The organism is Acinetobacter bouvetii DSM 14964 = CIP 107468 (genome assembly GCF_000368865.1).
Lineage (GTDB): Bacteria > Pseudomonadota > Gammaproteobacteria > Pseudomonadales > Moraxellaceae > Acinetobacter > Acinetobacter bouvetii.
In genome coordinates this window covers 329,059-386,729 of record NZ_KB849726.1, presented here as the reverse complement: position 1 = coordinate 386,729, position 57,671 = coordinate 329,059, and the positions used below count along the sequence as shown (strand labels likewise).

The window sequence follows — 57,671 nt, the reverse complement described above, 5'->3', positions numbered from 1 at the left end:
AACGCGCCTGCATAATCGGGGACATTATTTCGCTCCCCGTGATTCAAAGTTGATGCGCGGATCAATGACCTGATACAGCACGTCACTGATTAACCGTAAAATTAAGCCCAGCAAGGTAAAAATGAACAAGGTTCCGAAAATCACGGGATAATCCCGCTGCACAATGGCTTCAAACCCCAGCAGCCCTAAACCGTCTAAATTAAAAATAATTTCAATGAATAAATTGCCCACAAAGAAAATGCCTATCAGCGCTTCGGGCAAACCCGCAATCACAATCAGCATCGCATTGCGGAATACATGCCCATACAGCACGCGTGATTCCGTTAAGCCTTTGGAGCGCGCAGCCAGAACATATTGCTTGTTCAGCTCTTCCATAAAAGAGTATTTGGTCAAATAGGTCAGCCCTGCAAAGCCGCCGATCACCATGGCCAATAATGGCAGCGTCATATGCCAGAAATAATCAGCAGCTTTTCCAAAGGCGCTCAGTTCAGCAAAATTTTCTGACACCATGCCCTGCAATGGAAACCATTGGAAATACGATCCGCCAGCAAAAAATACAATCAGTAAAATCGCAAATGCAAAAGCCGGAATAGCGTAGCCAACCGCCAGCAGCAAAGAGGTGGCTTTATCAAATAGCAGGCCGTGCTGACGGGCTTTTTTAATTCCCAGCGGAATCGACACCAGATAAATCAGCAAGGTACTCCACAGGCCCAAAGACAGCGATACAGGCATTTTTTCCCACAGCAATTGGGTCACCGGCTTATCTTTAAAGAAACTGGTGCCAAAATCCAAAGTGGCGTAGCCTTTCAGCATTTGCCAAAAGCGTTCATGCGCGGGTTTATCGAAACCATATTGGGCTTCGATCTTCTGCACCATGTCTTCACTGAGGCCTTTCGCGCCTTGATACTTGCTTCCGCTCTGAGCCGTTTCCCCGCCGCCCGCCGTTCCCATGCCTTGAAAAGCTTCGGCCTGCTGGATGGCTTGCTCGACAGGCCCGCCCGGAGCGATTTGAATCACCACGAAGTTAATCAGCAAAATAATTAACAGTGTTGGGATAATCAATAACAAGCGTTTTAAAATATATGTGCCCATCCTGTTTTCCTTTTATTTTGGGCTTATTGCTTGCGCAGATAATTGGCAACTTTATTGGCCTGTGCGGCATCGCTCCACCAGTAATCAATGCCAGTGGACAGTTTGGGCTTGACCGCAGGCTGTTTGTACATGTTCCAATACGCCAGCCAGTTTTCGCCTTTGCCGTAAGTTGGAATCTGATAGTACCCAGCGCGGAGCAATCGGTCCAAAGCACGAGTGCTGGTCACCAACGCTTGGCGGTCAGGGGCCCGAATCACCTGCTCTATCATGGCATCAATAGCAGGATTTTTAATGCCTGCATAGTTATAGTTGCCATCCTGATCGGCGGAAGCGCTCCCCCAAAACTGCGCCTGCTCATTGCCGGGACTTAAAGACTGCGGCATGACACTGGTGGTCATATCAAAATCTTTGCTCCGCATGCGCTCAATATACTGCGGCACATCCACTTGACGCACATTCACCTGAATGCCTAAACGTTTCATATTGCGCACAAAAGGCATCAATGTCCGCTGCAAGCCGTCCTGATGAATGAGAAATTCAATTTGTATTGGCTGCCCTTTATGATCCATTAATTGGCCATTCTTATATTTATAGCCGGCTTGAATCAGCAGCTGTCTGGCCTGTAATAAATTATTGCGGTTAAAGCCGCTGCCATCTGACACTGGATACTGCCAGTTTTTCAGCACACCTGCACGCTGAACAGGATCTAATTTGGCCAGCAGCGGATTCAGTATAGCCCGCTCGCCGGCAGACGGCATGCCTTTCGCTTCCAGTTCACTATTGGCAAAATAGCTTTGCAAACGCGTGTATTGGCCATAAAACAGCGCTTTATTCTGCCACTCAAAATCATAGGCATAGGTTAGCGCCTGACGCAGGCGGATATCTTGAAAGGGATTGCGGCGGGTGTTGAATACAAAACTTTGCGTGGCAATCGGGTTGCTGTGCTTAAAGCGGTATTTCACCACCATGCCGGCTTTCACTGCAGGAAAATTATATTCCGTCACCCATTTTCTTGCCGTATATTCCTCATGCAGCGTGTACTGCCCAGACTTAAAGCCTTCAAAAGCAATATCTAAACTGCGGTAATAGACGTATTTCAAGCGGTCAAAATTATAGCGGCCTTTATTGACCGGCAAATCTTTGCCCCAATAATTGGGATTGCGTTTATAGCTGATGCTGCGCCCCGCATCAATCCGGTCAATTAAATACGGCCCTGAACCCAAGATCGGCTGCAACGTCACACGGGTAAAATCTTTTTTCGCCCAGTCCTTTTTTGAGTAAATGGGCATTTGCGACAAAATCAGCGGCATTTCCGCATTATTGTCCGATTTAAAACTCATTTTGACCTGATGTTTAGACAGCACTTCGGTCTTGGTTAAATCGGCCAGATACATTTGCAGGCCAGGGTTTGACTTGGTTTGATAGGCATCAAAACTGTATTTCACATCATCTGCAGTCACGGCCGAACCGTCACTGAATTTGGCTTTTGGATTTAAATGAAAAATGACATAAGCCGTTTTATGCGGGTCAAAGGTGACACTTGTCGCCAGCAGCGGATACATTACTCCCGGTTCATCCAGGGAACTGCTCATCAATGAATCGAACAGATAATTGACCCCATCGACTGAACTGCCTTTGCCGTTCATGCTGTTCAAATTATCAAAGGTGCCATTGCTGGCCGTACTCAAATAACCGCCTTTTGGCGCCTTTATATTGGCATAGGGCATGATTGCCAAAGAGGCATATTTCGGCGCACTGTGCACCGCAATGAAAGGTGTGGTCTGCAGCGCAGCCCAGACCCCTTGCGGCAGCACTGCAGTTCCTAAAGCCAGCACATAAGGATAAACCTTGACGAATAAACTGTTCACATTGCTCCCTGCTGTGTGTTTGGCTTTAGTTCGGTACTTTAATGACGTCACCGATACGCAATGATGCAGAAGGCTGCAGATTGTTTAATTCAGCCAAAGCGCCGCTCTCCATGCCATAACGGCTTGCCAAGCCAATCAGCGTATCGCCGCGTTTAATGCGGTATTCCGTAATGGTTTTTGGAATCTGAATTTTTTGCCCGACGCGCAAACCGGCGCGCGCACTTAAACTGTTCATATCCGCCAGTTCAGAAACACCTAGCCCCGTACGGCCGGCAATCGAATTCAAAGACTCGCCTGCTTTTACGGTATAGCTTTCTGTGCTGCGCGAAGGTGCTGGCGCCGGTTTTGCCGCTGCAGGCGCTGCGCTTTTCTCCGCTTCCGGCAAGTCGCCGGCTATTTTTAATTTTTGGCCAATGCGGACAGAACTGGTGCGGCTCAAATTATTCAGATCCGCCAGATAATTCAGCTGCAAATGGTATTTTTGCGCAATAGAAGTCAGGGTTTCTCCCGATTTCACTGTATGCGTTTCCTGAACAAGGCCAGAACTGGCTTTGTCATTTTTGGATGATGATTTGGCTTCAGCTTTCATGGCAGGTTTAACTTCCGCCTTTTCTTCAGGCGCATCACCGGTCAGCTGAAGCTTTTGCCCAACACGCAGGCCGTTATTGCGGTTAATGCCGTTGACATTCGCAATATAATCAATGGTTAAATCATAACGGCCAGCAAGTGCAGAAAGCGTATCGCCCGGTTGCACCACATACTGTTCAGGCGTTTTCTTGATGGCGGGCACTTTCAGGGACTGGCCAGCGCGAAGGCCGGTATTGGCTGCAATATTGTTGATTTCCGCCAATTCAGACACGCTGATTTTAGATTGAGCGGCAACGCTATACAGCGTATCGCCGCGCTGTACGCTGTAGCTTTCTGTTTTATAGCTTGGTTCAAATTTCGCTTCGGCCTTAGGTTCCGCTTTTGCCGCCGGCTTTGCATTGCTGCTGGAAACAGATTCCACATCATTCAGCGGCACATTAATTTTTTGACCCGCCATCAGGTTGCTGAATGCAGTTAAGCCCGAAGTCAAATCCGCCAATTCCTGATTAGACAGTGCATAGCGGTCGGCAATCAGTTTCAAATACTCGCCGCGTTTTACGGTATAATTCTTGGTAGGCACTTTAAGGGCTTTTTTCTCAGCCTCGGCTTTTTTGCTGTCGGCTTCAAGTTTCGCCTTCGATGCGGCTGTTTCTTTCAGCGAAAGCTTCTGCCCCACAATTAAGCCGCTGGTCGTGCTGATATTATTGAAATCCGCCAGCTGCTTCACCGATAAGCCAAATTGGCTGGCAACACCTGTTAAACTGTCATTGGCTTTCACGACATAATTTTCTGGCTGAACTTTTGACTTTGATTCTTCCTGCTGCGCGGCCGGTTTCGCATCGTATAAATAGATCACGGTTCCAACAAACAGCTTAGAATCCGCATCCATTTGGTTCCACTTGGCAATATCACGCCAGTTCACGCCGTTTTTCATGGCGATCACCGCCAGCGTATCGCCAGACTGAACGGTATAGGTGCTGCGTTTCCCTTTTGGCGCAACCACGACCACTTCTGAATCTGTTTTGATGTAGTTTTTGCCTAAATTCCGCTTCGCCTCATCAGAGTCCGGACGGGTATTTTCAGCGACGCTTTTCGGATAAGCAAAGCCTTTGGTCAGCTCTTTACCCTGCTGGTCGGCAATAGATTGGCTGGTTTGAATTGCGGTCAGCTTAATTTTACCGTCATAGGGATCAACAATTTCAGTGCCTTTAGGCGCTAAAGCGGTCAGCTCTTGAACCACTTCATCCTGTTCCGCTTTCGTCGCAACAGGTTTCAGCACTTCATCAACTGTTTTGGTTTCGCCCTCAGCCTTAATCGCCGCCATGATTTGTTCGCGCTCTTTTGCTGACAATGGCGGTTCTGCAGACACGGCTTTAACTGGCGCTGCCGGTGTCACGGCAACAGGAATACGCGGCGCGCTGGGGATATTCGTACTGGATGCGAAGGCAGCTAAAGCATCAGAACCTCTTGGCGTCTGCGCTTGCGGGCGCCCCAAAGCGCTATTGCTGGATACCGCCACAGCCGGCTTCACAGCCACTGCCGGCGTCTTAGCAGATGCCAACACTGGCGGTACAGATATTGAAGGGACAACCGTTTTAGTATTTAAGGCCGGCGGTGTTTCACGCGAAGGTGCAATAGTGACATTATTTTTAGGCAAGTCCTGGCTAAAACCGCCCGCCCAGTAGCCGCCCGCAGACGATTTCATCTTTTTCAGCTTTGCATCTACCGATGGGCTGATGTCAGCGGGAATTAAAATTTTCATCGGGCTGCCCGTGTCAATCACTTCACCGCGGTGCCCAGGATTTAATGCATATAGTTCTGAACGGCTTAAGCCTGTAACAGAAGAAACCTCATCTAGGCTGGCAGGCCCAACCATCACTTCACGGAAATGAGGGCGGTTGGCAATGGGCGGCAAACTTACGCCATAAGCGTCCGGATTTTTAATAATCTGCGCGACCGCCAAAAACCGCGGCACATAGTTCATGGTTTCCTGCGGCAATTTTAAAGACCAGTAATCGGTCGGCAAACCGGCAGCTTTATTGCGGTTAATTGCCTGCTGAATGCGGCCTGGGCCTGCATTATAAGATGCCAGCGCCAATTCCCAAGAACCAAACTGATTATACAAACTGCCTAAAAATTCATAAGCGGCCCGTGTAGATTCCACCACATCACGGCGCCCATCGTACATACTGGTCTGCTTTAAGCCATAAATACGCCCAGTGCTTGGAATAAACTGCCAAAGGCCAGCGGCGGCGGCGCTTGAAGTTGCTGCAGGATCATAAGAACTTTCGATCACAGGAAGCAATGCCAACTCGGTCGGCATGCCGCGGCGCTCCGCTTCTTTTACAGTGTGATACAGATAACGCGATGCGCGCGCGCTCAACCGGTCAATATAGGGCTGACGGGAGGCAAACCAGCCGCGCTGCGCTTCAATGCGGGTATCCCAATGGTTTAAATCCATTTTAAAGCCAACAGTCATGCGCTTCCACACATCGCCATGCTTTAAAACTTGCAGGCGGTCGCCTTCCACTGCCCGCATATCTGTTGCAGAAAGCAAATCTTCCAAACCATCTAAGCTATTGGCATCCAAATAGCCCGATGAACCAACCATTTTCGACTTCGACCCATGTGTTGTGCTGGAAGTAGATGAACAGCCCGTTAAGCCTAAAGCAGCTAACGCTGAACCCAGTACTGTAATTTTGAATAATGACGGGAAAGTAGGCTGACACCAGATCGTGGTTGGTTTATACATAAAAAATCCAAACAACTCGTATAAAATTTATTTTTTAGATATGCCATTGTAGTGAAGCGCCACTCAGACACAAGGCGTTAATTTAACGTGTTTCGAGTATAAATGTTACAAGAAATTAAAAAAACGTCGTGATATCGCTTCCTCATTTGCAATTGCGTTATACAATACTCCCTTGAACTCAGCCTTAACTTTCCGGATTCATATTTATGTCACAAACAATCACGCTTTATGTCGATGGCGCCTGCAAGGGCAATCCCGGTTTAGGCGGATGGGGTGCATACATTATTACAGAATCTGCAGAGCATAAAATTTGCGGCGGCGAAGCGGAAACCACCAATAACCGCATGGAGCTGACTGCAGCGATTGAAGGTGTGCTGTTTTGCCCAATGGATGCCAAACTGATCATTTGGACAGATTCCAACTATGTCAAGCAAGGCATTACAGAATGGATTCACGGCTGGAAAAAGAAAAACTGGAAAGATGTCAAAAATCCTGACCTTTGGAAAAAACTGGATGCTGTATGCCAAGGCCGTGAGATTGAGTGGAACTGGATTAAAGGCCATGCAGGCCACGCCGGCAATGAAATGGCGGATCAGTTGGCCAACCAAGGCGCAGAAGAAACCGCAGCCCAGTTAAAAAACGGCAATGCCGTCGAAACTAAAAAAAAAGCGGAATCTGACTGGCTCTTGAATGATCCTTTTGGATTGGATGCCTCGGATGACGAAGAAGAATATTCCGAAGATGAAATGCACGATGCGGAATCAACGGACGCAGCGGGTGATGCGCCGATCAACACATGGGCTGAAGATGCGCTGGACGAGGCTGTTCCTGCAGACGCAAGCAGAATTCCTGCAAAGCAGGCATCAAACGCGCCGATTCATCCTGCAGTCGTCATTACACCCGCCACATTGGACCTGCAAGGCCCGCGCCAGCTGATTCTGGATACCGAAACCACCGGTTTTTATTTCCAGGACAGCGACCGCATTATTGAAGTCGGCGCAATCGAAATGATTAACCGCAAGCTGACCGGCAGTTCCATTCATATTTATATCAACCCGCAAAAGCCTGTGGGCGAATCTGAAAATATTCACGGCATCAGCGATGACTTTTTAAAAGACAAGCCGCTGTATGCAGAAATTGCCGAGGCTTTATACGAGTACTTAAAAGGTGCAGAAATTATTGCGCATAACGCAACCTTCGATATGAACTTCTTAAATATGGAGTTCACCCGCGCCGGCTTTGGCGCGCTGTCGAATGTCTGCGAAGTGACCGATACGTTAAGCATGGCAAAAGCCAAGCACCCTGGGCAAAAAAACTCGCTGGATGCGCTGGTTCGCCGCTATGAAATTCCGCAGCGTGACCGTACTTTCCACGGCGCCTTGCTGGATGCGGAAATCCTGTCCGATGTTTATTTAGCCATGACTGGCGGGCAGGTTTCATTTGACATCGACGCCCTGACTCATTCTGAAAGCGCTCAAGGCAATGCGTCCAGACAGGCTGTGCAAATTGAGCTGCCTGCCATTATGCCAAGCGAAGAGGAATTAGCTGAGCATGAGAATTGGGTCAAACAATTTGAAGAAAAACATGGAACACCTTGCCTTTTCGCAAAATAAAATCTGAATTCCGTGTTACTTTTTGTATTTAAACCATTAAAACTTACGCTATAGTAAAACAAAAGATGGCCCGCCTGAACAAGGCGGTTCACAAACAAGATAAAACCCTAGGAAAGGTGCAGATCCATGTCCTACCAAACCTCTATTCATTTTGATCCAACGGCATTGCTGATAATAAAAAATGAGGTTGATAACTCGATCAAGTTAGTCGAATCAGCAGTCAGCACCTTAGTGGAAGACCAAACTTTGCCTTTCGGCATTGACGATGCGCTCAATCAATTCGAGCAATGCTCACAGGTTCTGGCGCTGATTGATATGTCCAGCCTTGCTAAAATTGCACAATATTCTGCAGAATTAATGCGCAAGATCATGGGGAATCCTGCCATCATTAACTCAACAGATGTCATTGCGCTCAGCGAAGGCACCACCATGCTGAAACGCTATATCGAATTCATCTGCTTGCGTGAAGTCAAAATTCCGCAATTCTTATTAGATACGCTCAACCGTCTAGAATTGTCATTAGGTAAGCCGCTGACTTCTGAGGGCCAGCATATCGAGACCCTGCTCGACTCAATCACCCCAGATTTTGATTTGCCTCAAGCGCCGGCTTTGGAAAAATCAAAATATGTGCACCGACTGTATAAACTGGCTTTAAACAAGCTGCTGAAGCAGGAAGAAACTGAATCTGACCTGCAAGCCATTAAGCTGGCGGGCGCATATTTAGCAGGCCTGTCTGAAAAGCACCCAAGCAAGCAGTACTGGAACCTGGTTTTTAACGCGTTTAATCAACTTGACCATTTGCTGCTTAGCGAACCCCGCCTGCGCACCTTCATCAGCATTGAACGCAATATGGCGCAATATTTCAGCGCGCCTGAACGCTATAAAGCATCGCTTGCGGATATTGCGAATGTGCTCAGCCTCTGCATCAGCCAAGAAGATGAAGTGTCGCAGCATATCCGCGGCAAATTGAATATTGGGGACGACCTGCTGACTGATATCCAGCTTCAAGTCTTCAGCCGTCATTTGTATGGCCCTGATTTTGACACCATGCATACCATCAGTGATTTAGTCACTGCTGAAATGACGCAAATCCGCAATGATATTGAGTTCAACTATCAGAATATGACACCTGAAAAAACTCAGGAACTGCAAGCTAAACTGCTTCAGCTGGGCAATATTTTCAAAGTGCTGAACTTGAACGAAGCGCATAATGATCTGACTCGCCAAGCCGCATCCTTAAACCAAACAGAAATTTTGAAAGATGAAAATTTTGCGCAGCAGCTGATGAACTGCATTTTATCTGCCATGAATTCGATTGGCGTACTGGAACGTCACCACACTTCAAGCCGTCTGCAGCTGCGTGTCAACAACATGAACATTTCATTAGACCGCTTAGACGAAGCGCATGAAGCGCTGCTGAATGAAACTAAGCTTTTGATTGATGCAGCCAGCCAGACTTTAGTTCAGTTTGTAAAAGATCAAGATCCTGCCCTATTGCAGACAATTCCTTCACAATTGCGCGAAATTGGCGGCGCCTTGCTGTTCTTGAATGCTGAGACAGGCCGAGATGCGCTGAATGCTGCCGCGTCTTTCCTGCAAAGCCGCATGGATGCAACCGATGCGATAGACACGCAAAACATTAACCATGTTTTAGATACGCTGGCGAGCGCAGACATGCTGATCGACAATTTAAAGAACAAATTGCCTGTATTGCACACGATGTTTAAGGTAGCATTGGAAAGCAGTGATAAACTGAAATCTGCAGCCTAATGACCACACTCTCGCTTGCCTATATTTTCAAACAGCAGCAGCTGTTAGTCGATGAACATTATCAGCTTCCTCAAGTTGAAAGCCTGGCAAGCGATTTGCTGATCAGCTCGGGTGATCAAGTGATTGCCCGTGACCTTCTGGATCATGAGCCTATCCCTGACGGCTTGCAGCTCGTACCGATCCGCCAATTGCTCCAGCTTTGGAATATCAAAGAGTTTGAACAGGCCAGCCGCGCTATTCAGCTTTTAGAATGGCGCCGCAACCATAAATTCTGCAGCCACTGCGGACATAAAACCGATGTTCACGCCAGTGAATATGCCATGGTTTGCCCTTCCTGCGGCTATCATCAATATCCACGTGTCAATCCCTGCGTCATTACGGTGATTACCCGCGGCCAAGATGAAATTTTGCTGGCCAAAAATGCCCGCAATAAAAACAGCGAAATGTACGGCTTAATTGCTGGCTTTATTGAAGTTGGAGAAACGCTGGAAGATGCTGTACGGCGGGAGACGCTGGAGGAAGTCGGCTTGACGCTGCAAAATATTCAATATCTGGCCAGTCAGCCCTGGCCTTTTCCAAGCAATTTAATGATCGCGTTTGAAGCAGAATACGCTGCGGGTGAAATTAAACTGCAGCCCGAAGAAATCAGTGATGCCGCCTTCTTTAAATTTGATCAGCTGCCGGAAATTCCATTTAAAGGCAGTATTGCGCATGCCATGATCATGCATGCGATTCATGGCACGGCTGTTGCGGATGATACGCAGGCTTGGCTTTAAGCTACAGCCAAACGCGTTTCAGCCGATTATTTTAATGCATCGTCCAAGGCGCGCATAATAGCTGTTTTAGTGCTAAAAAAACGGCTAAACAAACTGGAAACAGAACCAATCATCGTAATATGCCCAACCCGCGGCACAGAAATCAGCTGACTGTAATTGCCCCGCTCCCGCAGCTTGGCATCAAAATCCATGCTGTTGCTGTGCCCGACAATGTTGTCATTGGCTGCTGTAAACAAATAATGCTTAATGGAATTTTGCTCCACAAAATAGTACGGCATTACCTGCTGATACGGCAGGTTCTGATCAAAGGCATCGGCGCAAAGCGGGTCGCCCTTATAATCAAAATGATAGGGTCCAGCTAAACCGATAATCGCCCGAATCTTATCCTTGCTTTGCAGCGGATACGGGTGCGGATTATACAGAGCCGACATCACATTGAATGCGCCTGCAGAATGCCCCATCAGCACAATGTTTTCGGCGGCTATCTGCAGTTTTTGCTGTGACTGGCTGAGAAAATTCAGCGCCAGGCTCAAATCATCAATGTAACTTGGAAAGATATGCTTAGGCGCAAGATGGTAGTTAATCACCGCCACATCAAAGCCTTCTTTGGCAAAAGCTTCACCGATAAAGCTGTAATCCTTTTTATCCCCATGCATCCATGCCCCGCCATGCACAAAAACAATCAGCGGGCGCTGCTGGCGCGGCGCGCTGCTTCGGTATAAATCAAGCCGGTGGCGCGCTTTCAGGCCATACGGCACATTATGCTGTACGGTATAGCCCTGCTTTGGCGTTAACCGGTTTAATGCATAACTGCCAAAGTCATAAATGCGGAAATTCCGATACATGAATTTCGCAAGTTCAATTTTCTGATGGAGCTGCTTTTTCCAGCTTTTCACATTAAGGTGCATTATTCGGTTCAGCTGTATCCGGGTCTATAGCAACGGGCGTTTGCGCTTCTACAGCGCCATTGACCATCGGTGCTGAAAAGCTTGACGCAGTTGAGGCTGGCGGAAGGCCCTGATCAATATTATCCACCAAAGTCACGATTTTGGTCACATTGCCCACTTGCTGCAGCACCTGATTCAAATCATTAATTTCAGCCGTATTCAAACGCCCCATGACATACAGGACGCCATCTTCGGTATGAATATTGACTTTGCTGTCCGAAACTACGGGCGCTTTCATAATCAGCCCGCGAGTATTCGCTGTTACAGCCGTATCTTGCATAATGGTGTTATAGTTGATCTGATTGCCGACAGTAATAAAGTTGTGAATGCTTTTCACATCACTCATGGCTTTAACATTGTCTTCGGCCAACTGCTTGAGGTGCTCATCGGGAACCTGCCCCGTCAGCAGCACATTGCCATGAAAACTGTCGATGTTGACACGAGCCTGCTTAAAGCGCGAATCCAATTTATATAAATTAATTTTTGCTGTTCTAACAATTGAAGAATCAATAAAAACCTGACCTAAAGAACGCGCACCGCTTTCTGTGCCTACAGGCGCTGTGCCTGTACCGCCGGAAATAAAACTGGCGCATCCTGATAAACTTGCGACACATAACATTGTCATTGCAATACGCTTAACCACTCAGCATGACTCCTCAATATTTTTTTTCAGTCGATTTCTATCTATGCATTTACACAGTATATTTGTTCAAAGATTAATAAACTCTTGATCAAAAGTAAAAGCATTTTCTATCCATTGCAAATCATAAGTGAAATTGGAAAAATCATGCTGTAGTGATTTTGCAAACCGTTGATAAAAATCAAAACAAATCACATCAAAGCGGCAAAAATACTGTTGAAAACCTGGCTGTTCATTCAGAAAATACAGGGCAGTTTTTAGCATTTTACGCTGCTTATGTATAGAAACGGTTTCAGAAGCCTGTGCATATGCCGTTTTAGACCGCGCTTTGACTTCAATAAACAGCAGTTCCTGCCCGCGCTGCACAATCAGATCGATTTCACCAAAACGGCTGTGATAATTGGCCTGCACCAAGGAAAAACCCTGCCGCTCGGCCAATTTAAGCGCCTGCTGTTCAGCCCATTGCCCCATCTGCATCAATTCTGCTTCCCTTTAAAATGAATAAATTCAATGCATTTAAATGGCCGTTATGCCTTTTCCTGTATTGTGATAGCAATGCGGTGTACGCTGAATGTGGTTGCCGTTAATTTGGATCAGCCCAGTTCTCCCCTCAAAAACCGCTTCTTTCAGTTTTGGGTTCTGCAGATACAGCTGCGCAATGCTCCATGCATCGCCGCCAAAGGCCAGCATGCGCTGATAAGGCATTGCGACCGGATGCTGCTGATAAGCGCTGTACAGTTCCGCCCATTGACCGCGGTATAGCGCAGGCGTATCGCAGAATTTCATGCCTTTCGGAATCGGCTGATCTTCCTCAATGGCATTGGATACGGTATAAATCTGTTTTTTCGGCAATTTCTGCTGCCCATTCATCCACTCATTATTTCCCAGCAGCAGCAATGCCTGATGCCTTTTTAGTTTTTTCGGCGGCGCATGTACCACTTGCATTTGCAAGCCCGCCTGCGTGACCAAAGACATTAAAAACAGCTCATGCTCTGTTTCCGCGCCCGGCTGACGCAGCACCAGCAGCTCCTGCATCCGGTCTTCCGCCAGTATTTTTTGCAAGGCTTGCGCATCATCTTTTTTCGCGAGGCTGAATTGCGTGATATTGCCCGCCTGCACGGCGCCTTCATTCAGCGTTAAAACCCGTATTTTAGGTCTGGCTTTCATCAGCGCATCCACCTCTGCGCGCGCCAAAGGCCCCACGATCAGCTTGGTCTTTGCTGTAATATTCTTCTTCAGCACTTTGGCTATTTGTTTTTGATCAGAATTCACAAATTTAAGGGGTTCTGGATGGCCAGACGCCGCATATGCGCTTTGAAAACCCAGCTTGATGCTCGATGCCGCTCGCGCCATAGGGCCAGATTCGGGTAAAATAACCAAAACCTCTGCTTGGGCGTAAGTCATTCCTCCCATCAACGCCAATACAAGTAAATTTTTCTTATTATTCCGCTTATTCTTAAACATGGAGAAACCTATGGGTGCTCAGTTATTTGTTGTTGCGACTCCAATCGGGCACTTAGATGATATTAGTTATCGTGCAATTAATGTTCTGAAGTCGGTTAATATTATTGCCGCAGAGGATACACGAACTTCTGCGCAATTACTCAAACACTTTAATATTCAAACACCGCTAACCGCCTGCCATGATCACAACGAAAGCAATAAGATTGATCAGCTGATTCAGCGCCTGAAAAATGGCGAAGATATGGCGTTAATCAGTGACGCCGGCACACCGCTGATCAGCGATCCGGGCTTTAAGCTGGTGCGTGCCGCGCAAGAACACCATATTCAAGTCATTCCTGTACCAGGCGCCTGCGCCGCCATTGCTGCGCTCAGTGCCGTGGGGCTGCCCAGCGACCGTTTCAGCTTTGAAGGTTTTTTACCGTCAAAACAGTCACAGCGCCTTTTAGCGCTGCATAAGCTGAAAGATGAAACCCAGACCATGATTATTTATGAAGCGCCGCACCGTATTGTCGCGTGTTTAAAAGATATGGCTGAGGTGTTTGGCGCAGAGCGGCCTGTCGGCTTTGCCCGTGAAATTACCAAGACCTTTGAAACCATTAAAAAAATGACGCTGGGCGAATTGGTGACTTTTGTGGAATCTGACCATAATCAGCAAAAAGGCGAAATTGTCTTGGTGATTGGCGGCGCAACTGCAGAAAAAGATTTGGAACAGGAAAAGCTGGATCAATTGCTGACCCGGCTGCTGCAGGATTTATCGGTGAAAGCGGCCTCTCAGTTAGCCGCCGACTTAACCGGCATTAAAAAGAAAGTCGCCTATCAGCGCGCTTTGGAACTCACTCAAAACGTTGATGAATCCTAATCCGCACAGCAGCGCATAAACGGCTCTGCGGATAAGAAAGGCATGTTCAATATTGGTCATGGATATGCTTTTCTTAGCACTTAAACATACAGAAGCAGCGGAATTATTGAGTCCGCATTTGAATCCTTGAGGACGTGATGCCATACTTTTAGAATAATGATCAACACCTCAATAACAATAACCGCATGATGGCAAAACTCACGTTTAAACCGGTCTATCTATTCAATCTCTTTTGGCTGACTGGACTGCTGCATATTGCATACTATGGCTCAAAGCCTTATCCGCATTATATTTTTGATCAAATGATGACACCGGATGCTCAGGCCGTATTCATCACTTGCGGTATTTTTTCGATTTACTTTATTGCCGGCAATATTTTGCGCCTTACGCCTCTTTGGCAGACGCCGCGCTATTGGCCTTATATTTTTCTCAGCGCTATTTTAGTGTTTCAAGCATTCATTGCCTTTATTGGGACAATGCATGCTCCGCCTTACTGGGGAGCTCTGATCCTCAACTGCATGTTTATGCTGCTGGCGCATTTTGTATTTTATCCGCTCTACGCCATCAGCAAAAAATACACAGAAAAGAAAAACACTGCCTAAAAGCAGTGTTTTTTATCAGTCGTGCGCGTTTTCATCCGGCGGCACTTCAGTAATCCTGCCGCCTCGCGCCAAGAATGCAGCCACTTCATCTTCCAGTGTCTGACGCTGTTTCAGCTTAGCGGTGACAGTCAATGTTTCCGCTTCTGCAACATCACCGTCAGATGCGCCTTCTGATGCATCTGAAGCGCCTTTTTCGGCTGCTTTCGCTTCGTCATCATCTACTGCAGAATCTTCTGATTCATCATAATCATTCATTTCTGTCATCTTGCTCTCCCCACGAATGACTGCTTGTACTTGTCAGGCAAAAACCTGATTTTGATTTAGAAGAAATTTATCAATCTCTTTGGCTTTCGCATAGAGCTAATCACCATAAAATCGTATCTTTTTTGATCAAAATCGTAATCATGCATTTACAGATGCTTAAAAAACTCGCTATTTCTGCTTATGCGCAATAACGGGTCGCTTTCAAAGAAGATAAGCCGCTGGCCTGAGCCATAAACGCGTCTTTTAAAATGTGCTGATTTTCGACTTGCTTCAAGCCAAAATTGCGCGCCCAAACCACGGGAAACAATGCTGCAGTTTCCAGCCAGCCAATAGCAGACATGCTGTGCATCATGGCATCATTTTGCCCTTTGCGGCGGTGCTCATAGCGTTTTAAGGTCTGCTCATGCGCCCACACGCCGCGCGCCTTGTCATGCAGCAGCGCATCGCACAGCACCGCGGCATCTAAACAGCCAATATTCACGCCTTGACCTGCCAGCGGATGAATCACATGGGCAGCATCGCCTATCAGCGCTAAACCGGCTTTGACATACTGCTGCGCCGCACGCGCTTTCAGCGGGAACTTGGCCCGCGGTGTCGCATCCAGCACTTCTCCCAGCATGTGATGGCTTTCACGGGTTAAGAGCGCCTTAAAATCCTCATCTGATAAAGCTGCATATTCGTCTGCATAATCGTCTGGCAACGTCCAAACAATAGATTGCCAATAACCGTTTTGCTCTGTGCTTAAGCTCGCCATCGGCAAAAATGCCAGCGGCCCGGTTTCCAAGAAAATCTGACGCGCCATATGCAAATGCGGCTGCGCAGTGCGGATCGCGCAGCTGATGCCTGCCTGCTGATAATCCAGCACATCAATATCAATAAACGCTTGTTCACGGACAAAAGAATTGGCGCCATCCGCCCCGATTACCAATTTGGTTTTCAGCTGAGTGCCGTCCGCCAAATGAATATGCCAAATGCCGACACCTTCTTCGACTCGAATGACTTTAACTTGAGTTCGATAGTCTTTGAGCTGTTCCAGCATTTGCTGCTGTATCGCCAAATTCAAAATGCTGGGTTCGACCATTGAACCCAGCGCCTGCTCTGCACTCGGGCTGCGCTCAGAAGCATGTCCAAAATTAATTTCGCCATAGCCATTTTTATTCCACACCTGCATGCCGCTATAGGGCATCTGACGGGCTAATTTATCCCAAACACCTACTGTTTTCAGCAAATGAATAGTGGCTTGGCTCAGCGCCAATACGCGCGGATTGGCAACGGCTAAATTCTTTTCTGCATCCAAAATGGGCGCGGCATCCAAGACAGTCGCCTGTACACCGCCTTGCGCTAACAGCAGCGCTGCTAGACCGCCCACCAAACCGCCGCCAATAATAACTGCATCCAATACCGGATCATGACTCATATTCATGCTTTCAGCCCCATTGCATAATTTGCGACCAGCGGTTTAATGCCGGGAATCGTGTCAAATGCCACCAAGCCTGTATTGCGGATCAGTTTTAAAATTGGATTTTGGTTGCTGAAACCGCGCACTACAGAATCACAGAATTTAATCACTCGCTGCTGATCGGTCAGGCGGGACTTTTCATAATCCAGCAGCATGGCGGCGTCACCCAAGTCGGAAGCTTGGGTATTTTGCTCGATTAAATAGCGGCGCAGCACATAGGCATCCCGCATGCACAGGTTAAAGCCCTGTCCTGCAACTGGGTGAATGGTATGCGCGGCGTTGCCCATCAGCACCACACGGCCGACTGCCTGCTTTTCTGCCAATACTTGTGACAGCGGAAAACTGAAACGCTTGCCGGTTTTTTGGAACTTGCCCGCGCGGTCGCCATAAGTCTGCTGCAAAGCATCTAAAAAGTGCTGATCATTTTCATCGCCCATCCACTCACCTTCTGTACCCGCAGGCACTGGCCAAACCACTGAGCGTCGGTATTCACCCGGCAGCGGCAGCAGCGCTAAAGGCCCTAGCGGACTAAAGCGCTCAAAGCCGACATGATTATGCGGTTTTGAGGTTTGCACAGTGGTAACAATCGCCACTTGATCATAATCATGTTCAGATGCTCCAATGCCTAAAGCTTTGCGGCAGAAGGAATCGCGGCCATCAGCCGCAATTACTAATTTTGACTGCAGTGCAATCTTTTCTGCTCCGCGGATGGCTTCAATATATGCCCAATCTGCATCTTGGGTTAAAGAAGTGACTTGCACGCCATCAATCAGTTCAACCAAAGCTTCTTGCTTAACCTGCTGCAGCAGCACACGGCCCAGCCATGCATTTTCAATGACCTGTCCAAAACTTTCGACTTTTTCCTGTTCTGCTTTTAAGCGGGCTTTGCCGAAACTGCCCTGCTCTGTAATGTGCACTTCATAAATTGGCGTTGCATGTTCCTGCAAGGCCTCCCACAGGCCCAGCTCTTGATAGATTTGCACAGTGCGGCGCGACAGTGCGCTGTTTCGCGCATCAAAACTGGAATGATAAGGAGCAAGATTGGCATCATCATAATTTGGATATTGAATGGCTTCGAGCAGCTTCACGCCAATATCCGCTTTTGCCAACATAAGCGCCAGACTCAGTCCGACCATACCGCCGCCAACAATAATGACTTCTTGCTGCATGCTTTCATCCTTTTTTATGAGGTACTCGAATTCAGGAGATTCATTCGAAATACGTATAATCTGTAATGGATTTTATATTACATCAAGGACATGCATTTTTATAATGAATTAGAAATTTGTTGCAGGGTTGAGTACCCAACCGCTTCATCCTTTGTGAATGACCAAGCCAAGGGTCCATCTTTTTACTATGGTATTTTCTGCTGAACATTTAGGAACTTATTTAAGCAAACGAATCAAACATGCAGACAATTAATTAAATAATAGCCATAAAATATGATAAATCATTTAAAACGCCCCTGCATTCACCATTGGGCTTAAAATATGAGTTAATATTATGATTAATATAAGATAAAAATTACTTTTTTATTCCCACGCAGAGAGTTCTCTGACAAACTCAGTACGGCCCAAGCGACAAAGCTATGACGTCCCAACTTTTAAGTTTATTGGTATAAAGAGTAAGCGCCATGAAGCTCACGAGCAAAATTTCTCCATACGATATTAGATGGTCCATACTTTTTCATGCAGCCAAAGCACAAATTGCAAAGGCTTTTGGAACTGAACTGATTGATATTCACCATGTCGGAAGTACTGCCGTTTTAGGTCTCGCTGCCAAGCCAGAAATCGACATACTGATTGAGGTTTCTGCACATATCAATGAAACTGCTCGAAATAATGTCATGCGTGGCCTCGGATATGTACGTGGCAGTGATCTGTCATCAGGCCACCATTTCTACCGCCGAGATATAAATGGAGTGCGGACACACAAAGTGCATGTCTGTATTTCAGGTCATCGTGAAATTGATAGAATGCTTCGATTTCGAGATATGCTAATCAATCATCAAAAAATTCGACAAAGTTATCAGGACTTAAAACTCGAATTAGAGAAAAGCAATACGGGCGGCATTGCTGAATATCTCATCCGCAAGGCGCCTTTTATCGAGAATGTTATGGAGTCGCTCACGGATTAAAGTCACTTTAGTGGATTATCACAGCCATAGCTAAGCTGCCATTATTAACTGAATCAAAAGAAAATCTAAAACGCCTATCACGATCAAATCTGCAGGAAGCAGTCTAAGAGACTAATACGAAATCCCCTGACAGGATGTCAGGGCTTAAATAAGTATTTCGCATCAGGTGTATCATGTTAATTTTAAGGAAACTTAAAAATGAAGAAATTAGAAATCATTTTTTCAATAATCTTATTCCTCATTATTTTGTGGGGCATACAATGGATGTTTCATGGTTTTCCGGCAAAAAATTAAAACCATATTCCTATTAATCGTAGATTTTTACTCAGAAAAAAATGGCACTGACAACAGAAAATTTCCTCAATATTGCGATGAAAAACACCATCAATGCTGAAATTGCTTTTAGGCTTCCCCAGCTTGGTTTAGATCAATGTATGCTCACAGCTGGATGCCTATTTCAAACGATATGGAATCATCAATCACAATTACCATTAACTTGGGGGAATAAAAGATTACGATGTTTTCTATTTTGATGAAGATTTATCTTTTGAAGCTGAAAACAAAATTATTAATTCTGCTCAAAAACTTTTCCAAGATTTAGATATTAATATTGAATTAAAGAATCAAGCCCGTGTTCATCTTTGGTATAGCAGCCGATTCGGTGGACAATACCCAAAACTAGAATCAACTCAAGATGGTATAGACCGTTATCTAATTTCAGGAACATGCCTTGGTTTAGATATTGAATCGCACAAAATTTATGCTCCAAATGGCTTCTCTGATACAGAACAAGGAATTCTTCGCATTAATCCTAAAAATTACAAGTTAGATCTATTCCACCAAAAAGCTAAAAGTTATCAAGCTCGCTGGCCTTGGCTTAAAATTATAGAGCCAAATTCGCAAGCTGTTTAACATAAAATCTCTAATACGAAATAAAAAAAGCCGGTCATCAGACCGGCTTTTTTTATTTATGAAATCTTACTTCGCCATCAAGGCTTCAATCTCTTCTACAGATTTCACTACAGCCGCAGTTAAAACCCGCGGCCCAGCTTTGGTCACAGCCACATCATCTTCAATACGGATGCCGATACCGCGCCATTTTTCATCGACAGTTTCATCGTCCGGCGCAATATACAGGCCCGGCTCAACAGTGACCACCATGCCTTCTTCATAAGCACGCCATTCACCATCCTGCTTATATGCACCGACATCATGCACATCCATGCCCAGCCAGTGGCCTGTGCCATGCATATAGAACTGGCGGAACGATTCAGCGGCAATAATTTCGTCAATATTGCCCTGCATAATGCCAAGGTCGAGCAAACCTTGCACCAATATGCGCACCGCGACATGATGCGGCTCTTTATAAGAGTTGCCGATACGCACGGCATCAATGGCGGCAAGCTGGGCATCTAAAACGACGTTATACAGCGCTTTCTGCTCTGGGCTGAATTGACCATTCACCGGAAAAGTGCGGGTAATGTCAGAGGCATACAGCTGGTACTCACAGGCTGCATCAATCAGCACCAGGTCCCCATCTTTCAGCTCTTTGTCGTTTTCCACATAATGCAGAATGCAGCCGTTTTCACCGCCGCCGACAATGCTGTTATATGAAGGCACGCAGCCATTTTTGCCAAACACATAATTCAGTTCAGCTTCCAGCGCGTATTCCATCATGCCGGGCTTAACCGCTTGCATGGCGCGGGTATGCGCTTCTGCAGAAATATCAGATGCCAGCTGCATCAGCGCCAACTCATCATCCGATTTATGCAAACGCAGCTCATCGACAATGCGGTCCAGCTGAATCACCTGAGCGGGTGCAGATGCCCCCTTACGGGATTCACCGCCCGCAGCGGCAATCCATTTGGCAACACGCGCGTCAAAATCAGCCTGCTGGCCAATGCGGTAAAACAATTTGTCCTTGTTCTGCAATTTTTCAAGGATTTCTTCATCCAGCAAATCAATGGCATACGCTTCATCGGCTTCGTAGTCATCGACGGCGCCGTCCACACCTGCACGGTAGCCATGCCAAATTTCCATTTCATGGTCGCGTTCGCGGCAGAATAGGCTGTAGGTATAGCCGTCTTCTTCGCTGTCAAAGGTTTCAATCACTGCAACCGCTTCAGGCTCTGCAAAGCCAGTCAGATAAAAGAAACTGCTGTCCGCTCGGAATTTGTAGTCGGCATCGCGGTTGCGCATTGCTTCTTTGCTCGTGGCAATAATCGCGATGCTGCGCAGCCCCATTTCACCTGCAAGAATATCGCGGCGTTCCTGAAAGTCAGCTTGAGTCAATTTCTTCATCTGAATACTTCTTATCGCTCTTAAATAAATAGTCAAAGTTAATGCTGAAAGCGGGATGAAACGCCCAAAATCAGCTTGGACGGTGCGGTGTAAACATTTCTACAACATTATTTGCATCAGCCGATTTTTTGGCAGAAAACAGCTGCAAAAGCGGACTTTCAGCCACTTCAATTTTCTTGCGGCCCATCGACAGGCTGACTGGAATCAGGCGTACAAACTCGTACAGTTCCTGATAGCTTTCTTCGCCTTCGTCATCATCATCCGATTCATCAAATTCAACTGAAGCGACATCCTGCAGATGCTCAATCAATTCCTGCTCTTCTGCGCGCAAATGCCCTGAAGCCAAGCCAAAGCCTAACACCACGCCTGCGCACCAGTCAGCAAGGGCTTGAACCCGCTCAGACAAACTGTGTTCATCATCCGGCAGCAGCGGCAAATAGTCCAGCTCATCTTCAGACAGCGCATGCGCAATGTCTTCGGTTTCGTCGGTTAAAGCCGCAATTGCTTCATCGCTGATTTCAGTCACTTCAAGCGTCGCTAAAATCTGCTGCCACTCTTCGCGCGTCGGCACCTGCGTCACACAGACAATGCCTGTCAGCAAGCCGTGCAATTCGCTGGGGCTGGAAATCTCTTCGATTTCGCTAAAATTGCGGTTCCATTCTGACCAACCTGAAATATCGTCTTGCATTCGTTTATCCAATCTCTATACTTCTTATATATTACCTTTGTTTGCAATACTGTGCGACCACGATATGTTAGAAGAATTACAGCGTCTGCAAGCGCATCTGAACGTTTTAAAAACGAAACTTGCGCATTATGAAAGTGAAAACGCCTCGCTTGCAGAAGATAAAGATTCTGCAAATGAACAACATCATGCGCAAATTGTGCATAAAAATGGCATCATTACGCACAAACAAGAAGAAATTGATACGCTGACAGAGCAGTTAACCGAATCCCGCTCTCAATTTCAGCACCTGAATAATGATGCAGCCTCTCTGGCTGACCGTTACAGCCGTTTGGAAAAAAGCTGCACCGATTTAAAAAACCGGTTTCAGGAAATTTTGGCAGAACGCAATGAATTGCGTGTAGTCAAAGAAAAAATGCAAAACGAACAGCGCCATGCCATGCAGGAAATTCAATCCCTGCAGCAGGAACGTCAGCGCCTGCTGCAGAAAAATGAACATGCCAAAGCCAAAGTGGAAGCCATCATTCAGCGCTTAGCGGTTTTAGGCACGGCCCAAGATCAGCATGCGCAGGAAATCCAGCAATTGGCCCACCCAACTGACGCAAACGAGGAAGCTTAAGCATGACTGAACAAATTGCTGTCGATTTAAAAGTCCTTGGCCATAACTTCCGCTTAGCGACCACAGCCAGTCAGCAGGCTGATTTAGAACGTGCAGCCCAGCTGCTCAACGATAAATATGATGAATTCCGCCGCAAAGCGCCGCGCATGGAACCCAGCAAGCTGATTATTATGGTGGCGCTGGAGCTGATGCAGGAAGTGCTGAGCATGAATAAAAGCCTGCAGGAATATGAACACTGTGAACGGCTGCTGCAGACTATTTTGGAAGAAGCTGAAGATCTCGCTGAATAAACGGGATCTTTTGCATAAAGCGCAGCCAAATACAAAAGAAGTTTACGCATCTTATGCTGAAGATGATTTGCCTCTAGCGCTTTATTGGTTATACTTGCTCTAACTCTGGGGTGTTCGCCAGCGGGTCTATTCCCCTGCCGATACTAACACTTATGGATCGTGTTCTGTATATTTAGAGCGTATGCCCATCTCCGTATGGGAAACCCAGCAAGTATACGTCGCGTCCACCTTGAACTCATCGGGTTCAGGGTAACGACACATGCAGCGGCACCTCCGGAGCTATTTTAATTTCAAAATATTCAAATTTATCGAACGCCTTCCAGCAAATTTTCCTCTTTTAATTGCCTCGCCATCCATCGCTCAACACATATAACGCTTTCCCGTCCTGTCTATTCATCTGAATGTGCGCCTATAGTTTGAATGATATATCCGAACCGGCACTCTGTTCTATCGCTATAAGCTGCGTATCTCGCCACTTTAACGCTTTGCTGCATAAAACCCCGTTGATCGGTAAAATTTCATAAATCAGATGTGCAATATTCAGGCCTATTGCCGACTTACAGAGTCACCCCCCAATTAGTGATTTCTCTGCGCAATGCAAACTCCTGCCAAACCTGCACTCAGCTGCGAGCCCCTGTAAACGGAATGTAAAATCATGATGTATTAGCAGGCAAAACACTCACCGCTATTTTTATATACCTAAATTCAATAAAATCAACGCGGCTAAAGCAGGCAGCGCTTGAATATAAAGAATCTTTCGGCTCGCCGTGACACTGCCATAAATTCCCGCAATTAAGACGCAGATCAGAAAGAAGTTTGCCAGCATGAATGAAAATGGCATCGATACCAGCAGTGACCAAATCAGCCCTGCAGCTAAGAAACCATTATAAAGCCCCTGATTCTGCGCCAATACTTTCGTTAATGCCGCCTTTTCTGGCGTATTTCCGAAAGCTTTTAAGCCCGCTGGCTTCTGCCACAAAAACATCTCCAGAACTAGAAAATAGATGTGCAAAAGAGCAATAATCACAATCAATATCTGAGAAATCATATTTCTTTTCCTTCTGTGCCGTGCGGTTTATTTATTTCGTTCTGGTCATTTTAAAATAACCGATTCAGCAATTTAAAACGATTTAATTTTTTGACCGTGACTGCAAGCCATCTTCTAATGAAATACGGACTTTTTCATCCTATAAACATGACTTAGCCAGTCACTGAGCTGAGCTACGCTTTCTTCAGCCTGCGCAAAACAGCTTGATCCAAATGAAAGGCCGCCAAAATGCGTTCAAGCGGCCCCTCCTTAAATTGATCTAGCAAACAGCCGAAGACTCTATTTTTACAATTTTTCCAGCTGCCGAATATAGCGGTTTATTTGCTGATCCATTTCCGGCATGGCTTTGCTTAGAAACTGACAATAATTGACGGCGTCTTGCGCTGAAAGCACTCCAGATTTCACCAGCTGTATTTGCTGCTGCAGCAGCTCATCCACTTTGCGCGCATCTGGCTGCTGGCCATGACTGAGGCTGATGCTGATGCCTTCAAATTCTTTATATAACCTGTCGCGCTGCTGCAATGCCGATTGATCCGGCAGATAGGATTCCTGCTTTTTTACTTGCATTGGCTGCAGAGAATCCGGCGCTTCTGCTGCTGATACTTTTTTTTCAATCGCAGCAGGCTGAGTGCGCTGTGAATTTCCCAGCAATGCCGCTGAATCCGGCTTTAAAAACACAAGCCAAGCTGCCATCACCAAAAAACCGACGGAAGCAGCCACAGCCAGTTGCGCTCGAGAAAGCATAGTTCACCTTTATTTTTTTTATTCATTCATTTGCCGTATTCGATGCGGTCAGCGGATCTGCGCATCTTAGAAAACAGGCTGGCTCCAGCCTGTTCTCAGCTCATCCGCTCTTTTTATTGCGCAGGCCAGCCCGCAGGCGCATAGCCAATGCGCACGCGCTGCGGATGATTGCCTACAGGGACGCTCAGCACCTTATCGCCTGTGTCAAAATCAATCACCGTCACGGCGTCATTGGCGCTTTCAGAGATGATGCAGCTTTTGCCGTCCGGGCTGCGGGTTGCCCAGTAGGGCTTGCCGGCAGCAATCAGTTTGCCCGCTTTTAAAGTTTTCCGGTCTACTATTGTGGCGTAGTCATCCATGGTTCCCGCGACACATAATTTCTCGCCGTCACTGCTGATGGATAAGCCGTGATGCCGTGAATCATTGACCCATTTGCTGCGGTCAGAAGGAATTGTTGAACTGCCTGGCAGCTGCCCAATGCGGGTCACTTTGTCTTGATTTAAATCATATTCCACCAAGCCATTGAAAAATGAAACCTGCGCATAAATTTTGCTTTCATCTTTGCTGAATACAATTGGCCGCACCGCATTGGATAAGTCTTTGCGCCCAACAGCATCCAATGCCGGGCGGAAATCAATTTTTTTCAGCACGTTAAAATTGCCTGCATCGGCAATGGTGAGATAGCGCTTGCCCTTGGTAAAGTCCTGCCATGAAGCATCCATTGAGGTTTCCACATTGCCAATTGCAGAGTTCAAAATCTTGCTGCCGCCATCGAAATAAATGTTTTCATGCGGTTTGTCCCCTGTGGCAAAACGGCCCAATTCCTTGCCGCTATTGATGTCCAATACCTGCACAACATTGCCTGAAGAGGCCGAAACCGCCACTTGCTGCCCATTCGGAGAGACCGCCATATGGTCAGCGCGGAAGCCTTCTACCGGCGTGCGCCAGTTAATCTTTCCAGTTGCAATATTAATCGAAACCACATCTGCAAAACTTGGACGGGAAGCCACGACCGATTTGCCGTCTGGCGTGGAATACATGTCATCCACCAGCTGATCGTGCCCTTCACCTGCAGTCGATTGAATATAAGTGTAGGCAATCAATTTCACTGGATTTAAGTGGATTTCCAGCAGCCGCTCTTTACGGTCTGGAATCATGTTGATGACGCCAATCTTTCCAAAATCGCCGGAAGAACGGATCACGGTCACCGTCCCGTCCCAGTTATTGCCGACAAAAAAGACCTGCTGGCTGTTGCTTGGCGCAGCAGCTATGGCCGCGCCAGAACCGGCTGCCGTCAAAATCAGCAGCTGTGCTACTTGATGCTTCATTTTTGCTTTCCATTTCATTTTTATTCTCCAGCAATCTGCTGATTTTTTTTGATTTTTCTTTAATTGTTGGCTGTTCAAAATGTTTTGATACCGCCGTCTGCAGCAAGCACTGCTCTTTGCTTCAATGCCTGGCGCATGAATAAATATACAAATGTATAAATATGAATGCACAATAAAATCCGATGAAATATTCACCAAAACCTGCAATTTCGATAAACGGAAGCATGCCGGCATCAATATGAATATTTCAAATAGATGCCGCTCTGCACTTGCTGTTTAACATTGAAGGATTAAACTGTAAAAAATTCTGAAATATAAAGCCGCATGTCCTACGATTTAAACACGCTTAGAAAAGACCTGCGCCAACAGCGCCGTGCTGTAAGCAAATTTCAGCAAAGGCAATCGGAACAGGCGGTATTAAATCGCATCATACGGCTGCCCGAATTTCAGCAGGCCAAAAAGATCGGCATTTATCTCCATGCCTTTGGTGAAATTCATACCCGTAAAATTATGCAGTACTGCTTTGCTCAAGGTAAAGCCGTATATTTGCCCATGATTTGCAATATGAATCAGCGCCTGTCATGGGTGCACATCTCTCAGCATCAGTATTTCAGCCAGCGCTTTTCACACCACCCCTTAGGCATGAAAGAACCCATGTCCTCACGCGGCCTGCATGTGTCCAAACTGGATCTGCTGATCATGCCTTTATTGGCCTGCGACGCACACGGCACACGCATTGGCATGGGCGGCGGCTATTACGATAAAACCTTAGCTTCAGCGCCGCAGCATCCTTTCAGGCTGAGCCTTGCGCATCATTTTCAGCTGATCAGTGAAACTTTGCCCCGCGAGTCTTGGGATCAGCCTTTGGACGCCTTGCTGACCCCGCAAGCCTTATTGCGATTTCCGCGTTAAATTGATCATTTTGACAGGTTAGACTGATTTAAAATCAAATGTTTACTCATTTTCCATACAATTTATTCCGCCACGCCCTTGTAATTTTTAAAATACCCATCACTATAAAAAACATGGCAACACCGTTGTCACTCATTAGGAGTGCCCATGTCTGAAATTATTATGAATGAAGAAACCTTAGAGCCTCAGGTTCCAAGTGTATTGCCGCTTTTGGCGCTGCGCGATGTGGTGGTTTATCCTCACATGCAGATTGCGTTATTTGTGGGTCGTGAAAAATCGATCAATGCAGTGGACGTGGCTCGTAACAGTGACAATCTCGTATTTGTAGTTGCACAGAAAGATTCGCTTACAGAAGAAATTGATCACGACAATTTATATCAATACGGTACTGTCGCGAAGATTGTGCAAGTTGTGAATCACGAAAATGATGAAAACTGCATCAAAGTACTCATTGAGGGCTTGCACCGTTCAAAGCTGGTCAAAATCATCGACAATGATGAGTACCTGTCTGCAGAACATAGCTTAAGCCCAATGACTGTTGCAGCCGATAGCGAGAAGCATGAATCACGCATTGAAGAATTGCGCACCATGTTCGCGCAATATGCGGAAGCGAAACTGCGCAATGCGCGTGAGCTGATTGCAGCGGCCAACAAAATTGATGATTTATTGCAATTGCTGTTTTTCGTTGCAACCCGTGTACCTTTGAATATTGATGTAAAGCAAAAATTCTTAGAACACGATGAGTTCGAAGCGCATTTGCAGGAATTGATGACTTACCTGCTGCAGCAGTCTGAAGAACAGCAGATTGAACAGACTCTGCATGATTCAGTTAAACGCCAAATGGAAAAAAACCAGCGCGAATACTTCCTCAATGAAAAGATGAAGGTCATTCAGCGCGAGCTTTCCGACATGAATGGCGGCGCTGAAGACGACGTTGCAGAAATTGAAAGACGCCTTGCAGAAGCTGATCTGCCTGAGCACGTGCGCAAAAAAGCGGAAGCTGAATTCCGCAAACTCAAAGCCATGCAGCCGGCATCAAGTGAAGCGGCTGTGGTGCGCAATTATATCGAGGCCATCTTAGATACGCCTTGGAATAAAGCCAGCAAAGTCAGCATTAACTTAGCCAAGGCGCAAGAAATTTTAGATGCAGACCATTACGGCTTAGATGACGTAAAAGACCGTATTGTGGAATATCTTGCAGTGCAGTCACGGGTGAAAAAACTCAAAGGTCCGATCCTGTGTTTGGTTGGTCCTCCAGGTGTCGGTAAAACCTCACTGGGTGAATCGGTTGCAAAAGCGACAGGCCGTGAGTTTGTGCGTATGGCGCTCGGCGGCGTGCGTGACGAAGCGGAAATCCGCGGTCACCGCCGCACCTATATTGGCGCGATGCCGGGTAAAATTGTGCAGTCCTTGACAAAAGTCGGCGTCAAAAACCCATTGTTCCTGCTCGACGAAATCGACAAGATGGCGCAAGACTACCGCGGCGACCCTGCTTCTGCCCTGCTGGAAGTCCTTGATCCATCACAGAACAGCAAGTTTAACGATCACTATTTAGATCTTGATCTGGACTTGTCTGAAGTGATGTTCATCTGTACCGCCAACAGCATGAATATTCCGGAAGCGCTGCTTGACCGTATGGAAGTGATTCGTCTGCCGGGTTATACCGAAGATGAAAAAATCAACATCGCAGAGCGTTACCTTGTTCCGAAAGCAATCAAGAACAATGGCCTGCGCGCCAAAGAACTGACTGTTCATGAAGAAGCAATCCGTGACATCGTACAGCGTTATACACGTGAAGCCGGTGTGCGCAGCTTAGAGCGCGAAGTCTCTAAAATTGCCCGTAAAGTGGTGAAAGAAGCGGTCAGCAAAAAGGCAAAAAACCTGCAGGTTGATGTGACTTCGGCCAATCTTCCAGACTACTTAGGTCCGCATAAGTTTGACTTCGGCATGGCGGAAGATGAAGCGCAAGTCGGCCGCGTTAATGGCCTTGCTTGGACGTCTGTCGGCGGTGAATTGCTGACCATTGAAGTGGCAGCCGTGAAAGGCAAAGGTAAATTCATCACCACCGGTTCACTCGGTGACGTGATGAAAGAATCAATTACCGCTGCCATGACTGTGGTTCGCACCCGTGCGGATGAATTAGGAATTGAAGCTTCACGCTTTGAAGAAACTGATGTTCACGTGCATTTGCCGGAAGGCGCAACACCGAAAGATGGCCCATCTGCAGGTTTGGCGCTGACGACTGCATTGGTTTCTGCCTTCACAGGCATCGCAATTCGTCCCGATATTGCCATGACAGGTGAAACCAGCTTAGGCGGCCGTGCAATGCGCATTGGCGGTTTGAAAGAGAAGCTTTTAGCAGCGCACCGCGGCGGCATCAAACTGGTGTTCATTCCTCAGGAAAACGTCCGTGACTTGGCTGAGATTCCAGACAATGTCAAAGAGGGCTTGGAAATTAAGCCGGTGAAAAGCATCGATGAGATTCTGCCATTGGCTTTAGTGGACATGCCGAAACCCTTGCCTAAGGCGCCGATTGTGAAGGCTTCTGGTGAAGTTAAAGCAGCCCGCCATTAAGCACTGATCAATGATCACATGCAAAAAGAGCGCTTCGGCGCTCTTTTTGCTTTTCAGCGCAGCAGCTTTAGAAGCGACACCATCTATTACAAAATTAAAATTCCACTCTGAAGCATTTCACGCATAATAAAACAGATTAATTAATGATCATATTTGCATTCAAATTTTAAAGGCCAATCAATATGTCAAATCCTGTTTGCTGGTTTGAAATTTATGTCAATGATATGAATAGAGCCAAAAAATTTTATGAAACCTTACTCTCGGTTGAATTAAGCCTGCTGGGAGATCCGAACAATTCCAATATGCTCATGTGGGCCTTCCCTTCCGATATGAGCCAATACGGCACAACCGGCACATTGGTGAAAATGGACGGTGTACCCGCGGGAGGCAGCAGCACCGTGGTCTACTTCAGCAGTGAAGACTGCGCCATAGAACAGGCTCGAATTGAATCCGCCGGCGGAAAAATTCATCAAGAGAAAATGTCGATTGGCGAATATGGCCATATTGTCTTAGGGCTCGATACAGAGGGAAACCTGTTTGGTATTCACTCAATGAAATAGAGCCAGCTGATGCAGGATGATGGACGGTATCGCTCTATTTTTTATTCGTCATCGCCCGGCCTATGAAACGCGGCCTATCATGAGTTTTACCCGCTGGAAAAATGCTGTGCAGACTGCCTAATGCGAACCCTTTTATTGATTAAAATTTATACAGATATTCCCAAAAGGGCAATTTAGGCGTACAGTAAATCTTTCAGAGCCGTTTTTAAATTTATTGTTTTTTCTAGTCTTGGTGTGATGGCTATACAGCCCAAAACTTACTTTAAGCCATAGCATGCAGCGTTTCAAACCACAATATATAAATTTAAAGCTTTGAAATATCCAGTTCTTTTAAACCCTTCACAATTGGAGAGCTGCTCTTGAAAAACGGTGATTTACCTCCATATTAATAGTAGAGACATACTGCGCTGTATGTTCCATGTAGGCTCTAAGCTTAAAAATTTATGAGTCCTAAAATGGTCATCTGCATCTCCAGGCAGGTGATCTTTTATCGCAGTCCAAAGGCTTTCAGGACTGCGTTTTTTATGCAAAGGCATTCTAAAGCCAGCAAATATGCAAATAGATTCATTCTTGAATTTGCTTAAAAATGCGGGCATCGGATATCACTTTAAAATAGTTTGCACTAAGCCGTTTACCACCTGCCCCATTTTTCCGACATCCACATTGTCTATCGTGTCTTTATCGGTATGATAATTTTTATTGCGGTATACGCCCGTATCCGTAATGACAATTGCCGGCAAATCAAAAGCCCAGTAATTATTGTGATCAGAGAAGTCCATTGCCTGAACAAAGGATGGGGCAATCAGCCTTTCACATTGCAGCTGATTTAAATTCTTCATTGCGCCGCAAAAACCGGCTGTAATCTCACGGGACTGCAAATTGCCAACGGCCGCTATATAATTGCCATGATCCGGATAAATCCATTTCAGGCCAATCGGATATTCCTGCACCAGATTTTGATCAAAATAGCCAATATTTTCCAAGATATAAATGCTTTTAACCATTTGATTTTGCTTTTCTATCGATTTCGCATGCACATAGCTGCCCATGTCTTCCGTACCTGAAAACGGCGCTTCATTTAAGGTATAAAACACAAAATCGACGGTATTTTTTAGACTGCTTTTTTCCGCTGACAGAATGCGCGCCGTTTCAATCACTCCAGCCACGCCAGATGCATTATCGTCCGCACCGGGCTTATCTTCAAAAACATCATAGTGCGCGCCCACAATGATTTTTTCAGCGCTATTGCCCTTGAGTGAACACACCACATTGCGGTAAGCCTCATCGTTCACCTTATAGGTCTGATATTGGCATGGAATGCCAAAGAGCCGCATCTGCTCGCGGATCCATGAAGACACCCGGTTCAGCTCCCTCACATCTTTAAAATTCCGATAATCGCCGTCACCCAGCAGTTGTTCCATATAAACCGTTAAATTCTGCGGTTCTGCATTTTTAATTGCAGCGGCATGCGCAGATGAAGCGGCCATAACCGCCATGAAACTGAAGAAACTCTGCCCAGCAAGCTGTATGATTTTATATTTCTTCATCGCAAACTTCCTTATTATTATTTCTCAAGTTGTGTGAACAAGTTCACGCTTTACAGGTATTAAAGCAATAATGGCTAAGCCAATTCAATTGCAAATTGTTTCCGATCTCAGCAAAGCGTTATTTCTCGTTATAATGGCGCTTTACATTCATTACAGCCTGCTATGAAAATCCGCATTATCACCATTGGCCAAAAGATGCCTGCATGGGTATTGACTGGCTTTGAAGATTATTTCAAACGCATTCAGCCTTTTGTTCAAACTCAAATTATTGAACTCCCGATGGCAAAACGCGGTAAAAATGATTCAGAAGCAGATATTTTGAAATACCGCCAGATTGAAGGCGACAGTATTTTAAATGCCATGAAGCACAATGAAATTCTGATAGCGCTGGAAGTAGGCGGCCGTGAATTCAGCACAGAAAAACTGGCTGAAACCATGAAAGGCTGGATGCTGGAAGGCAATGATATTGTATTAGCCATTGGCGGGCCCGATGGGCACTCAGAAGCGGTTCGCAAAGCGGCCGCTTGGCATTGGTCGCTATCCAAACTGACACTGCCGCATCCGATGGTCCGCGTGATGCTGATTGAACAGCTGTACCGCGCCATGAGCATTAACCACAACCACCCCTACCACCGCGCAGGCTAATGCCTTCCTTTAAACGTTGCATTTATGCAACGTTTTGTTGATTAATCCGGTATTTATCGCATCTTAAAAATTTGTCAAAATACTTACAGAACAGTTAATTAGGCGTACAGCAAATGAATCTGCAAACCCTGCCCGGCTTATTTATTTCCCATGGCTCACCCATGCTGGCAATTAATCCTGAGCAAGTCGGCCCCGCTTTGGAACGCCTGAGCTTAAATCTGCCTAAACCTGAAGCCATCATTGTGATGTCAGCGCATTGGGAAAGCAGCGCGCTGGAAGTCAACACTGGCGTGCGCCCGGAAACATGGCATGATTTCCGCGGTTTCCCGCCTGAATTATACGATATCCGCTATCCTGCACCCGGCCATCCTGAATTGGCAGAAAATATTCTGCATATGCTGTCAGAAGCGGGATTCTCCGCCCACGCCAACAGCACGCGCCCGCATGATCATGGCGTATGGATGCCGCTGCTGCATATGTATCCGCAGGCAGATATTCCTGTGGTCGAAATTGCCCTGCCAATCAGCATGTCAGCGCAAGATATTTACAAAATTGGCCAGACGCTTGCGCCTTTGCGCAGCAAACAAATCTTGATTATTGGATCCGGCAGCATTACCCATAACCTGCGTGAACTCTCATGGAACCGCCAGCCGGCTCCAGTCCCTGTGTGGGCGTCAGCATTCCGCAATTATGTGGTCAGCAAGCTGGCCCACAGTGATTATGATGCTGTATTGGACTGGCAGACGATTCCCTATGCTGAACGCAACCATCCGACGCTGGAACACTTTGCGCCGCTGTTCTTTGCCATGGGCACAGGCCACCGTTTCAGCATCGTGCATAGCAGCTTCAGCATGGGGTCACTCGGCATGGACATTTACCGCTTCGATTAATACATAAAAACTATTTATAAGTTAACAAATAAATATTAATTGATACATTTTGATACCTAAAAGGGCTGAATGTATCCATTTTTTTTAAACTTGAATGCGATATGCTTGATCTTGTTTTCAAATCAATTACTTAATTCAGATAATACGTTGAGCAGACAATGAAATTGAAATATTTAGCCATCGCACTTTTCCCCCTTGCTTTAGCTGCGTGTCAATCCAGCGATATCCAAAAAGTAGGAGATTTAGCAGTGTCTGTTCTTCAGCAGCAAAATGCAGATCAAACTTTAGCGTCTTATCAATGGAGCACCGATACAGGCGCGCCGAAACCGCTTGTGCTTAATTTCGGTTCTGAAGGCCGCCTCAGCATTTCTACCAGCTGCAATACAATGGGCGGCTCTTGGAAAGTGGCAGGCAATCAAATTGTGACGGGTTCCATGATGTCTACGCAGATGGCTTGCCCTGATGCAGCCATGAAGCAGGAACGCTTGGCAGCCTCGATTTTCCAAAGCAGCAAAGTGCCGTTTGTCTTGAACCTGAATGATGCCGATCAGCCGACACTGACTGTAACGGCTGCAGATGGCAAACAGTATGTGTTTACCGGAAAGATGACGCCTGAAACGAAATATCAGACTCAAGGTGAAACTATTTTCTTAGAAATCAGCCCAGAGACTAAAAAATGCGTTGGCGTCGCGCCGCAAACCTGCCTGCAAGTGCGTGAAATCAAATATGCCGAAAATGGCGTAAAAACACAGGTTGATAAAGACTGGACTTTATTCTACAGCGGCATTGAAGGCTACACGCATAACCCAGCAGAACGCCAAGTTGTCCGCATCAAGCGTTATGAAATTAAAAACCCGGCAGCGGATCAATCTAAATATGCTTATGTTCAAGACATGATCATTGAACGTGAAGCAGTCAAAGGTTCTTTGTAAATTTGTCAGATCTTAATCTGTGACTGAAAGCATAAAAAAACCGAGGCCATGGCCTCGGTTTTTTATTCAGCTGACTGTGTTGATCCTGAATGACATCAACACAGCGCTGTGAATCAGATTAATATACGCCTTGAGCCAGCATGGCATCAGCAACTTTTACAAAGCCTGCAATGTTGGCGCCATTGACGTAGTTCACAGTGCCGTCAGCTTCTGTACCGTATTTCACGCAGTTGCGGTGAATTTCTTTCATGATGGCATGCAGGCGCTCGTCCACTTCTTCAAAAGTCCAGCCTAAACGGATGGCGTTTTGAGACATTTCAAGCCCAGAAGTCGCAACACCGCCCGCATTAGAGGCTTTGCCCGGCGCATAAAGAATCTTCGCTTCAACGAATTTTTCTACTGCATCCAATGTAGACGGCATATTCGCGCCTTCCGCTACACAGATCGCGCCATTAGCAAGCAGCGCGGCAGCATCGTCGGCATCCAATTCATTTTGAGTTGCGCATGGCAGTGCAATATCACACTTGATAGACCACGGGCGTTTGCCTTCAAGGTATTCAAAACCGTGTTTAGACGCAAACTCAGAAATACGGCCGCGCTTGACGTTTTTCAGCTCCATCACTTCAACCAGAAGCGCATCTGTAAAACCGTCTTTAACGTATACCGTACCGGCAGAATCAGACAGCGATACCACTTTCGCGCCTAAGAACATTGCTTTTTCAGCCGCATATTGCGCAACGTTGCCAGAACCTGAAATCGTGACCACTTTATCTTTAAAGCTGTCGCCACGGGTCTTGAGCATTTCCTCAGCGAAATACACAGTACCGTAGCCAGTCGCTTCAGGACGCGCCAGCGAACCGCCGAAAGTTAAGCCTTTGCCAGTGAATACACATGCCGTGTCATTGCTTAATTTCTTCATCATGCCGGCCATATAGCCAACTTCACGGCCGCCCACACCAATATCGCCCGCGGGGATGTCAGTGTTAGGGCCTAAGTGGCGGTATAACTCAATCATCAGCGCTTGACAGAAACGCATGATTTCGCCTTCAGACTTACCTTTAGGATCAAAGTCTGAACCGCCTTTACCGCCGCCCATAGGCAGTGTAGTCAAGGCATTTTTAAAAGTTTGTTCAAAGCCCAAAAATTTAAGAATTGAAAGGTTCACAGACGGGTGGAAACGCATGCCGCCCTTAAATGGGCCAATTGCTGAATTGTATTGAACACGGAAAGCGCGGTTCACTTGAGTCTGACCTTTGTCATCTACCCAAGACACACGGAATTGAATAGCTCGTTCAGGTTCAACAAGGCGTTCTAATAAACCATAGTCAGCATATTGCGGATTCTTTTCAATGAACGGCCAAAGGCTAGTCATAACTTCTTCAACAGCTTGAAGAAATTCGGGTTGATGTGAATCACGTGTTTTTACGTAGTCAAGAAAGTCGTTAAGGCTGTTGTATTTCAACGCTTAATCCTCAGCAGAAATGGATCAAAATCGATCAAAATTTTAATCAGTGATATATTTTGGCGCAAAATATTAAATATCTTTTGCATCATTTCAGCAATAGTTTTCTCAAAAAAACTTAATTTTCTTTATAGAACATAGATTTAATTTAATCTAATAGTCTTTTTTATTATAAATACAATAACTTTTTAGAATAAATTAATGTAATATTTTGCTCGATAATAATGCATAAAAAGAACCATTTTCGTGCAACGCCTTGTGCTGTAACGACTGTGTTTAGCTGTGTTGCTACCCTCTTCCCTAAAGGACATCCCTCCGCTTAATCAGCCTTCAGCACGGACGCATTCAGCATACAAAGCACTCTTTTTTATCGTGAAATGCCCCAAGGCTTAATACCTTTAGGGCATTGCTTTTATGAAAGCATTTCATAAAGCATGCAAACGGCAACTATCATAACGCAAAGACAAACTGCGGCTTTTCTATTTGCGCTCAAAAAAACAGCCTCAAAAATCATTGTTAAAACATGCTAATATTGCACTCCAGCATTTTGTTTCACGCTGACTGCACAGCATTTCCGGTTATCCATGAATACACAAATCTCCCTCATCCAAAAAATTGATGCCCTGCTCCCGCAAACACAATGCGGACTTTGCGGGCATCGAGATGGCTGTTTGCCTTATGCAAAATCCATTGCTGAAGGTGAGGAAGCCAACAAATGCGTCCCTGGCGGCCAGCCTGTCGCTGATGCGCTTGCCGCGTTGCTGAACCGGGCGGTTTTGCCGGCAGAAGCAAGCATTTGGCCTGTACAGCAGGATGGCCGTCCACAGCGCATGAAAGCAGTCATCCGTGAAGATGAATGCATTGGCTGCACCAAATGCATCAGCGCCTGCCCAGTGGATGCCATTATCGGCTCAGGCAAATTGATGCATACCATACTGACTGACCTCTGCACCGGATGCGAACTGTGCATTCCGCCTTGCCCAGTCGACTGCATTGATTTGATTGAAGATGTGCAGCCGCTGCCGACAGAAAGCCTGCGCGCGCAGGAACAGCAGGATTTGCGCCAGCGCTACTATGCGCATATTCAGCGTGAAGAAAAACGCCGCATCAACCGCAAAGGCCCTGTCGTTCGCGCTGAAATTAATACGACGCTCTTTGCCCGTTTTTCAACGCAGTCCGATAGCGTTCCCAACATCGAACTGACAGAAAAAACAGATAGAAAAAACTTAGTGCAGGATGCTAAAGCCACCATTGAATTGGCTAAAATCCGCACCCAGATTAAGAAACTGGAAAAACAGCTCAGTGTCCGTGAAGATGCCAACAAACGGGCGCTTCTGGAGGATTTAAACCAGCAGCTGAATGCACTGCAAGGGGAATAATATGGCCGTCAAAAACATGACCAAGAAGCAGATTCAAACTTTTTTTGAACGGCTTCGCGCACAGCGCCCCAATCCTAAAACAGAACTCAATTATTCAAGCCCTTTTGAACTGCTGGTTGCCGTCACTTTGTCTGCGCAAGCGACAGATGTCAGCGTGAATAAGGCCACCGATAAACTCTTTCCGGTCGCCAACACGCCAGAAGCCATCTACGCGCTGGGTGTTGAAGGCTTAAAGGAATATATCAAAACCATTGGTTTATATAATTCCAAAGCGGAAAACGTCATCAAAGCCTGTAAAATGCTGATTGAAAAGCACAACAGTGCTGTTCCGGACAACCGTGCGGATTTGGAAGCGCTGCCCGGCGTTGGGCGCAAAACAGCCAATGTGGTATTGAATACTGCCTTTGGACAGCCAACTATGGCGGTAGATACGCATATTTTCCGCTTAGGGAATCGGACAGGCTTAGCTGTAGGGAAAAATGTGCTGGAAGTTGAACACCGCTTGGTGAAAGTCATTCCCAAAGAATTTATTGTCGATTCACATCACTGGCTGATTTTGCACGGCCGCTACTGCTGCACTGCGCGTAAACCTAAATGCGGCGAATGCATTGTCTCTGATGTCTGCAACTGGCCAGACCGTTTCGAGTTTGGCGCAGCCCGAACAATCTCCGTCAAAAATATTGAGGCATGATTTTTTAAAATCGGCATGGCTAGATTTAACTCAAAATGCCTCAATTGGGTGTCCGCTGGGCTAAGGCAATGAAATGAACAGCCGCTTAATGGCAATTCGCCCACTACAAGCACTATGCTTTTACTAAATAGACTCTGCCTGCTGCTGTTCTGTGCGCCTGTTATTTTTTCTTTTGCTGCTCTTGTTCTTTTTTCAATTTTGGGTGCAATTGATATTCAACAGACGGATTGCGGCGCTCCAGTTTTTCCTGTTCCTGTGTCTTTTTGAGCAGCTTAAAGCTGTAATACAGCATGCCCAAAACCACTACTGCAGCTGCCGCCAATACCAAAATAACCGCAATATGCTCCACAGCCCAATCTCCAAAAAACAGCGCAATAAAAAAGAGCCCTAATATGACTTAGGACTCTTTGAAAGTCAAAACCCGTAAAAACGGATTATTTTGACTGGTCTAAAATAGCAAAAAGATCCGTTTGAACTTCATCAATTGGACGCAAACCGTTCAGTTTATCGTAAGTTGGCGCATTCTCGCCTGAAGCCGCGCGGCCTTGATAAAAGCCGACCAGCTGTTCAGTTTCAGTATGGTATGAACCTAAACGCTTACGAATCGTCGCTTCTAAATCATCTGGACGCTGAACAAGGTCTTCACCCGTTTCATCATCTTTACCTTCCACTTTTGGCGGATTGTAGACAACGTGATATACACGGCCAGACGCTGGATGCTGACGGCGGCCAGACAGGCGTTTTACGATTTCTTCATCCGGCACATCAATTTCAATCACGTGATCAATGCTGATACCTTCGTTTTCAAGCGCTTCCGCTTGAGGAATAGTACGCGGGAAGCCATCAAAAATGCAGCCGTTCACACAGTCAGGCTGTGCAATACGTTCTTTCACTAAACCAATGATCAGCTCATCAGATACAAGACCGCCATTGTCCATCACGCTTTTAGCCTGCAGACCAAGTTCAGTTCCTTCACGAATTGCAGCACGGAGCATATCACCGGTTGAAATTTGTGGGACATTGTAGCGCTTACAGATCAACTGAGCCTGTGTACCTTTACCTGCTCCAGGTGGTCCGAGTAATATAATGCGCATAAAAAAACATCCTCATTTAAACAATGTATTTGACGCCGTGATCATGTCAAAAAATTCGACATAGGTTCAGCATCTAATTATAAGAAAGCCACAAACAAATGTATGGTACCCGCAATAAAGCCAGTAACCCCACCCAAAACAATTAAAATCCATTCGTCTTCCTGAAATGCAGGACGTAACAGATTTTGAAATTCCCTCGGTGTCAGCTCGCGGATACGGTCTCTGAACATTTGAAAGATTTTCTGTGCACGGCTCGCATTAAACGCAGGGTCGCATACAGGCACCATCGTAATTTCAATTGAGCGATCAATCAAGTCTGTCTTGAGTTTTGCATACTCTCTTGGCCCTAAAGACAGCTGCAAAGACGTTCTGACCAATGGAGTTTCCATAATTTCATTGATATGGCGCTTCACGATACGGCGAGTCTTGTCTTTTTTGCTGCCGTACATCATTTCAGTCATGATGGATTTTAAAGTAATCAGGTCTTCCGTCACTACACTGGCAAATACATCCGATACTTCTTCCTGACGCTTCATGAATGCGCCCTGAATATTATAAGCGCCAATCCGCGGAATAACGGGTTTAATCCATGGGAATTTACGATTCTTTGTTAATTCAAAGAATTGCGGATACTTTATGATATGCGGTTCAAGTGGATTAAACACCATCCAAATAGCAATCCAGTTGGTCAAAAAGCCCCACACCGATGCCCAGAACGGAACAGTCCAATGCCAAGGCACCACAAACCAAACGATCATTTGGAACACCCCGAAGAACATCCCGATCAGCGCGCTGATATGCCAAATAAAGTTGATTTCTTTTTGCCCAACTTTAAGGAACATGCGCACCATTAAGCGGCGGTCGCCCTCCATTTGGCTCACCACCATTTCACGCATATCCACAAGTGACTCAACGTTCATGGTCAGTTCAGTCACAAGTTCTTTTAAGATACCCGGCATTTGCTTATTTGCCTGCGCATAAATGCGGCGCTTAATGGAATAAGGCAAGTTTTCCCAGAGCACCGCATTGCGGTCAATCATCACTTCATCAATCAGGTGTTCCAGTTCAAAGCCAACCTGTTCGCCAATAATGCGCGCCATATCCTCAGGATCCATGGCATCGAGAAATTCGCGCAGTGAACCCAGCTTAGATAAAGTATTGTCTGTAATGATGCCGGAAATGCGGCCTGCCTTGCGCGGCACAATGCCCTGCCAGCCGACAGGCAGCGGGCCAAGATGAAATCCCCAAAAATTAATTGGATAGAACACCATTTTCAGCGCCATCCATACATGCGCCCAAGTCACAAAAGCCGTTACAGGAATAATGCTGAGTACAGCCCAAAAATCCGGCCGTTTCAAAAAGGCTAGCCATAACTCATTGACGTACTCAAGCATGCATAACTTCCATATTTAATTTTATTCAGAGGAACACAAATGTAAACAAAGTCGGATATTTTCTCTATAATCCAATACTTAGAGTATAGGAAAATTGTAGCTTCGGTTCAGTTTCCGCAACCGTATAACCGTTATTATCGGTAAGTTTTTCACCCGCGCCAATTCCTACACTGAAGGTGCTGATGCGTTCTTTGCTCAGCATAACATATGCCAAATCTACACCGCCGCCTAAACGGCTTTTAAATTCATCGCCCACATCTTTACTTTCAATATGGCCTGCATAGACGCCCAAATAGTAGCCGTTCTTATCTTTCCCAGTGAAATGCACAGGATGGCGGAAACCAATTTGCCCGCCAAAGGTCTTATCCCCATTCAGAAATACACCCGCTTTAGCATAAGCGATGCCGTATGGATTCACCCATTCTGTATTCAGATGAATCAATTTCTGCGTAAATCCGGCCCCGACATTCAGCTTTGCCGCATCAGCGCCTGCTAAATTTGCTTCCGGCAGAAAGCCGCCGTCCTGCGCTGACGCTGCATTCGCTATAAATGCCAATACCAACAAAGAATATGCTTTGTTCATTATTTCACCATTATCCTTAATTTTCAGGCTTTTTAGTTGTAATAAGTCCTATTTTTATGCTTTCCGACTTTAGCAGAATAATATTGACTCTTATATACAGCACTGCATTTTTTTAGTGTCTGCAAAGTCAAAGTTTAAGCAAAACTTACACAGCAGTTCCGAATTGGCTTATCAAATTTTTAGAACTTGCGGTAGAATGGTCAGCCTTAATTTCCCCTTTGTGTATCTCAAGTCGATCGCGTATGAAGCAGCACTTTCCTTTAAAAAATGTACAGCAAGAAAAGCGCATTTTCCGCAATCGAATTTATTTCTCACTGGGCATTGTCATCTTTTTTTTATTACTGCTGGTTTCACGTTATTCTTATCTGCAAATTTTCAATTACGATAAGTTTGCCACCGATTCAGATAAAAACCGTGTCCGCCTGCAGCCGCTGCCGCCGGCGCGGGGCTATATTTACGACCGCAACGGTGTGCTGTTAGCCGACAATTATCCAGTTTTCTCCGCCACAATGAGCCGTGCCGATGTGGAAGACATTGATGATACTGTTCAGCGCCTGACTCCAATTATCAATCTGACGCAAGAAGATATTGACCGCTTCAAAAGCCGCATTCAGACTTCCAAGAAAACTGAACGGGTCGCACTCAAGCTCAATTTGAATGAAACTGAAATTGCGCGTTTCAGTGAAGTGAAATTCCAGTTTCCCGGGGTCAACATAGAAACCCAAATGACCCGCTATTACCCGCATGGTGAATTGTTTGCCCATGTCATTGGCTATGTGGGGCGCATTAATGACAAAGAATTAAAAAGTATTAATAAAGACTTATATGCCGGCACCAACCTGATTGGAAAAATCGGGGTCGAAAAATATTATGAAGATTTGCTGCATGGCCTGCCGGGCAATGAATCTGTCGAGGCGGACGCGCACGGCAATGTGCTGCGCCACTTAGGCCGCAAAGACCCGATCCGCGGCAATGATCTGTATTTATCTTTAGACTATGGCCTGCAAGTGGTGGCGTCTGAGCAGCTGGCTGACCGCCGCGGCGCGATTGTCGCGATGGACCCGCGTACAGGCGAAATTCTGGCTTTGGTTTCCAGCCCGAGCTTTAACCCCAACCTGTTTGTGACGGGCATCAGCAGTAAAGACTATTCCGCTTTGCGGGATAATTTGGATCAGCCATTATATAACCGCGCTGTGCAAGGAACTTACCCGCCCGGCTCAACCATTAAGCCGATGTTTGGCTTAGGCGGCCTGCATTATAATCTGGTGGACTGGAACACGGCCATTTCCGATCCCGGCTATTTTTCGTTGCCGGGCGACTCACACCGTTTCCGTGACTGGCGGAAATCCGGGCATGGCTCTGTCAACCTGCATAAGGCGCAAGTGGTCTCTTGCGATACCTATTATTATATTTTGGCCTACCGAATGGGCATCGACCGCATGAATACGTGGATGCGCCAATTCGGGTTCGGTGAAAAAACCGGCGTCGACTTGCCAAGTGAAAGCACAGGTTTATATCCAAGCCAAGAATGGAAGCTGCGGACCCGTAAAACCAAATGGCTGAAAGGCGAAACCATCTCCGTCAGTATTGGTCAAGGCGCATTTACCGCGACCCCGCTGCAATTGGCAATGGCAACAGCCATCACCTCAAATGAAGGCCAGCATGTCGTTCCGCATGTCTTGCGCGAAAGCAAAGGGACTAAACCTTATACCGTGCATAATGCGCCAGACGGCAAAATTATATTTAACGGCAAGCCTGAAGACTGGGTCAAAATGCGTGATGCGATGGTGGATGTGATTGAAACAGGTACCGGCCGACGCATCCGAACGCCCATGTATAAAATTGCCGGTAAAACTGGTACAGCTCAGGTCAAAAGTATTGCGCAAGGCAAACGCTATAACGAAGCGCTGCTGACCGAACGCCAGCTGGATCATGGCTTATTCGTTGGTTTTGCGCCAGCGGATAAACCTGAAATTGCTATCGCAGTCATTTGGGAAAACGGGAAGCACGGCGGCTCTGCTGCTCAGCTGGCCCGTCCAATTTTTGATTATTGGCTGCTGAAACACAATAAATCCCCAATCCGCCCATCTGCGGCTCAAGTCAGCGGCGGCTTAATGACAGCCGGCATTAAGCCAAGTGAATTGCCAAGCGGTGAAAATCCGATTCAAAGCAATGCCAGCGGTCAAAATGCTGCCAGCAGTGCAGCACATAGCAATACGCCTGCTGTTGCGCAAAACCGCAATGCCCATTCTGTGACACCAGCCAGCCAGCCCGCTGATGATGACGAGTAAAATCAACCATGAAAAATCAATTGCGTATTATTGGCGGAGAATGGAAACGCCGTCAGCTTCCCTTTGCCGGCATTGAAGGCCTGCGCCCTACGCCAGACCGGGTCAGAGAAACCCTGTTCAATTGGCTGATGTGGGACATTCAGAATACAAACGTTTTAGATGTTTGCGCAGGTTCTGGCGCGCTGAGCTTCGAGGCGCTGTCCAGAGGCGCGTCACAAGTGGTAATGATTGAACCTGACCGCACCCAGGCGAAGTTTTTAACCGATAATTTGCAGCTGCTGAAAATTACGTCACAGCACGCCAAATTAAAAATTGCTACTGCGCAGCAGGCGCTGCCAAGCCTTAAGGATCAGTTTGATCTGGTCTTTTTAGATCCGCCTTATAGCTTGGATTTATGGGAACAATTGGCTGCCCTCGCTGACCCGCTGATTAAAGATCAAGGCTTGATTTATGTAGAAGCAGACCGGGATCTTTCACAGCTGAAGCTTCCCAGCAGCTGGAATAAAATCAAAGAAACCAAAGCTGGTACTGTCCGTGCAGGCTTATTCCAAAAATCAGCTGCGCTTTAAAACTGACCTTTTATCATTAAATGATCAAAAAAAGGACGCGAAAAACGCGTCCTTTTTAGTGTCAAATGCAGGCACAATTTAAGGTCTTGCAGCATATTTACCGCAATAGGCCTAGACCATTCCCGAAGGAATCTGCATAAACTTTCCGCCAGTGCCGATTTTCATGCTTTCAGTATGGAAAGCGCCCGTCACGTTGACGGTCATCACCCTGCCGGTTCTGATGGCGCCAGTCTGGATAGCCATCCCGATCACTGCGATGATCACGGTCACCATGCGGCCCTGAGTGCGGCCTTCCATCTCGCGGATAATCATTGTCATATGGCGCAACGATACAGCCGGTCAATGCAACGGCAAGGACAGAAAGCAAAATCATTTTTTTCATCATTTCATCACCTCACGATCCCATTCAATTTCATTTTGGAATGTCTGCCTTAAATCGATTTTGAGATAGACAGTCCGCATTTTCTGGAATTGCTTACTGATCTTCAGTATTGCGCACAGCCATGAAGATGAATCGCATTTAATGTAAGTTTCTTGTATCGAAAAATTCATCATTTGCAGCAAGCCAGCCCATTGGTTCTATACCTGTGTAACCTGCATGAAATACCGTATTGCTGCTTTATATAGTCAAAAGAATGATTTCACTGCACCGCATATATGCCTTTACACTAGCCCTGCATTTTCAATGAACTACATTATGACTTGGCTTTTATTTATTTTTGGCGCAGTGGTGGCAGGCTTTGTTCAAGGGCTGACAGGCTTTGCCTTTGCCTTGATCGCCATGTCTTTTTGGGTGTGGGTTTTACCGCCGCAATTGGCTGCACCCTTGGTGGTTTTTGCTTCTGTCTGGAGCCACATTATTTCACTGTTGAATGAACAGCAGCTTCACTTATCTAAACAGCTGGTGCTGCCCTACATTATTGCAGGCCTCATTGGCGTGCCGCTCGGCGCATACTTGCTTAAAAGCATTCAGCCTGAAGCCTTTAAATTGGTCTTAGGCCTGTTTTTGGTATTGTGGTGCCCGGTTATGCTGTTTAATCCGCAAATCAAAAGCATTCAGCGCGCTGGAAAAGCATCGGACAGCAGCATTGGCTTTATTGGCGGAATATTGGGCGGTTTAGGCGGCTTTTGCGGCGCTTTGCCATCCGCCTGGGTGATGCTGAAAAACCTGCCTAAAGCGGAACAGCGCTATATTTTGCGTCATTTTAATTTTGCCATTCAGGTATTTACCTTACTGAGCTATGCTGCGCAAGGCACAATTCACCGCATACATTTGCCCTATATGGGGGTCTTGCTGCTGACGGTCAGCATTCCGGCTATTCTTGGCGCAAAGCTGTTTTACAAGATTTCAGAACGGCAATTTAAGCATACTGTGCTCAGCCTGCTGTTTGCATCCGGCTGCTTTTTACTGCTGACCAATATCATTTCATAAACGATTGCCCTTACAGCAGAAACATAAGCGCAGCGGGCTAAAATACTGAAAATCTCGGCAAACGGCTGATGAAACCGCTGTCATCGCACAAGCTGACCTCTTTCACGTAAACCTTCACACAGTTTATGGAGCATTCGCTTGAACTTCGAAGAATGTCTGAAAGCGCTGCCATTTTGCTCAGACCGAGGCGCTGCCATTTTGCTCAGACCGCGGTGCCGCCATTTTATGAATCCAAAAAACGGTTCCGCCCAAAATTCAGCGGCTCTTCCTTAAAACACCGCAGTCCAAAAGAAACGGATAATTTGCCCTCGGTCATAAGGAAAGTTCGAGAGATATTCATAGCCAATGCTGTGCTGAGAATTCAAGTTCAGCTTAACGCCATAGCCAAAAGAAATTCCAAAATCCTGCCAGCCTATATGTTCAGCATCCCCTAATAGCAACTTGTTTTGCGCGGCGCCCGTGTCATAAGCCGTATAATTATAAATTTCAAATACATCATTTTCAAAAAAAGCATGATGAAGCAAGCCATATTGCTGCTGCTCATTCGCCGTATTTAACGCTATTTTCCGCTGTTCCTGTTCAGTCAAATTTTCTAAGCTTTCATCCATCACAATCATGCCGTCAAGCATCTGGCTGAAGGATGCGCTTGCGCAAAGGCTGAGTGCAAAACCCATCAGCAGGATACGCAAGATGCCCCAATAATTCATACTGCACAAATCAAGCATGCAAAATCATTCTTAAAAAACCAAGTCAATTAAATCACTTATATAAAAAAGCCAAAGGCATGTCTATCTTGCAGCAAAGTATTTTGTCCAGAATAAATACAGCCCCCTTTCTTCCTGCAAGATGCATTGCACTAATATGCATCTTTTGGCGCAGCCGTCACGCGCCCTGACTGAATATAATTTATGCATTTAAAACACTTCGATGCTAACAAGCCGCCTAAAAATTCATACAATACTGGCCCTCAATGCATCACTATATTTTAAATTATGAAATCGCTCGCCATATTTGCCACAGCTGTTGTCTTGGCAGGCTGCTCGATTAGCGCTTCGCGCGACATAAAAAAAGCAGAAAAGCTGCTGAACAGCTTTCATTGCAGCAATATTGAAAGTAGCCAAATGGCTCACTCCCCGATCACCAGCTACCATGAACAGTTGCTGCACAGCGCAAAGCAAAAAGCGGAAAATTATATTGAAAGCTATAAGAATGGCGAAACGCTTTTTGATATTCCCTTAAGCGCCGTTGTTGAACAGCAGTATGCTATTTACAAAGATGCATGCCAAAATCTCGGCGGCATCTCGCAAGAGCCCGAACAGGAAAACACGCCATAATGCCAAGGTAAATCCGATGCCTATGGACTGAATGGAAACTTTCAATCCATCAAAAAGCCGGCAACTTTGCCGGCTTTTTTACTGCTGTTTTAGGTCAGCAGCAATTGGATCACATCTCTATTGCTCAGCAGCTGAATAATAGCGGCCGTCTACGCTGAAGTCCTCAGGGAACTTAGGGCTGATTTGCGCATAAAACTGCATAATTTCAGCCATGTCTTTTTCATAATCCCCTGTCGGATAAACAATTTTACCCACACCGGTCTTTTTCTTTTCATAGTCCATATATGCCAAAGCAATAGGTACGCCCGCATTGCAAGCCACATGATAAAAACCTGTTTTCCACTTTTCCTGCTTTGAACGGGTGCCTTCAGGGGTCACCAGCATGACCAGCTCAGCATGATCCTTAAACAGATTAGTCATCACATCGACCATGCTCAAGCGCTGCTCACCCGCGGCTTTGGGACTGCGGTCAATGCCGATGCCGCCCATTGCGCGGACAAATGGCCCAAGAGGGAATTTCATATAACTGTCTTTAATCGTGATGCGGACATTCACCCCAAGCGCTTTCAATGCCAAGCGTGCATAAAGCGCATCCCAATTGCTGGTATGCGGCGCAGCAATCATGACACATTGCGCCAAATCCAGCGGCCAATGGTTATCAATTTCCCAACCCATCATATTCAGGCTTTTTTCTGCAAATTTTTCAAACACGCGCTGTACCGTATACACTTTGATCAGGCGCAAATTCTAACGGCAATAAATAATTAAACCAGCCCACATTGATCAATTATCACCCAATTAATATATAAATGTATAAATAATTAAACTTCCTGCTTTCCGCCAGATGCACAAAGAACAATACTATTTAAGTAATTTTAAGTTTAATTTAAGTAGCGGTTTACAATAAGCTCATTTTTTTATTCGGCCTATTGTTTAAATTTAGGCCCATGCATAACAAAAGAAAGGAAAACTTGTGAAAAAACTCGTCTTTATCTTCGCCTTAAGCAGTTTCGCATTGACCGCATGCTCTAAACCCGAAAATAAGCCGGTTCAGGAATCTGCTCAAACAGCGCCGCAAGAATCGGCTCAAACAGCTGAAAGCACTGCCGCATCCCAACCGCTGGCGGCTGGCGACACGGCAGAGACCTCCCTTGATTGGGCGGGAGAATACAAAGGAGTCTTCCCTTGCGCGGACTGTGAAGGCATCAAAATGGAGCTGGAATTAAAGTCAGATAAAACCTATGAATTAACAGAGGAATACCTGGGCAAAGGGGCTGGAAAAGAGTTCAAAAGCAAAGGGACTTTCAGTTTTGATACAAAAAATCCATCCATCATCACTTTAGACAAGGCCGCTGAAAACCGTAAATTCTTCATTGGTGAAAACTTTGCAGAAGCCAGAGATATGGAAACAGGCGAAGCAATTGACAGCCAGCTCAACTATAAACTCACCAAAGAGGCAAACTAAGCGCTCAATATCAGGCCATTAAAGACATGCTGCACGGCGGGTTCATTCATCGCCGTCTGCATAAAAAAACCAAGGCAGACGCAAATATCTGGCCCTGCACCCCAGCTAAAAAATAAATATCTTTTTCTCCTCATTTGTGGATATTCAAAGCCGCAAAACGCCCCATAAGATTAGCTTGCACAATAAAACATAAAATCGCTTTATAGCTCAAAACAACTTGGGGAACATCATGAAAAAGACTCTATTGGCAATCAGCTTGTCCTGTTTATTAGCAGCCTGCGGCAGCGATTCTTCAGATGACAGCAGCAATCCGCCTTCTTCCAGCCTAAAAACAGGTGTATTGACCGATGGCCCTGTCAGCAATGTCCGCTATGAAACCAGCAGCGGTGTTAAAGGCAGCACCAATGCGAAAGGTGAATTTCAATACAACTCTGGAGATTCTGTCACATTTTATCTGGGGGATATAAAACTCGGCAGCGTTGCTGCGCAAGCGCATATCACACCCATTGAACTGTCCGCAGATGAAGGCGTTCGCACCAATCTGCTAATCCTGCTACAGTCTTTAGATTCAGATCATGACCACAGCAACGGCATCACGATCAGCGATGCTGTGATTGCTGCGCTGAAAGACAAAACCATTAACTTAAGCTTGCCGACAGCATCGTTTGTACAGGATGCAACCCTGCTGCAAGTGCTGCAGAATTCGGGCTTAACCTTAGTTTCTGAAGACACCGCTAAAAGCAATTTTTTTAACAGCTTTATTCAAGACAGCACTGGCGCATGGCTGTATGAAGATAAAGCCAATAATATTAAAGTGGTGCTGTATATCGAAGGCAAAGTGCCGAATTCCAGCGATTTGAACGTCTTTAATTTCACATTCGGGCAAATTGGCGCTGCTGACGACTCCGGCCAATCAGGCATTGAAAAAGGCCAATTAAGCTGGAACGCCGTTAACGGCAATTTAAGCCGAACACAGGACTTTGAAGTTGATACCAATGGCGAATGGGGATTCTCCAATCCTTCAGCAGCCGCCAGCTTACAGTACGGTCCAACAGCAGATACTTTAGTCTTTAAAGAAGGCGATCAAAGCTTTAGTTTTAAACGAGTGAACAATACATCAGGCAGCCTAGCCGGTTCTTGGCAGTCTGACAGTCAGCTTGCCACATTCTTTAGCGACGGCTCTTATATTCATATAGAAACTGCAGGAAACGACTGCAGCTCACCCGGCATTGAATCTGGCACTTATACAGCAGCCAATGGCAGTCTGAAGGCTGCAGGTTTTGCATATGACACGAATGGCTGTGCTGGACTGGTCGATTCTTCCTATAATCCGCCAAGCTTAGATACATTCAGCTATGTGATTAATGGATCGACTGCCGCAATTCAGTATGAAAATGAAGATCCGCAGATTTTCACACGGTTTTAAGCTTAATCTATTTTTTGTTTGATTCCAGCTTGCATTTGAGCCTTGGCTTGCCAAGGCCTTTTTTAGTAAACATGCTCAAAATGAATGGTCATGCCCATTAATTTATGCAGCAATTCAGTCTGAGAACAGCAATGCATTTTGGCATAAATATTCTTGACATAGGTTCTGACTGAATTCATGGTTAAACTGCAGTTCTCTGCAATTTTTTCTAAATTTAAGCCATTTACAAACAGCTCGCATATTTCGCATTCCCTTGCAGAGAGCGCATAAACCTCCTTTAAAAAAGGCACTGCCAAGGCATAGCGCTGTTCCATATCAGAAATAGACAGCACGACATAATTCAACTCCTGATCGGCTAAATTTGCCAAACTGTTCATGCTGCTGAACGGTGTTGCAGTGACCATAAACTGCTGCCCTTCAGCATTTTCCAGTGCAAGCACGCCGCCAATGTCCCTGTTTTTGTATTTATGATCAGCCTGAGCCGCCTGAACCAGCTGCTCAAACTTCTTTTGATAAGGCTTAGCCACGCAAATTTTATTGTGCTGATCAAACTCAAAAATCTTATTCTGTTCCATCAGCTGCTGTGCGCGGTTATTTGAATAATAAAACCGGCTGTATTCATCAATTAAAATAATGCCGACTTTAATCGTATCCAGCATCTTGTATAAATTGCGGTTTTCAATTCTGGCAAAACTGAGCTGCTTGTGAATCTGAAGCGCTCTGCGGATATGTACGCCGATACGCTTTAAAAAATCCAATTCCTCTTGCTGAAAAACCGGCTCATTCGCTGAACGGTGTACGCCAAGAACAGCACTGCGGTATTCCCCTTGATCCAAAAGCACTCCTGCGATGTAGCAGATGCCGGTGGCTTTCAGGCACTTTTCATAAAAACTGCCTTCATCCTGATCCGGCAGTTCAGCATAACGGGGGAAATTCTGATGGATGACGTCTCCAATACCCATCTGTTTCCAAAGCGGCATGTACTGCCGCATATCAATCAGCTTTCCGTGCTCATTTTGATAATCATCTATTCCCGCATGGGGAATGTTCCAAGTATGCACAAAATTAGAATTGGGATTCAGCTGGTCAAGCGCTGTCAATATAGCTGTCTTGCTGTGGGTATATTCAACAATTTGACCGATGACTCCAGGCCAAAGCGAGGCATCCAATCCTGCATCATAGACTGATCCAATGATTGCATTTTCAACGTCTGAATTCATTAAATATCCCTTAAAATACTTAAGCCTTTCTAAATAATATAGTGATCTGAACCAAAGTCAAAATTGCAGTCTTTATCAAATAATAAAGATAAAAAAATCCCCGCAAATTGCGGGGATTTTTTCAGATCGGATGATCAGTATGAATTACATCATGCCGCCCATACCGCCCATGCCGCCCATATCAGGCATTGCAGGCTTGTCTTCTGGAATATCAGTAATCATACATTCAGTTGTCAACATTAAACCTGCTACAGATGCAGCATGCTCAAGTGCAGAACGCGTTACTTTAGCAGGGTCAAGAATACCCATTTCCAGCATGTCGCCGTACTCAGAAGTTGCCGCGTTATAACCGAAGTTGCCTTCGCCATTTTTTACCGCGTTGATCACAACTGAAGGCTCATCACCCGCATTGGCAACGATTTGACGAAGCGGCGCTTCAATCGCGCGGCGAAGGATATTGATACCTACGTTTTGATCGTCATTCGCACCATTTACGCCGTCAAGCGCAGCTGCAGCGCGTACCAGTGCAACACCGCCACCAGCAACCACACCTTCTTCAACCGCAGCACGTGTTGCATGCAGCGCATCGTCTACGCGGTCTTTCTTCTCTTTCATTTCAACTTCAGTCGCTGCGCCAATTTTGATCACAGCTACACCGCCGGCCAATTTAGCAACACGTTCTTGAAGTTTTTCTTTGTCGTATTCAGAAGATGATTCTTCAATTTGCGCACGGATCTGAGTGACACGTTCAGCAATTTGAGCCGCATCGCCAGCACCGTCAACAATCACAGTATTTTCTTTAGACACAGTGATTTTGTGCGCAGTACCTAAGTCTTGAAGAGAAGCTTGCTCTAAAGTCATGCCGACTTCTTCAGAAATTACAGTCGCGCCAGTCAAGATTGCGATATCTTGCAGCATTGCTTTACGGCGGTCACCAAAACCAGGCGCTTTCACTGCACATACTTTGATAATGCCGCGCATGTTGTTCACTACAAGCGTAGCCAATGCTTCGCCTTCCACATCTTCTGCGATGATTAAAAGCGGCTTGCCTGTTTTAGCTACAGCTTCAAGCACAGTAATCAATTCACGGATGTTGCTGATTTTTTTATCAACTAGAAGAACAAATGGATTTTCAAGTTCTGCAGTTAAAGTATCTTGCTTGTTTGCGAAATATGGAGAGATGTAGCCACGGTCAAACTGCATACCTTCAACAACGTCCAAAGCATCTTCAAAGCCTGAACCTTCTTCAACGGTAATCACGCCTTCTTTACCTACGCGCTCCATTGCCTGAGCAATGAGTTTACCTACAGTTTCATCAGAGTTTGCAGAAATTGAACCGACTTGTTCAATCGCTTTGGTGTCAGAAGCAGGTTTTGCTGTTGCTTTAATTTCAGCAACCAATGCTTTAACTGCAAGGTCAATACCGCGCTTCAAGTCCATTGGGTTCATGCCCGCAGTCACTGACTTGATGCCTTCGTTTAGAATTGCTTGAGCCAATACAGTTGCAGTTGTTGTACCGTCACCCGCGATGTCATTAGTTTTAGAAGATACTTCACGAACCAATTGAGCGCCCATGTTCTCAAATTTGTCTTTTAGAGAAATTTCTTTCGCAACCGTTACGCCATCTTTAGTGATGTGCGGCGCGCCGAAAGAACGGTCGATCACCACGTTGCGGCCTTTCGGGCCTAAAGTTACTTTTACAGCATCTGCAAGCACGTTTACGCCTGCAATCATTTTAGAACGAGCTGAATCACCGAATTTTACGTCTTTAGCTGACATGCTAAACTCCAAATATTCTTAAATTTTAATCAATTGTATTGCTTAAACAGCAAAAGAATGTTCTGAATTAACCTTCAAGAACCGCTAAAATATCAGATTCTTTCATTACAAGAAGTTCTTCACCTTCAACTTTCACTTTAGTGCCTGCATATGCACCAAACAGTACATTGTCGCCTACTTTCACGTCTAAAGCGCGAACGCCATTGTCTGTTACTTTGCCGTTGCCAACTGCAATGATTTCACCTTGAGCTGGCTGTTCAGCCGCAGAAGTACTCAAGATTAAACCACCCGCGGTTTTAGTTTCTTTTTCAACACGGCGGATAACAACGTTGTCATGTAAAGGACGAATCTTGCTCATTTCTAACTCCATAGACATTTGCATTAATGTCATTGATTACAATGTGAAGATGACTTCTTATTCCTGGGTCATCGACAAAATTTTGATATGACACTTTTGTGGGGATGGAAAAAAACGCTTCAAGGGCAAAATTAAAAAATATTTTTAAATTCGCTTTCTTTTTATTCAGATTCCATCCGCTTCAAGCTTCTCAGGCCAATCAACGCCTGATCTGGCTGGTTAAAAACAGCTGAGATGTCTGATCAAAATAGTAGGGCGCGACATCACCCTGCAGGTCAATCGCATTAAAGCTATTCGGCAAACCACCATGCAGCCGGTAAGACGTTGCTGTTCCTGCATGAATATCCAATACTGGGTGCTGCGCGCCTAAATGATAAATTTGATTTAAATCATAGACTGCAAACTGATGCAGATGGCCGTGCAGCAAACCATATAAACCGCTTTTACTCCATGTTTCCAAAGCCATGCGCCCCAGCAGCGGACAATCATGAATGCCATGCAGATCATCTGGCGCAGTATAAAATGGCTGATGGGCTACGATAATTTTCAGTTTATGTTCAGGCGCCTGACGCAGCTTAGCGTCAATCAATTGAATTTGTTCTAACGAGATATGCCCGCGGGTATGGTAGCGGCGCCGGATACTGTTTACCCCCACAATATAAAAATGTTCCGTTTCCAAAGTCTCTTCCAGATTGCCAAAAAACAGCTGATAACGGGCAAAAGGACTGAATATGCGGTTCCATACATGATACAGCGGAATATCATGATTGCCCGGCACCGCCAGATAAGGCAAATTCAAGCTGTCCAAAAATTGCTTACAGGCGAAAAACTGCCGATAGCGCGCACGCTGAGTTAAGTCACCGCTGATGACCACGGCTTCCGGCTTGTGCTCGCGGCAAAACTGCTGAAGGGCATCAATACAGCCTTGCCGTTCTGTGCCGAAATGTAAATCAGACAGATGCAGCAGCATGCGGCACCCTGATCTTTAATGCATTTTTTTTGACACTGATGTGAAGCGGCGGCTTCATTTCGACAATTTCACCATCCAAGGCAACCGTCAGTTTTTTTCGCGCAGCATGAATCACCACATGATCGGCATCAAAACTGTAGACATCAGGTGCTTGCTCTAAACTGCCTTTCATTAACTGCCAGAGCATTTTAAACAGCGTCCATTTATCACTTTTCGCGACAACCACACCCGCTACCCGCCCTTGCGCCGCGCTTTCTGCGATTTTGAGATTTAAATCCGCCAGCTGCAGCTGATTATTGCCAAAAAAGATCAGCGGTGTTTTGACTGGATATTTCACGCCATCCACCTCAATTTGCAGCTTTAACTCTTCACGGTCACGAATCAGCACATCCAAGCCGGATGTATATGCATTAAGAGGAAAACGGCCAAGATAGCGGTTATACAATTCACGTTTTTGAATAAAGAGCGGATACAAGCCAAGACTGGCATTATTCAGATAAATTTGATCATTCATTAATGCCGTATGCACCAAGCGCTCTTCGCCCTCCCCAATCACTCTTGCCGCTTCTAAAAGGTCCAGAGGAATGCCTAAAACCCGCGCTACATAATTAAAAGTGCCTAAAGGCAAGATTCCCATAGGCACTGCTGTTTTCATTAAGTAACCCGCGACCGAATTCAGCGTTCCATCACCGCCAGCCGCCACCACAATTCCTAAACGTCCGCGCTCCTGATGCCGCTGCAGCACTTGCTGCATCAAAGCTGCAAAACTGGAAAACCGGCTCATTTCAAAGGATTGAATTTCATAGCCATAAGCGGTCAGTAGCCGAATAAGCTCTTCATAAATTTCATCTTTATTGACTGCATGAAAACCGGAGTTCCGATTATAAATAATCGACAGCGGCTGCGTTTGATTTGACATTTTTTATGCATTTTTAAAGCTGTTATTCTAATTTTGTCGAATTTATCAGCGGTTAACTGTTCCTTTATGTAAAATTCGAATTACCGCCATTTATTTAATCAATAATAATTCTCAAATAAAACCAAATATCAAATCATTGTTTTTTAACAAAATTAATATAATGAATAATCCTCATAAATTATATAAATGTATTAAAAATCACACCAAAAAATAAGCAAATTATTGTTTATAAAAGAAATTAAATCTAAATACCATAATATTCCAAAATAAATCCACCCCATCTTTAGTCTTATTTTTTTTATGAAATTATGCTTTAATAGCGCCACTTTTTTTCATATTTCATCTGCGCAATGTACCCCGTTGCCCAGATTAGACTTTGTACAGTTTGTACATATTTGAGATAGGCCTCACCATGACCCAAGTGAACGCACCAGAATTCGTTCGTCACCCTAAGCTTATTGCTTGGGTGGAAGAAATTGCAAAATTAACGAAACCAGCGAAAATTGAATGGTGTGACGGCAGCGAAGAAGAAAATCAACGTTATATCGACTTGATGATCGCTAACGGCACTATGCAAGCGCTTAACCAAGAAAAACATCCTGGTTCTTATCTTGCTAATTCTGATCCTTCTGACGTTGCTCGTGTGGAAGGCCGTACATACATTTGTTCAGAAAAGCAGGAAGATGCAGGCGCAACAAACAACTGGGAAGCTCCAGCTGAAATGCGCACCCGCCTGAACGGCTTATTTGACGGCGCAATGAAAGGCCGCACTTTGTACGTTGTTCCTTTTTCTATGGGTCCTTTAGGCTCTCATATTGCGCACATCGGCATCGAACTCACTGACTCTCCTTACGTTGCTGTCAGCATGCGCAAAATGGCGCGCATGGGCAAAGCAGTTTATGATGTATTAGGCACCGACGGCGACTTCATTCCTTGCGTGCACACAGTGGGCGCACCGCTGGAAGAAGGTCAAAAAGACGTGGCATGGCCTTGCAACCCTGAAAAATACATCGTGCACTACCCAGAAACCCGCGAAATCTGGTCTTACGGTTCTGGTTACGGCGGCAACGCATTATTGGGTAAAAAATGCCTTGCTTTACGTATTGCCTCTTCTATGGGCCGTCAACAAGGCTGGTTAGCGGAACATATGCTGATCCTTGGCGTGACAAACCCTCAAGGCGAAAAACACTACATCGCAGCGGCCTTCCCTTCTGCTTGCGGTAAAACCAACTTCGCCATGCTGATTCCGCCAGCAGGCTATGAAGGCTGGAAAATCGAAACTGTTGGTGATGACATTGCTTGGATCAAACCAGGTGAAGACGGCCGTCTATATGCGATTAACCCAGAAGCTGGTTTCTTTGGTGTTGCACCTGGTACAAACACTAAAACTAACCCGAACTGTATGGCTACATTGACGAAAGATGTCATCTATACCAACGTTGCTGTAACAGACAACGGTGAAGTTTGGTGGGAAGGCCTGACTAAAGAAGCGCCTGCCAACCTGACCAACTGGAAAGGCCAGCCGCATGTTGCTGGTGAAAAAGCCGCGCATCCAAATGCCCGCTTCACAGTTGCTGCCGGCCAATGCCCTTCTATCGATGCTGACTGGGAAAATCCAGCAGGCGTGCCAATTTCAGCATTCATCTTCGGCGGCCGCCGTGCAGACACAGTGCCTCTAATTTCAGAAGCATTTGACTGGGTAGACGGTGTTTACAAAGCTGCAACTATGGGCTCTGAAACTACTGCAGCAGCTGTTGGCCAACAAGGTATCGTTCGCCGTGACCCATTCGCAATGCTTCCATTTGCGGGCTACAACATGGCGGATTACTTCTCTCACTGGCTAGAGCTTGGTGAAGAGGTTGCTGCTAAAGCAGAAGCTGCAGGCAACAAACTTCCAGGCATCTACAACGTGAACTGGTTCCGCCGTGATGCTGAAGGCAACTTCGTATGGCCTGGTTTCGGTCAAAACATGCGTGTTCTTGAATGGATCATTGACCGCTGTGAAGGCCGTGCGACTGCAATTGATACTCCAATTGGCCGCGTTCCAACGTATGAACAATTGAACTGGACTGGTTCTGACTTCACAAAAGAACAATTTGATCTTGTCACTGCACAAGACAAAGACCAGTGGATCAAAGAGCTTGAAAGCCACACTGAGCTGTTCAACAAACTTGGCGACCGTTTGCCAAAAGCGCTTAAAGCCCGTCAAGATGAGCTTTTAGAAGCTGTTAAAAAATCTGCTTAATTCTTTTTAGATTAAGTTAAAAAAAGACCGCGCAAGCGGTCTTTTTTTAATCTACTTATAATTTTAAAACTTTATAACTCAACAAAAATTTATCAAGGGGTAATTCATGCTAAAAAAACTCACACTCACAATTGGTCTACTGGGCTTATCAAGCCTTGCCATGGCTCAAACAGAAGCCGCAGCAACTCAGCCAGCACTTCACGTTTGCGCAATCAAAGGCACACCCGATTCAACTCAATTTGAAATCAAAAAGCGCATCAAAGTCGCTAAAGGCACTTACGGCAGCGTGGTTGAACTTTATCCGCGTTTTGCAGAACGCGCACATCAAGTCGGCGGCAATGTGGTCATCAACTACAATGCCAGCCAACGTTTTGGTTTTTGGCCTTGGCGCTTTGTCCGCCCAGTGGTTTGGGGAACAGCTGTAAAATGGAAAACGCCTGTCGACTGCAAAGCACTGGGCGGTGTAGAGATTTAATCTCCGCCATGCCAAATAAAAGCCGCACATTTGATTGCGGCTTTTTTGAAAGGAAATTGATTCCAGCTTATCAAAATCAAAGCATGGTTATGTGTAATTGCTGGGGTTAAGCGGCGTCTTCCTGCGCACGGCGCTGATGCAATGCCTGCAAATATTGATCAAGCTGCAGAAACTCATCCGCAGAGAATTCCAAATACAGTTTGGTTCGGCGTTTTAAAATATCTTCCGCGCTGACAGCCCACTCACATTCAACCAAATAATCCACTTCCTGTGCATACAGCCCATGACCAAAATCCTGCCCCAGTTCATGCACAGATGCCGCCTGCTGAATAAATTTCCAGATCCGCGTCCCATATGCATGCACCCAGCGCATAGCAAGCTCAGCCGACACGCCGCTGACTTTATCTTGAATTTGGGCAGCCAAATCTTCAGCTGAACTGAAATTTTCCGCACCGGGCAAAGCCGACGATGCTGTCCACATTTTTTTCATTTCAGGAAAAAATGCCTGCACATGCCCCATGGCTGATTCCGCAAGCTTTCGGTAGGTTGTCAATTTACCGCCAAACACAGAAAGCAGCGGCGCTCCGTCACTTTTTGGACTCAAAGCAAGTGTATAGTCGCGCGTCACTGCCGAGGGATTATCTGATTCATCATCACACAATGGGCGAACGCCAGAAAA

56 protein-coding genes and 1 other RNA gene (2 of these 57 only partly in view) are annotated in these 57,671 nt (G+C 45.9%); 26 read left to right on the top strand and 31 right to left on the bottom strand.

From position 1 onward, the window contains the following. The 4 genes in view from F941_RS04760 to F941_RS04745 are tightly spaced (at most 25 nt apart) and all read right to left on the bottom strand, a layout consistent with a single transcriptional unit that may run on beyond the window. Nucleotides 1-25, bottom strand: partial view of an ABC transporter permease gene (locus tag F941_RS04760; RefSeq protein WP_005008433.1) — the 5' portion only. The gene continues 989 nt to the left of window position 1, outside the view; 25 of the gene's 1,014 nt are visible here — the first part of the coding sequence; its start codon is at nt 23-25; the stop codon falls past the left edge of the window. Next, nucleotides 25-1,092, bottom strand: coding sequence for a microcin C ABC transporter permease YejB (locus F941_RS04755; protein WP_005008431.1), 1,068 nt, complete (start codon nt 1,090-1,092; stop codon nt 25-27). The genes F941_RS04760 and F941_RS04755 overlap by 1 nt, the downstream gene beginning before the upstream one ends. A 23-nt stretch (nt 1,093-1,115) precedes the next feature. Beyond that, complete coding sequence (locus tag F941_RS04750) at nt 1,116-2,960, bottom strand: extracellular solute-binding protein (protein ID WP_005008429.1); 1,845 nt, start codon at nt 2,958-2,960, stop codon at nt 1,116-1,118. Between the two features lie 25 nt (nt 2,961-2,985). Beyond that, nucleotides 2,986-6,300 (bottom strand): LysM peptidoglycan-binding domain-containing protein, encoded by a 3,315-nt coding sequence (locus F941_RS04745; RefSeq protein WP_005008427.1) that lies wholly within the window; start codon nt 6,298-6,300, stop codon nt 2,986-2,988. A 206-nt stretch (nt 6,301-6,506) separates the two neighbouring features. Between F941_RS04745 and dnaQ the strand changes: the two genes are divergently transcribed. The 3 genes from dnaQ (at nt 6,507) to nudC (ending at nt 10,459) form a co-directional block, all read left to right on the top strand. Then, entirely contained in the window at nt 6,507-7,913 is a 1,407-nt protein-coding gene (dnaQ, locus tag F941_RS04740; protein ID WP_005008425.1) for a DNA polymerase III subunit epsilon, read from the top strand. Between the two features lie 126 nt (nt 7,914-8,039). After that, nucleotides 8,040-9,683, top strand: coding sequence for a hypothetical protein (locus tag F941_RS04735; protein ID WP_005008418.1), 1,644 nt, complete (start codon nt 8,040-8,042; stop codon nt 9,681-9,683). After that, on the top strand, nt 9,683-10,459 hold the full coding sequence (nudC, locus tag F941_RS04730; RefSeq protein WP_005008416.1) for an NAD(+) diphosphatase: 777 nt from the start codon (nt 9,683-9,685) through the stop codon (nt 10,457-10,459). Before F941_RS04735 ends, nudC begins: the two co-directional genes overlap by 1 nt. Before the next feature lie 26 nt (nt 10,460-10,485). On the opposite strand, the gene F941_RS04725 is transcribed toward nudC, so the two are convergent. From F941_RS04725 to F941_RS04710, 4 genes are all read right to left on the bottom strand, one after another. Then, nucleotides 10,486-11,367 (bottom strand): alpha/beta hydrolase, encoded by an 882-nt coding sequence (locus F941_RS04725; RefSeq protein WP_005008414.1) that lies wholly within the window; start codon nt 11,365-11,367, stop codon nt 10,486-10,488. Then, entirely contained in the window at nt 11,357-12,049 is a 693-nt protein-coding gene (locus F941_RS04720) for a BON domain-containing protein (RefSeq protein WP_005008412.1), read from the bottom strand. The genes F941_RS04725 and F941_RS04720 overlap by 11 nt, the downstream gene beginning before the upstream one ends. 66 nt (nt 12,050-12,115) lie before the next feature. Next, complete coding sequence (locus F941_RS04715; RefSeq protein WP_005008410.1) at nt 12,116-12,523, bottom strand: YraN family protein; 408 nt, start codon at nt 12,521-12,523, stop codon at nt 12,116-12,118. Between the two features lie 39 nt (nt 12,524-12,562). Further along, on the bottom strand, nt 12,563-13,510 hold the full coding sequence (locus F941_RS04710; RefSeq protein ID WP_005008408.1) for a penicillin-binding protein activator: 948 nt from the start codon (nt 13,508-13,510) through the stop codon (nt 12,563-12,565). A 10-nt stretch (nt 13,511-13,520) separates the two neighbouring features. Here F941_RS04710 and rsmI point away from each other — a divergent pair, with 10 nt between their 5' ends. Further along, complete coding sequence (gene rsmI / locus F941_RS04705; RefSeq protein WP_005008405.1) at nt 13,521-14,369, top strand: 16S rRNA (cytidine(1402)-2'-O)-methyltransferase; 849 nt, start codon at nt 13,521-13,523, stop codon at nt 14,367-14,369. A 185-nt stretch (nt 14,370-14,554) separates the two neighbouring features. After that, nucleotides 14,555-14,971, top strand: a complete 417-nt coding sequence (locus F941_RS04700; RefSeq protein WP_018572435.1) for a hypothetical protein — start codon at nt 14,555-14,557, stop codon at nt 14,969-14,971. Between the two features lie 15 nt (nt 14,972-14,986). Here the strand turns inward: F941_RS04700 and F941_RS04695 are convergent, their stop codons facing one another. From F941_RS04695 to ubiH, 3 genes are all read right to left on the bottom strand, one after another. Further along, nucleotides 14,987-15,235 (bottom strand): hypothetical protein, encoded by a 249-nt coding sequence (locus F941_RS04695; protein WP_005008401.1) that lies wholly within the window; start codon nt 15,233-15,235, stop codon nt 14,987-14,989. A gap of 178 nt (nt 15,236-15,413) precedes the next feature. Further along, nucleotides 15,414-16,652: an FAD-dependent monooxygenase gene (locus tag F941_RS04690; RefSeq protein WP_026253305.1), complete on the bottom strand. Its 1,239-nt coding sequence runs from the start codon at nt 16,650-16,652 to the stop codon at nt 15,414-15,416. Nucleotides 16,653-16,654: 2 nt separating this feature from the next. Continuing rightward, a complete protein-coding gene (gene ubiH / locus F941_RS04685; protein ID WP_005008395.1) occupies nt 16,655-17,863 on the bottom strand; it encodes a 2-octaprenyl-6-methoxyphenyl hydroxylase in 1,209 nt (402 codons plus the stop codon). 464 nt (nt 17,864-18,327) lie between these two features. Here ubiH and F941_RS04680 point away from each other — a divergent pair, with 464 nt between their 5' ends. Together F941_RS04680 and F941_RS16875 are read left to right on the top strand one after the other, a co-directional pair. Next, the gene (locus F941_RS04680; protein WP_005008393.1) at nt 18,328-18,831 is read left to right on the top strand and encodes a GrpB family protein; all 504 of its coding nucleotides are present in this window, start codon (nt 18,328-18,330) and stop codon (nt 18,829-18,831) included. Nucleotides 18,832-19,335: 504 nt separating this feature from the next. Continuing rightward, nucleotides 19,336-19,743: a nucleotidyltransferase family protein gene (locus F941_RS16875; RefSeq protein ID WP_369405832.1), complete on the top strand. Its 408-nt coding sequence runs from the start codon at nt 19,336-19,338 to the stop codon at nt 19,741-19,743. Nucleotides 19,744-19,809: 66 nt separating this feature from the next. Here F941_RS16875 and pepP read toward each other — a convergent pair whose 3' ends face one another. Beyond that, nucleotides 19,810-21,132 (bottom strand): Xaa-Pro aminopeptidase, encoded by a 1,323-nt coding sequence (pepP, locus tag F941_RS04675; RefSeq protein ID WP_005008390.1) that lies wholly within the window; start codon nt 21,130-21,132, stop codon nt 19,810-19,812. 70 nt (nt 21,133-21,202) lie between these two features. Beyond that, nucleotides 21,203-21,820: a UPF0149 family protein gene (locus F941_RS04670; protein ID WP_005008389.1), complete on the bottom strand. Its 618-nt coding sequence runs from the start codon at nt 21,818-21,820 to the stop codon at nt 21,203-21,205. A gap of 64 nt (nt 21,821-21,884) precedes the next feature. On the opposite strand from F941_RS04670, the gene F941_RS04665 reads away from it, so the two are divergent. The 3 genes from F941_RS04665 to ssrS all read left to right on the top strand — a co-directional run bounded on the left by F941_RS04665 (nt 21,885) and on the right by ssrS (nt 23,010). Beyond that, nucleotides 21,885-22,436: a hypothetical protein gene (locus tag F941_RS04665; protein WP_005008388.1), complete on the top strand. Its 552-nt coding sequence runs from the start codon at nt 21,885-21,887 to the stop codon at nt 22,434-22,436. 2 nt (nt 22,437-22,438) lie between these two features. Further along, entirely contained in the window at nt 22,439-22,726 is a 288-nt protein-coding gene (locus F941_RS04660; protein ID WP_005008385.1) for a cell division protein ZapA, read from the top strand. Nucleotides 22,727-22,825: 99 nt separating this feature from the next. Beyond that, nucleotides 22,826-23,010: non-coding RNA, 6S RNA (ssrS, locus tag F941_RS16175), on the top strand. A gap of 407 nt (nt 23,011-23,417) precedes the next feature. Here ssrS and F941_RS04655 read toward each other — a convergent pair. From F941_RS04655 to F941_RS04645, 3 genes are all read right to left on the bottom strand, one after another. After that, nucleotides 23,418-23,774, bottom strand: a complete 357-nt coding sequence (locus tag F941_RS04655) for a DUF1304 domain-containing protein (RefSeq protein WP_005008381.1) — start codon at nt 23,772-23,774, stop codon at nt 23,418-23,420. 285 nt (nt 23,775-24,059) lie between these two features. After that, nucleotides 24,060-24,518, bottom strand: a complete 459-nt coding sequence (locus tag F941_RS04650) for a hypothetical protein (RefSeq protein ID WP_005008379.1) — start codon at nt 24,516-24,518, stop codon at nt 24,060-24,062. 113 nt (nt 24,519-24,631) lie between these two features. Further along, entirely contained in the window at nt 24,632-25,846 is a 1,215-nt protein-coding gene (locus tag F941_RS04645; RefSeq protein WP_228128307.1) for a YncE family protein, read from the bottom strand. Between the two features lie 324 nt (nt 25,847-26,170). Here F941_RS04645 and F941_RS04640 point away from each other — a divergent pair, with 324 nt between their 5' ends. The 3 genes from F941_RS04640 (at nt 26,171) to F941_RS04630 (ending at nt 29,892) form a co-directional block, all read left to right on the top strand. Beyond that, complete coding sequence (locus F941_RS04640) at nt 26,171-26,758, top strand: 5-formyltetrahydrofolate cyclo-ligase (RefSeq protein WP_005008374.1); 588 nt, start codon at nt 26,171-26,173, stop codon at nt 26,756-26,758. Between the two features lie 147 nt (nt 26,759-26,905). Beyond that, nucleotides 26,906-29,332 (top strand): endopeptidase La, encoded by a 2,427-nt coding sequence (gene lon / locus F941_RS04635; RefSeq protein ID WP_005008373.1) that lies wholly within the window; start codon nt 26,906-26,908, stop codon nt 29,330-29,332. A gap of 182 nt (nt 29,333-29,514) precedes the next feature. After that, nucleotides 29,515-29,892 (top strand): VOC family protein, encoded by a 378-nt coding sequence (locus F941_RS04630; RefSeq protein WP_005008372.1) that lies wholly within the window; start codon nt 29,515-29,517, stop codon nt 29,890-29,892. A 602-nt stretch (nt 29,893-30,494) separates the two neighbouring features. On the opposite strand, the gene F941_RS04625 is transcribed toward F941_RS04630, so the two are convergent. Continuing rightward, a complete protein-coding gene (locus F941_RS04625) occupies nt 30,495-31,439 on the bottom strand; it encodes a M28 family peptidase (protein ID WP_005008371.1) in 945 nt (314 codons plus the stop codon). Between the two features lie 162 nt (nt 31,440-31,601). On the opposite strand from F941_RS04625, the gene rlmH reads away from it, so the two are divergent. The 3 genes from rlmH (at nt 31,602) to F941_RS04610 (ending at nt 33,906) form a co-directional block, all read left to right on the top strand. Then, nucleotides 31,602-32,084 (top strand): 23S rRNA (pseudouridine(1915)-N(3))-methyltransferase RlmH, encoded by a 483-nt coding sequence (gene rlmH / locus F941_RS04620; RefSeq protein ID WP_005008370.1) that lies wholly within the window; start codon nt 31,602-31,604, stop codon nt 32,082-32,084. A 113-nt stretch (nt 32,085-32,197) separates the two neighbouring features. Continuing rightward, nucleotides 32,198-32,974: a dioxygenase family protein gene (locus tag F941_RS04615; protein ID WP_005008369.1), complete on the top strand. Its 777-nt coding sequence runs from the start codon at nt 32,198-32,200 to the stop codon at nt 32,972-32,974. Nucleotides 32,975-33,132: 158 nt separating this feature from the next. Continuing rightward, entirely contained in the window at nt 33,133-33,906 is a 774-nt protein-coding gene (locus tag F941_RS04610; protein ID WP_005008367.1) for an META and DUF4377 domain-containing protein, read from the top strand. Between the two features lie 118 nt (nt 33,907-34,024). Here F941_RS04610 and gdhA read toward each other — a convergent pair whose 3' ends face one another. Next, the gene (gdhA, locus tag F941_RS04605) at nt 34,025-35,368 is read right to left on the bottom strand and encodes an NADP-specific glutamate dehydrogenase (protein WP_005008365.1); all 1,344 of its coding nucleotides are present in this window, start codon (nt 35,366-35,368) and stop codon (nt 34,025-34,027) included. Between the two features lie 584 nt (nt 35,369-35,952). Between gdhA and F941_RS04600 the strand changes: the two genes are divergently transcribed. Both F941_RS04600 and nth read left to right on the top strand, forming a co-directional pair. Further along, nucleotides 35,953-36,747, top strand: a complete 795-nt coding sequence (locus tag F941_RS04600) for an RnfABCDGE type electron transport complex subunit B (RefSeq protein WP_005008364.1) — start codon at nt 35,953-35,955, stop codon at nt 36,745-36,747. A 1-nt stretch (nt 36,748) separates the two neighbouring features. Next, the gene (nth, locus tag F941_RS04595) at nt 36,749-37,438 is read left to right on the top strand and encodes an endonuclease III (protein ID WP_005008361.1); all 690 of its coding nucleotides are present in this window, start codon (nt 36,749-36,751) and stop codon (nt 37,436-37,438) included. 160 nt (nt 37,439-37,598) lie between these two features. On the opposite strand, the gene F941_RS04590 is transcribed toward nth, so the two are convergent. The 4 genes from F941_RS04590 to F941_RS04575 all read right to left on the bottom strand — a co-directional run bounded on the left by F941_RS04590 (nt 37,599) and on the right by F941_RS04575 (nt 40,509). Then, a complete protein-coding gene (locus F941_RS04590) occupies nt 37,599-37,787 on the bottom strand; it encodes a hypothetical protein (protein ID WP_005008359.1) in 189 nt (62 codons plus the stop codon). An 85-nt stretch (nt 37,788-37,872) separates the two neighbouring features. Then, a complete protein-coding gene (adk, locus tag F941_RS04585; protein WP_005008357.1) occupies nt 37,873-38,532 on the bottom strand; it encodes an adenylate kinase in 660 nt (219 codons plus the stop codon). A 77-nt stretch (nt 38,533-38,609) separates the two neighbouring features. Further along, complete coding sequence (locus F941_RS04580; protein ID WP_005008355.1) at nt 38,610-39,926, bottom strand: DUF445 domain-containing protein; 1,317 nt, start codon at nt 39,924-39,926, stop codon at nt 38,610-38,612. 64 nt (nt 39,927-39,990) lie between these two features. Further along, the gene (locus F941_RS04575; protein ID WP_005008354.1) at nt 39,991-40,509 is read right to left on the bottom strand and encodes a hypothetical protein; all 519 of its coding nucleotides are present in this window, start codon (nt 40,507-40,509) and stop codon (nt 39,991-39,993) included. A gap of 242 nt (nt 40,510-40,751) precedes the next feature. On the opposite strand from F941_RS04575, the gene mrdA reads away from it, so the two are divergent. Continuing rightward, entirely contained in the window at nt 40,752-42,800 is a 2,049-nt protein-coding gene (mrdA, locus tag F941_RS04570) for a penicillin-binding protein 2 (protein WP_005008351.1), read from the top strand. Between the two features lie 8 nt (nt 42,801-42,808). Continuing rightward, nucleotides 42,809-43,369: a 16S rRNA (guanine(966)-N(2))-methyltransferase RsmD gene (gene rsmD / locus F941_RS04565; RefSeq protein ID WP_005008349.1), complete on the top strand. Its 561-nt coding sequence runs from the start codon at nt 42,809-42,811 to the stop codon at nt 43,367-43,369. A 169-nt stretch (nt 43,370-43,538) separates the two neighbouring features. Here rsmD and F941_RS04560 read toward each other — a convergent pair whose 3' ends face one another. Then, on the bottom strand, nt 43,539-43,754 hold the full coding sequence (locus tag F941_RS04560; protein ID WP_005008346.1) for a hypothetical protein: 216 nt from the start codon (nt 43,752-43,754) through the stop codon (nt 43,539-43,541). 312 nt (nt 43,755-44,066) lie between these two features. On the opposite strand from F941_RS04560, the gene F941_RS04555 reads away from it, so the two are divergent. Continuing rightward, a complete protein-coding gene (locus F941_RS04555; protein WP_026253303.1) occupies nt 44,067-44,801 on the top strand; it encodes a sulfite exporter TauE/SafE family protein in 735 nt (244 codons plus the stop codon). A gap of 269 nt (nt 44,802-45,070) precedes the next feature. Here F941_RS04555 and F941_RS04550 read toward each other — a convergent pair whose 3' ends face one another. Further along, nucleotides 45,071-45,526, bottom strand: coding sequence for a hypothetical protein (locus tag F941_RS04550; RefSeq protein WP_005008342.1), 456 nt, complete (start codon nt 45,524-45,526; stop codon nt 45,071-45,073). 396 nt (nt 45,527-45,922) lie between these two features. Between F941_RS04550 and F941_RS16870 the strand changes: the two genes are divergently transcribed. Next, nucleotides 45,923-46,135 carry a hypothetical protein gene (locus F941_RS16870; protein ID WP_005008340.1) on the top strand — a complete coding sequence of 71 codons (213 nt, stop codon included), beginning with the start codon at nt 45,923-45,925 and terminating at the stop codon, nt 46,133-46,135. A gap of 117 nt (nt 46,136-46,252) precedes the next feature. Here F941_RS16870 and F941_RS04540 read toward each other — a convergent pair whose 3' ends face one another. Next, on the bottom strand, nt 46,253-46,813 hold the full coding sequence (locus F941_RS04540) for a 1-acyl-sn-glycerol-3-phosphate acyltransferase (protein WP_051065821.1): 561 nt from the start codon (nt 46,811-46,813) through the stop codon (nt 46,253-46,255). 295 nt (nt 46,814-47,108) lie between these two features. On the opposite strand from F941_RS04540, the gene F941_RS04535 reads away from it, so the two are divergent. Continuing rightward, the gene (locus tag F941_RS04535; protein ID WP_005008336.1) at nt 47,109-47,600 is read left to right on the top strand and encodes a copper resistance protein NlpE; all 492 of its coding nucleotides are present in this window, start codon (nt 47,109-47,111) and stop codon (nt 47,598-47,600) included. A gap of 229 nt (nt 47,601-47,829) precedes the next feature. Further along, a complete protein-coding gene (locus F941_RS04530; RefSeq protein ID WP_005008334.1) occupies nt 47,830-49,026 on the top strand; it encodes a hypothetical protein in 1,197 nt (398 codons plus the stop codon). A 62-nt stretch (nt 49,027-49,088) separates the two neighbouring features. On the opposite strand, the gene F941_RS04525 is transcribed toward F941_RS04530, so the two are convergent. The 5 genes from F941_RS04525 to F941_RS04505 form a co-directional block, all read right to left on the bottom strand. Beyond that, nucleotides 49,089-50,246, bottom strand: coding sequence for a helix-turn-helix transcriptional regulator (locus F941_RS04525; RefSeq protein WP_005008332.1), 1,158 nt, complete (start codon nt 50,244-50,246; stop codon nt 49,089-49,091). 144 nt (nt 50,247-50,390) lie between these two features. Next, nucleotides 50,391-52,025 carry a chaperonin GroEL gene (gene groL / locus F941_RS04520; protein WP_005008330.1) on the bottom strand — a complete coding sequence of 545 codons (1,635 nt, stop codon included), beginning with the start codon at nt 52,023-52,025 and terminating at the stop codon, nt 50,391-50,393. 67 nt (nt 52,026-52,092) lie between these two features. After that, the gene (locus F941_RS04515; protein ID WP_005008328.1) at nt 52,093-52,383 is read right to left on the bottom strand and encodes a co-chaperone GroES; all 291 of its coding nucleotides are present in this window, start codon (nt 52,381-52,383) and stop codon (nt 52,093-52,095) included. A 199-nt stretch (nt 52,384-52,582) separates the two neighbouring features. Continuing rightward, nucleotides 52,583-53,353, bottom strand: a complete 771-nt coding sequence (locus tag F941_RS04510) for a metallophosphoesterase family protein (protein WP_005008326.1) — start codon at nt 53,351-53,353, stop codon at nt 52,583-52,585. Next, nucleotides 53,334-54,272, bottom strand: a complete 939-nt coding sequence (locus F941_RS04505) for a diacylglycerol/lipid kinase family protein (protein WP_005008324.1) — start codon at nt 54,270-54,272, stop codon at nt 53,334-53,336. The genes F941_RS04510 and F941_RS04505 overlap by 20 nt, the downstream gene beginning before the upstream one ends. 412 nt (nt 54,273-54,684) lie before the next feature. Between F941_RS04505 and F941_RS04500 the strand changes: the two genes are divergently transcribed. Both F941_RS04500 and F941_RS04495 read left to right on the top strand, forming a co-directional pair. Then, a complete protein-coding gene (locus F941_RS04500) occupies nt 54,685-56,517 on the top strand; it encodes a phosphoenolpyruvate carboxykinase (GTP) (protein ID WP_005008321.1) in 1,833 nt (610 codons plus the stop codon). 106 nt (nt 56,518-56,623) lie between these two features. Next, nucleotides 56,624-56,992 carry a hypothetical protein gene (locus F941_RS04495; RefSeq protein ID WP_005008319.1) on the top strand — a complete coding sequence of 123 codons (369 nt, stop codon included), beginning with the start codon at nt 56,624-56,626 and terminating at the stop codon, nt 56,990-56,992. Nucleotides 56,993-57,098: 106 nt separating this feature from the next. Here F941_RS04495 and glpD read toward each other — a convergent pair whose 3' ends face one another. Further along, nucleotides 57,099-57,671, bottom strand: the 3' portion of a protein-coding gene (glpD, locus tag F941_RS04490; protein WP_005008317.1) for a glycerol-3-phosphate dehydrogenase. The gene runs 960 nt beyond the window's last position; the window shows 573 of its 1,533 coding nt (coding positions 961-1,533); its start codon lies beyond the right edge, outside the window — the gene reads right to left on this strand; its stop codon occupies nt 57,099-57,101.

Bases quoted from the DNA above. Each gene is read 5' to 3' on its own strand.
- F941_RS04755 (WP_005008431.1), bottom strand. From the start codon at position 1,092: ATGGGCACATATATTTTAAAACGCTTGTTATTGATTATCCCAACACTG.
- F941_RS04745 (WP_005008427.1), bottom strand. From the start codon at position 6,300: ATGTATAAACCAACCACGATCTGGTGTCAGCCTACTTTCCCGTCATTA.
- dnaQ (WP_005008425.1), top strand. From the start codon at position 6,507: ATGTCACAAACAATCACGCTTTATGTCGATGGCGCCTGCAAGGGCAAT.
- F941_RS04735 (WP_005008418.1), top strand. From the start codon at position 8,040: ATGTCCTACCAAACCTCTATTCATTTTGATCCAACGGCATTGCTGATA.
- nudC (WP_005008416.1), top strand. From the start codon at position 9,683: ATGACCACACTCTCGCTTGCCTATATTTTCAAACAGCAGCAGCTGTTA.
- F941_RS04725 (WP_005008414.1), bottom strand. From the start codon at position 11,367: ATGCACCTTAATGTGAAAAGCTGGAAAAAGCAGCTCCATCAGAAAATT.
- F941_RS04715 (WP_005008410.1), bottom strand. From the start codon at position 12,523: ATGCAGATGGGGCAATGGGCTGAACAGCAGGCGCTTAAATTGGCCGAG.
- F941_RS04710 (WP_005008408.1), bottom strand. From the start codon at position 13,510: ATGTTTAAGAATAAGCGGAATAATAAGAAAAATTTACTTGTATTGGCG.
- rsmI (WP_005008405.1), top strand. From the start codon at position 13,521: ATGGGTGCTCAGTTATTTGTTGTTGCGACTCCAATCGGGCACTTAGAT.
- F941_RS04700 (WP_018572435.1), top strand. From the start codon at position 14,555: ATGATGGCAAAACTCACGTTTAAACCGGTCTATCTATTCAATCTCTTT.
- F941_RS04695 (WP_005008401.1), bottom strand. From the start codon at position 15,235: ATGACAGAAATGAATGATTATGATGAATCAGAAGATTCTGCAGTAGAT.
- F941_RS04690 (WP_026253305.1), bottom strand. From the start codon at position 16,652: ATGAGTCATGATCCGGTATTGGATGCAGTTATTATTGGCGGCGGTTTG.
- ubiH (WP_005008395.1), bottom strand. From the start codon at position 17,863: ATGCAGCAAGAAGTCATTATTGTTGGCGGCGGTATGGTCGGACTGAGT.
- F941_RS04680 (WP_005008393.1), top strand. From the start codon at position 18,328: ATGAAGCTCACGAGCAAAATTTCTCCATACGATATTAGATGGTCCATA.
- pepP (WP_005008390.1), bottom strand. From the start codon at position 21,132: ATGAAGAAATTGACTCAAGCTGACTTTCAGGAACGCCGCGATATTCTT.
- F941_RS04670 (WP_005008389.1), bottom strand. From the start codon at position 21,820: ATGCAAGACGATATTTCAGGTTGGTCAGAATGGAACCGCAATTTTAGC.
- F941_RS04665 (WP_005008388.1), top strand. From the start codon at position 21,885: ATGTTAGAAGAATTACAGCGTCTGCAAGCGCATCTGAACGTTTTAAAA.
- F941_RS04660 (WP_005008385.1), top strand. From the start codon at position 22,439: ATGACTGAACAAATTGCTGTCGATTTAAAAGTCCTTGGCCATAACTTC.
- F941_RS04655 (WP_005008381.1), bottom strand. From the start codon at position 23,774: ATGATTTCTCAGATATTGATTGTGATTATTGCTCTTTTGCACATCTAT.
- F941_RS04650 (WP_005008379.1), bottom strand. From the start codon at position 24,518: ATGCTTTCTCGAGCGCAACTGGCTGTGGCTGCTTCCGTCGGTTTTTTG.
- F941_RS04645 (WP_228128307.1), bottom strand. From the start codon at position 25,846: ATGAAGCATCAAGTAGCACAGCTGCTGATTTTGACGGCAGCCGGTTCT.
- F941_RS04640 (WP_005008374.1), top strand. From the start codon at position 26,171: ATGTCCTACGATTTAAACACGCTTAGAAAAGACCTGCGCCAACAGCGC.
- lon (WP_005008373.1), top strand. From the start codon at position 26,906: ATGTCTGAAATTATTATGAATGAAGAAACCTTAGAGCCTCAGGTTCCA.
- F941_RS04630 (WP_005008372.1), top strand. From the start codon at position 29,515: ATGTCAAATCCTGTTTGCTGGTTTGAAATTTATGTCAATGATATGAAT.
- F941_RS04625 (WP_005008371.1), bottom strand. From the start codon at position 31,439: ATGAAGAAATATAAAATCATACAGCTTGCTGGGCAGAGTTTCTTCAGT.
- rlmH (WP_005008370.1), top strand. From the start codon at position 31,602: ATGAAAATCCGCATTATCACCATTGGCCAAAAGATGCCTGCATGGGTA.
- F941_RS04615 (WP_005008369.1), top strand. From the start codon at position 32,198: ATGAATCTGCAAACCCTGCCCGGCTTATTTATTTCCCATGGCTCACCC.
- F941_RS04610 (WP_005008367.1), top strand. From the start codon at position 33,133: ATGAAATTGAAATATTTAGCCATCGCACTTTTCCCCCTTGCTTTAGCT.
- F941_RS04600 (WP_005008364.1), top strand. From the start codon at position 35,953: ATGAATACACAAATCTCCCTCATCCAAAAAATTGATGCCCTGCTCCCG.
- nth (WP_005008361.1), top strand. From the start codon at position 36,749: ATGGCCGTCAAAAACATGACCAAGAAGCAGATTCAAACTTTTTTTGAA.
- adk (WP_005008357.1), bottom strand. From the start codon at position 38,532: ATGCGCATTATATTACTCGGACCACCTGGAGCAGGTAAAGGTACACAG.
- F941_RS04580 (WP_005008355.1), bottom strand. From the start codon at position 39,926: ATGCTTGAGTACGTCAATGAGTTATGGCTAGCCTTTTTGAAACGGCCG.
- F941_RS04575 (WP_005008354.1), bottom strand. From the start codon at position 40,509: ATGAACAAAGCATATTCTTTGTTGGTATTGGCATTTATAGCGAATGCA.
- mrdA (WP_005008351.1), top strand. From the start codon at position 40,752: ATGAAGCAGCACTTTCCTTTAAAAAATGTACAGCAAGAAAAGCGCATT.
- rsmD (WP_005008349.1), top strand. From the start codon at position 42,809: ATGAAAAATCAATTGCGTATTATTGGCGGAGAATGGAAACGCCGTCAG.
- F941_RS04560 (WP_005008346.1), bottom strand. From the start codon at position 43,754: ATGATGAAAAAAATGATTTTGCTTTCTGTCCTTGCCGTTGCATTGACC.
- F941_RS04555 (WP_026253303.1), top strand. From the start codon at position 44,067: ATGACTTGGCTTTTATTTATTTTTGGCGCAGTGGTGGCAGGCTTTGTT.
- F941_RS04550 (WP_005008342.1), bottom strand. From the start codon at position 45,526: ATGCTTGATTTGTGCAGTATGAATTATTGGGGCATCTTGCGTATCCTG.
- F941_RS16870 (WP_005008340.1), top strand. From the start codon at position 45,923: ATGGCTCACTCCCCGATCACCAGCTACCATGAACAGTTGCTGCACAGC.
- F941_RS04540 (WP_051065821.1), bottom strand. From the start codon at position 46,813: ATGATGGGTTGGGAAATTGATAACCATTGGCCGCTGGATTTGGCGCAA.
- F941_RS04530 (WP_005008334.1), top strand. From the start codon at position 47,830: ATGAAAAAGACTCTATTGGCAATCAGCTTGTCCTGTTTATTAGCAGCC.
- F941_RS04525 (WP_005008332.1), bottom strand. From the start codon at position 50,246: ATGAATTCAGACGTTGAAAATGCAATCATTGGATCAGTCTATGATGCA.
- groL (WP_005008330.1), bottom strand. From the start codon at position 52,025: ATGTCAGCTAAAGACGTAAAATTCGGTGATTCAGCTCGTTCTAAAATG.
- F941_RS04515 (WP_005008328.1), bottom strand. From the start codon at position 52,383: ATGAGCAAGATTCGTCCTTTACATGACAACGTTGTTATCCGCCGTGTT.
- F941_RS04510 (WP_005008326.1), bottom strand. From the start codon at position 53,353: ATGCTGCTGCATCTGTCTGATTTACATTTCGGCACAGAACGGCAAGGC.
- F941_RS04505 (WP_005008324.1), bottom strand. From the start codon at position 54,272: ATGTCAAATCAAACGCAGCCGCTGTCGATTATTTATAATCGGAACTCC.
- F941_RS04500 (WP_005008321.1), top strand. From the start codon at position 54,685: ATGACCCAAGTGAACGCACCAGAATTCGTTCGTCACCCTAAGCTTATT.
- F941_RS04495 (WP_005008319.1), top strand. From the start codon at position 56,624: ATGCTAAAAAAACTCACACTCACAATTGGTCTACTGGGCTTATCAAGC.